The 57,671-nt window shown below is 45.0% G+C and carries 59 protein-coding genes, 1 tRNA gene and 1 other annotated feature (1 of these 61 cut by a window edge); of the genes, 17 read left to right on the top strand and 43 right to left on the bottom strand.

Going from position 1 to position 57,671, the window contains the following annotated elements:
- Both HFD99_RS12515 and HFD99_RS12510 read right to left on the bottom strand, forming a co-directional pair.
- Positions 1-105 carry the 5' portion of a beta-mannosidase gene (locus HFD99_RS12515; RefSeq protein ID WP_016819187.1) on the bottom strand. 2,448 nt of this gene lie to the left of the window's left edge, so only the first 105 of its 2,553 coding nucleotides appear in the window; the start codon lies at positions 103-105; the stop codon falls past the left edge of the window.
- A 208-nt stretch (positions 106-313) separates the two neighbouring features.
- Positions 314-1,381, bottom strand: a complete 1,068-nt coding sequence (locus HFD99_RS12510; protein ID WP_016819186.1) for a LacI family DNA-binding transcriptional regulator — start codon at positions 1,379-1,381, stop codon at positions 314-316.
- Positions 1,382-1,659: 278 nt separating this feature from the next.
- On the opposite strand from HFD99_RS12510, the gene HFD99_RS12505 reads away from it, so the two are divergent.
- A complete protein-coding gene (locus HFD99_RS12505) occupies positions 1,660-3,351 on the top strand; it encodes an ABC transporter substrate-binding protein (RefSeq protein ID WP_016819185.1) in 1,692 nt (563 codons plus the stop codon).
- A 62-nt stretch (positions 3,352-3,413) separates the two neighbouring features.
- On the opposite strand, the gene HFD99_RS12500 is transcribed toward HFD99_RS12505, so the two are convergent.
- The 3 genes from HFD99_RS12500 to HFD99_RS12490 are packed head-to-tail and all read right to left on the bottom strand — an operon-like array spanning position 3,414 to position 5,623.
- Positions 3,414-4,637 carry an MFS transporter gene (locus tag HFD99_RS12500; protein ID WP_016819184.1) on the bottom strand — a complete coding sequence of 408 codons (1,224 nt, stop codon included), beginning with the start codon at positions 4,635-4,637 and terminating at the stop codon, positions 3,414-3,416.
- A gap of 2 nt (positions 4,638-4,639) precedes the next feature.
- On the bottom strand, positions 4,640-5,200 hold the full coding sequence (locus tag HFD99_RS12495) for a GNAT family N-acetyltransferase (RefSeq protein ID WP_016819183.1): 561 nt from the start codon (positions 5,198-5,200) through the stop codon (positions 4,640-4,642).
- 60 nt (positions 5,201-5,260) lie between these two features.
- On the bottom strand, positions 5,261-5,623 hold the full coding sequence (locus HFD99_RS12490) for a DUF2500 domain-containing protein (protein WP_025364603.1): 363 nt from the start codon (positions 5,621-5,623) through the stop codon (positions 5,261-5,263).
- A 408-nt stretch (positions 5,624-6,031) separates the two neighbouring features.
- On the opposite strand from HFD99_RS12490, the gene nrdI reads away from it, so the two are divergent.
- From nrdI to nrdF, 3 genes are all read left to right on the top strand, one after another.
- A complete protein-coding gene (gene nrdI, locus HFD99_RS12485) occupies positions 6,032-6,391 on the top strand; it encodes a class Ib ribonucleoside-diphosphate reductase assembly flavoprotein NrdI (protein WP_016819181.1) in 360 nt (119 codons plus the stop codon).
- Positions 6,378-8,462: a class 1b ribonucleoside-diphosphate reductase subunit alpha gene (gene nrdE, locus HFD99_RS12480; RefSeq protein ID WP_016819180.1), complete on the top strand. Its 2,085-nt coding sequence runs from the start codon at positions 6,378-6,380 to the stop codon at positions 8,460-8,462. Before nrdI ends, nrdE begins: the two co-directional genes overlap by 14 nt.
- A gap of 217 nt (positions 8,463-8,679) precedes the next feature.
- The gene (nrdF, locus tag HFD99_RS12475; RefSeq protein ID WP_013370558.1) at positions 8,680-9,645 is read left to right on the top strand and encodes a class 1b ribonucleoside-diphosphate reductase subunit beta; all 966 of its coding nucleotides are present in this window, start codon (positions 8,680-8,682) and stop codon (positions 9,643-9,645) included.
- Between the two features lie 141 nt (positions 9,646-9,786).
- Here nrdF and HFD99_RS12470 read toward each other — a convergent pair whose 3' ends face one another.
- The 11 genes from HFD99_RS12470 to HFD99_RS12420 form a co-directional block, all read right to left on the bottom strand.
- Complete coding sequence (locus HFD99_RS12470; protein ID WP_016819179.1) at positions 9,787-11,022, bottom strand: MFS transporter; 1,236 nt, start codon at positions 11,020-11,022, stop codon at positions 9,787-9,789.
- A 154-nt stretch (positions 11,023-11,176) separates the two neighbouring features.
- Positions 11,177-11,650: a MarR family transcriptional regulator gene (locus HFD99_RS12465; RefSeq protein ID WP_016819178.1), complete on the bottom strand. Its 474-nt coding sequence runs from the start codon at positions 11,648-11,650 to the stop codon at positions 11,177-11,179.
- A 225-nt stretch (positions 11,651-11,875) separates the two neighbouring features.
- On the bottom strand, positions 11,876-12,301 hold the full coding sequence (locus HFD99_RS12460) for a VOC family protein (RefSeq protein WP_016819177.1): 426 nt from the start codon (positions 12,299-12,301) through the stop codon (positions 11,876-11,878).
- Between the two features lie 92 nt (positions 12,302-12,393).
- Complete coding sequence (locus HFD99_RS12455; RefSeq protein WP_225164870.1) at positions 12,394-13,047, bottom strand: hypothetical protein; 654 nt, start codon at positions 13,045-13,047, stop codon at positions 12,394-12,396.
- 30 nt (positions 13,048-13,077) lie between these two features.
- Positions 13,078-13,608 (bottom strand): GrpB family protein, encoded by a 531-nt coding sequence (locus HFD99_RS12450; RefSeq protein WP_016819175.1) that lies wholly within the window; start codon positions 13,606-13,608, stop codon positions 13,078-13,080.
- An 87-nt stretch (positions 13,609-13,695) separates the two neighbouring features.
- Positions 13,696-15,804 carry a class I SAM-dependent methyltransferase gene (locus tag HFD99_RS12445; protein WP_019686938.1) on the bottom strand — a complete coding sequence of 703 codons (2,109 nt, stop codon included), beginning with the start codon at positions 15,802-15,804 and terminating at the stop codon, positions 13,696-13,698.
- A 341-nt stretch (positions 15,805-16,145) separates the two neighbouring features.
- Complete coding sequence (locus HFD99_RS12440) at positions 16,146-17,114, bottom strand: glycoside hydrolase family 43 protein (protein WP_016819171.1); 969 nt, start codon at positions 17,112-17,114, stop codon at positions 16,146-16,148.
- Positions 17,115-17,154: 40 nt separating this feature from the next.
- Positions 17,155-18,540: an arabinan endo-1,5-alpha-L-arabinosidase gene (locus HFD99_RS12435; RefSeq protein ID WP_123797084.1), complete on the bottom strand. Its 1,386-nt coding sequence runs from the start codon at positions 18,538-18,540 to the stop codon at positions 17,155-17,157.
- Positions 18,541-18,626: 86 nt separating this feature from the next.
- Positions 18,627-19,469: a carbohydrate ABC transporter permease gene (locus tag HFD99_RS12430; protein WP_019686936.1), complete on the bottom strand. Its 843-nt coding sequence runs from the start codon at positions 19,467-19,469 to the stop codon at positions 18,627-18,629.
- A 27-nt stretch (positions 19,470-19,496) separates the two neighbouring features.
- Positions 19,497-20,387, bottom strand: a complete 891-nt coding sequence (locus HFD99_RS12425) for a carbohydrate ABC transporter permease (RefSeq protein WP_016819168.1) — start codon at positions 20,385-20,387, stop codon at positions 19,497-19,499.
- A gap of 92 nt (positions 20,388-20,479) precedes the next feature.
- Positions 20,480-21,823 carry an ABC transporter substrate-binding protein gene (locus HFD99_RS12420; protein WP_016819167.1) on the bottom strand — a complete coding sequence of 448 codons (1,344 nt, stop codon included), beginning with the start codon at positions 21,821-21,823 and terminating at the stop codon, positions 20,480-20,482.
- Positions 21,824-22,333: 510 nt separating this feature from the next.
- Between HFD99_RS12420 and HFD99_RS12415 the strand changes: the two genes are divergently transcribed.
- Positions 22,334-23,263 (top strand): ArsR/SmtB family transcription factor, encoded by a 930-nt coding sequence (locus HFD99_RS12415; RefSeq protein ID WP_017425808.1) that lies wholly within the window; start codon positions 22,334-22,336, stop codon positions 23,261-23,263.
- A gap of 60 nt (positions 23,264-23,323) precedes the next feature.
- Here HFD99_RS12415 and HFD99_RS12410 read toward each other — a convergent pair whose 3' ends face one another.
- Together HFD99_RS12410 and HFD99_RS12405 are read right to left on the bottom strand one after the other, a co-directional pair.
- Positions 23,324-24,025, bottom strand: coding sequence for a DUF1361 domain-containing protein (locus HFD99_RS12410; RefSeq protein WP_039277076.1), 702 nt, complete (start codon positions 24,023-24,025; stop codon positions 23,324-23,326).
- A gap of 91 nt (positions 24,026-24,116) precedes the next feature.
- Positions 24,117-24,725, bottom strand: a complete 609-nt coding sequence (locus HFD99_RS12405) for a DUF1349 domain-containing protein (protein ID WP_039277074.1) — start codon at positions 24,723-24,725, stop codon at positions 24,117-24,119.
- A 190-nt stretch (positions 24,726-24,915) separates the two neighbouring features.
- Positions 24,916-25,154 (top strand) — a binding site (T-box leader).
- A 42-nt stretch (positions 25,155-25,196) separates the two neighbouring features.
- Between HFD99_RS12405 and HFD99_RS12400 the strand changes: the two genes are divergently transcribed.
- Positions 25,197-26,381, top strand: coding sequence for an aminotransferase class I/II-fold pyridoxal phosphate-dependent enzyme (locus tag HFD99_RS12400; RefSeq protein WP_039277073.1), 1,185 nt, complete (start codon positions 25,197-25,199; stop codon positions 26,379-26,381).
- Positions 26,382-26,428: 47 nt separating this feature from the next.
- Here the strand turns inward: HFD99_RS12400 and HFD99_RS12395 are convergent, their stop codons facing one another.
- The 4 genes from HFD99_RS12395 to HFD99_RS12380 form a co-directional block, all read right to left on the bottom strand.
- The gene (locus tag HFD99_RS12395; protein WP_031463269.1) at positions 26,429-26,902 is read right to left on the bottom strand and encodes an NUDIX hydrolase; all 474 of its coding nucleotides are present in this window, start codon (positions 26,900-26,902) and stop codon (positions 26,429-26,431) included.
- A gap of 99 nt (positions 26,903-27,001) precedes the next feature.
- Positions 27,002-27,538: an O-acetyl-ADP-ribose deacetylase gene (locus HFD99_RS12390; RefSeq protein WP_031463268.1), complete on the bottom strand. Its 537-nt coding sequence runs from the start codon at positions 27,536-27,538 to the stop codon at positions 27,002-27,004.
- A gap of 32 nt (positions 27,539-27,570) precedes the next feature.
- Positions 27,571-27,963, bottom strand: a complete 393-nt coding sequence (locus tag HFD99_RS12385) for a hypothetical protein (protein WP_031463267.1) — start codon at positions 27,961-27,963, stop codon at positions 27,571-27,573.
- Between the two features lie 22 nt (positions 27,964-27,985).
- Entirely contained in the window at positions 27,986-28,573 is a 588-nt protein-coding gene (locus tag HFD99_RS12380) for a TetR/AcrR family transcriptional regulator (protein WP_039277070.1), read from the bottom strand.
- A gap of 195 nt (positions 28,574-28,768) precedes the next feature.
- Here HFD99_RS12380 and HFD99_RS12375 point away from each other — a divergent pair, with 195 nt between their 5' ends.
- The gene (locus HFD99_RS12375; protein WP_031463265.1) at positions 28,769-30,004 is read left to right on the top strand and encodes an MFS transporter; all 1,236 of its coding nucleotides are present in this window, start codon (positions 28,769-28,771) and stop codon (positions 30,002-30,004) included.
- A gap of 86 nt (positions 30,005-30,090) precedes the next feature.
- On the opposite strand, the gene HFD99_RS12370 is transcribed toward HFD99_RS12375, so the two are convergent.
- The 4 genes from HFD99_RS12370 to fabF all read right to left on the bottom strand — a co-directional run bounded on the left by HFD99_RS12370 (position 30,091) and on the right by fabF (position 33,798).
- Positions 30,091-30,831, bottom strand: a complete 741-nt coding sequence (locus HFD99_RS12370; RefSeq protein ID WP_025364588.1) for a zinc ribbon domain-containing protein — start codon at positions 30,829-30,831, stop codon at positions 30,091-30,093.
- Between the two features lie 107 nt (positions 30,832-30,938).
- Positions 30,939-31,892 (bottom strand): helix-turn-helix transcriptional regulator, encoded by a 954-nt coding sequence (locus HFD99_RS12365; RefSeq protein WP_185094016.1) that lies wholly within the window; start codon positions 31,890-31,892, stop codon positions 30,939-30,941.
- Between the two features lie 21 nt (positions 31,893-31,913).
- Entirely contained in the window at positions 31,914-32,420 is a 507-nt protein-coding gene (locus HFD99_RS12360) for a GNAT family N-acetyltransferase (RefSeq protein ID WP_031463263.1), read from the bottom strand.
- Between the two features lie 139 nt (positions 32,421-32,559).
- Complete coding sequence (gene fabF, locus HFD99_RS12355; protein WP_031463262.1) at positions 32,560-33,798, bottom strand: beta-ketoacyl-ACP synthase II; 1,239 nt, start codon at positions 33,796-33,798, stop codon at positions 32,560-32,562.
- Positions 33,799-33,963: 165 nt separating this feature from the next.
- On the opposite strand from fabF, the gene HFD99_RS12350 reads away from it, so the two are divergent.
- From HFD99_RS12350 to HFD99_RS12335, 4 genes are all read left to right on the top strand, one after another.
- Entirely contained in the window at positions 33,964-34,803 is an 840-nt protein-coding gene (locus HFD99_RS12350; protein ID WP_031463261.1) for a helix-turn-helix transcriptional regulator, read from the top strand.
- Positions 34,804-34,938: 135 nt separating this feature from the next.
- On the top strand, positions 34,939-36,831 hold the full coding sequence (locus tag HFD99_RS12345) for a DEAD/DEAH box helicase (protein ID WP_123797080.1): 1,893 nt from the start codon (positions 34,939-34,941) through the stop codon (positions 36,829-36,831).
- Positions 36,832-36,833: 2 nt separating this feature from the next.
- The gene (locus HFD99_RS12340) at positions 36,834-37,796 is read left to right on the top strand and encodes a YqhG family protein (RefSeq protein ID WP_031463259.1); all 963 of its coding nucleotides are present in this window, start codon (positions 36,834-36,836) and stop codon (positions 37,794-37,796) included.
- A gap of 258 nt (positions 37,797-38,054) precedes the next feature.
- The gene (locus HFD99_RS12335) at positions 38,055-39,116 is read left to right on the top strand and encodes a hypothetical protein (protein WP_123797078.1); all 1,062 of its coding nucleotides are present in this window, start codon (positions 38,055-38,057) and stop codon (positions 39,114-39,116) included.
- A 101-nt stretch (positions 39,117-39,217) separates the two neighbouring features.
- On the opposite strand, the gene HFD99_RS12330 is transcribed toward HFD99_RS12335, so the two are convergent.
- Entirely contained in the window at positions 39,218-39,409 is a 192-nt protein-coding gene (locus tag HFD99_RS12330; RefSeq protein WP_025364580.1) for a YqzE family protein, read from the bottom strand.
- 286 nt (positions 39,410-39,695) lie between these two features.
- On the opposite strand from HFD99_RS12330, the gene HFD99_RS12325 reads away from it, so the two are divergent.
- Positions 39,696-40,451: an N-acetylmuramoyl-L-alanine amidase gene (locus HFD99_RS12325; protein ID WP_031463257.1), complete on the top strand. Its 756-nt coding sequence runs from the start codon at positions 39,696-39,698 to the stop codon at positions 40,449-40,451.
- Here HFD99_RS12325 and HFD99_RS12320 read toward each other — a convergent pair.
- From HFD99_RS12320 to HFD99_RS12310, 3 genes are all read right to left on the bottom strand, one after another.
- Positions 40,426-41,361 carry a divergent polysaccharide deacetylase family protein gene (locus HFD99_RS12320; protein ID WP_039277050.1) on the bottom strand — a complete coding sequence of 312 codons (936 nt, stop codon included), beginning with the start codon at positions 41,359-41,361 and terminating at the stop codon, positions 40,426-40,428. The two genes, HFD99_RS12325 and HFD99_RS12320, sit on opposite strands and share 26 nt — an antisense overlap.
- A gap of 128 nt (positions 41,362-41,489) precedes the next feature.
- Positions 41,490-42,002, bottom strand: a complete 513-nt coding sequence (msrA, locus tag HFD99_RS12315) for a peptide-methionine (S)-S-oxide reductase MsrA (protein ID WP_039277047.1) — start codon at positions 42,000-42,002, stop codon at positions 41,490-41,492.
- Between the two features lie 211 nt (positions 42,003-42,213).
- Positions 42,214-42,298 (bottom strand) — tRNA-Leu (locus HFD99_RS12310).
- A gap of 222 nt (positions 42,299-42,520) precedes the next feature.
- Between HFD99_RS12310 and HFD99_RS12305 the strand changes: the two genes are divergently transcribed.
- On the top strand, positions 42,521-43,057 hold the full coding sequence (locus HFD99_RS12305; protein WP_039277044.1) for a hypothetical protein: 537 nt from the start codon (positions 42,521-42,523) through the stop codon (positions 43,055-43,057).
- Positions 43,058-43,192: 135 nt separating this feature from the next.
- Here HFD99_RS12305 and HFD99_RS12300 read toward each other — a convergent pair whose 3' ends face one another.
- The 5 genes from HFD99_RS12300 to HFD99_RS12280 form a co-directional block, all read right to left on the bottom strand.
- Positions 43,193-43,522 (bottom strand): carboxymuconolactone decarboxylase family protein, encoded by a 330-nt coding sequence (locus HFD99_RS12300; RefSeq protein ID WP_016819756.1) that lies wholly within the window; start codon positions 43,520-43,522, stop codon positions 43,193-43,195.
- Between the two features lie 116 nt (positions 43,523-43,638).
- Positions 43,639-43,860, bottom strand: coding sequence for a hypothetical protein (locus HFD99_RS12295; protein WP_016819755.1), 222 nt, complete (start codon positions 43,858-43,860; stop codon positions 43,639-43,641).
- Between the two features lie 140 nt (positions 43,861-44,000).
- A complete protein-coding gene (locus tag HFD99_RS12290) occupies positions 44,001-44,345 on the bottom strand; it encodes a hypothetical protein (protein ID WP_013370520.1) in 345 nt (114 codons plus the stop codon).
- A gap of 101 nt (positions 44,346-44,446) precedes the next feature.
- Positions 44,447-45,019 carry a xanthine phosphoribosyltransferase gene (locus tag HFD99_RS12285; protein ID WP_039277041.1) on the bottom strand — a complete coding sequence of 191 codons (573 nt, stop codon included), beginning with the start codon at positions 45,017-45,019 and terminating at the stop codon, positions 44,447-44,449.
- An 85-nt stretch (positions 45,020-45,104) separates the two neighbouring features.
- Positions 45,105-45,710 (bottom strand): DedA family protein, encoded by a 606-nt coding sequence (locus HFD99_RS12280; RefSeq protein WP_016819753.1) that lies wholly within the window; start codon positions 45,708-45,710, stop codon positions 45,105-45,107.
- Positions 45,711-45,851: 141 nt separating this feature from the next.
- On the opposite strand from HFD99_RS12280, the gene HFD99_RS12275 reads away from it, so the two are divergent.
- A complete protein-coding gene (locus tag HFD99_RS12275) occupies positions 45,852-46,958 on the top strand; it encodes a YkvI family membrane protein (RefSeq protein ID WP_016819752.1) in 1,107 nt (368 codons plus the stop codon).
- Here HFD99_RS12275 and HFD99_RS12270 read toward each other — a convergent pair.
- Positions 46,955-48,079 carry a glycosyltransferase family 4 protein gene (locus HFD99_RS12270; RefSeq protein WP_031463252.1) on the bottom strand — a complete coding sequence of 375 codons (1,125 nt, stop codon included), beginning with the start codon at positions 48,077-48,079 and terminating at the stop codon, positions 46,955-46,957. The two genes, HFD99_RS12275 and HFD99_RS12270, sit on opposite strands and share 4 nt — an antisense overlap.
- A 205-nt stretch (positions 48,080-48,284) precedes the next feature.
- On the opposite strand from HFD99_RS12270, the gene HFD99_RS12265 reads away from it, so the two are divergent.
- On the top strand, positions 48,285-49,466 hold the full coding sequence (locus HFD99_RS12265) for a GGDEF domain-containing protein (RefSeq protein WP_039277035.1): 1,182 nt from the start codon (positions 48,285-48,287) through the stop codon (positions 49,464-49,466).
- A 125-nt stretch (positions 49,467-49,591) separates the two neighbouring features.
- Here HFD99_RS12265 and HFD99_RS12260 read toward each other — a convergent pair whose 3' ends face one another.
- Together HFD99_RS12260 and HFD99_RS12255 are read right to left on the bottom strand one after the other, a co-directional pair.
- Positions 49,592-50,374 (bottom strand): pseudouridine synthase, encoded by a 783-nt coding sequence (locus tag HFD99_RS12260; RefSeq protein ID WP_019686917.1) that lies wholly within the window; start codon positions 50,372-50,374, stop codon positions 49,592-49,594.
- Positions 50,371-52,038 (bottom strand): RsmB/NOP family class I SAM-dependent RNA methyltransferase, encoded by a 1,668-nt coding sequence (locus HFD99_RS12255; protein WP_039277031.1) that lies wholly within the window; start codon positions 52,036-52,038, stop codon positions 50,371-50,373. Before HFD99_RS12255 ends, HFD99_RS12260 begins: the two co-directional genes overlap by 4 nt.
- A gap of 163 nt (positions 52,039-52,201) precedes the next feature.
- Here HFD99_RS12255 and HFD99_RS12250 point away from each other — a divergent pair, with 163 nt between their 5' ends.
- Complete coding sequence (locus HFD99_RS12250; RefSeq protein WP_039277029.1) at positions 52,202-52,729, top strand: thioredoxin family protein; 528 nt, start codon at positions 52,202-52,204, stop codon at positions 52,727-52,729.
- Between the two features lie 85 nt (positions 52,730-52,814).
- Here the strand turns inward: HFD99_RS12250 and HFD99_RS12245 are convergent, their stop codons facing one another.
- The 3 genes from HFD99_RS12245 to HFD99_RS12235 are packed head-to-tail and all read right to left on the bottom strand — an operon-like array spanning position 52,815 to position 55,326.
- Complete coding sequence (locus HFD99_RS12245) at positions 52,815-53,384, bottom strand: DUF309 domain-containing protein (RefSeq protein WP_031463249.1); 570 nt, start codon at positions 53,382-53,384, stop codon at positions 52,815-52,817.
- Positions 53,385-54,197, bottom strand: a complete 813-nt coding sequence (locus tag HFD99_RS12240) for a GTP pyrophosphokinase (protein ID WP_016819745.1) — start codon at positions 54,195-54,197, stop codon at positions 53,385-53,387.
- A gap of 34 nt (positions 54,198-54,231) precedes the next feature.
- Positions 54,232-55,326, bottom strand: a complete 1,095-nt coding sequence (locus HFD99_RS12235) for a quinone-dependent dihydroorotate dehydrogenase (RefSeq protein WP_039277026.1) — start codon at positions 55,324-55,326, stop codon at positions 54,232-54,234.
- A 218-nt stretch (positions 55,327-55,544) separates the two neighbouring features.
- Between HFD99_RS12235 and HFD99_RS12230 the strand changes: the two genes are divergently transcribed.
- Positions 55,545-55,691, top strand: coding sequence for a hypothetical protein (locus HFD99_RS12230; RefSeq protein WP_016819743.1), 147 nt, complete (start codon positions 55,545-55,547; stop codon positions 55,689-55,691).
- A gap of 27 nt (positions 55,692-55,718) precedes the next feature.
- On the opposite strand, the gene HFD99_RS12225 is transcribed toward HFD99_RS12230, so the two are convergent.
- Positions 55,719-57,143, bottom strand: coding sequence for a L,D-transpeptidase (locus HFD99_RS12225; RefSeq protein WP_039277024.1), 1,425 nt, complete (start codon positions 57,141-57,143; stop codon positions 55,719-55,721).
- Between the two features lie 156 nt (positions 57,144-57,299).
- Positions 57,300-57,542: a ferredoxin gene (locus tag HFD99_RS12220; RefSeq protein WP_013309730.1), complete on the bottom strand. Its 243-nt coding sequence runs from the start codon at positions 57,540-57,542 to the stop codon at positions 57,300-57,302.
- Positions 57,543-57,671: the final 129 nt, after the last annotated feature.

The raw sequence follows: 57,671 nt of genomic DNA, 5'->3' as shown, positions 1-57,671 counted from the left end.
TTGCAAAAGATCGGTATGCACACAACCCGGCACTTTCGCACTGAGCCACTCATCAGTTTGGGCTTCCCTAAACCTCCAGCCATCCAATCCTATTACATTAATCATCGTCGCAAGCCTCCCTATAAGGATGATTGGGAACATCTGGATCACTCATTAACATAACAAAAATAACATTAAGCTAACAAGTTAGTCAATTGTTTTTTTGGAACAACCGGTAAAACACAAAATAAAAGTCGCCCTCTACCCCTAAACAGGCTAAAAGCGACTTCCCTCGTCTTCACTGTGGATCGAATTCATCCCACATATCCGGACATCAACTATATTTAATTGTGCTAAAGGAACGATCACGATCATCATTTTCCCGGCTGATTCGTGGCGCGTGAACTTCCCGTATGAGTAGATCAGCGTGCAGCAGTTTTTTTTCCACAGGCGAGCTTGGATTCATGATGCGCCATAATAACTGGTCCACCGCTCGCATCCCCAACAGTTCCTTATCCACTCTCACCGTGGCATAGATCGGCATTTGATCATTCGTATCGTCAAACCCGGTCACCCCGCACCGCCTCGGAACGTCAATCCCCTTTCCTTTCAGCACTTCCACGACTTGCGAAGCAGTCACGTCATTAGCGCAAACAAAAACCTCTGGCAGCTCATCCTCGGGCAACTTGTCCATTTCCTCGGCAAGTGCCTGCGCTCCCCCATAAATAAGGGCTTTGTTCTGCCGTAATTCTACTCCGCTCATTTCCAGTGCGGACCGAAAAGCTTCCCAACGTTCATAGAAACTGTGAGCGTCGTCAATATGACCCACAAACTGAAAGTGGGCATAACCCCTACACAGCAAATCCTTCATTAATTCATTCATGCATGTGCGATTATCCGTAAACACCGCATCACTTAAAAATGCAGAGTCCCAATGATCCACCATGACGACTGGAATACCCATTCGATAAATGTTCAGCAACAACGTAGTTGAAATTGTTCCTACTGTGATAATCCCTTTAATGGCCTCCGGGTTCAGCAAAGAAAACATATCATCAGTTGAAGGCTCCGTTAACGTGATCATATCCAATCCCTTGCGGTTCAGACGCTCGGAAATCCCTTCAAATACAGGTCCCCAGTACCTGGACTCCCGATTCTGGTGTCGAATATTCGGAAATAACACCAGCACGGTACCCGACCATTCTCTGGCATCTGTGTCCCGAGGCTCTACCCCGGTCATTTTGGGATGACTGCGAAAATAACCCATCTGGGCAGCAAGCTTAACCAGCAGCGCCCTCGTCTCTTCACTTACACCGGGTTTGCCTGACAGTGCACGTGAAACAGCGAACTTTGAAACACCCGCCGCATCCGCAATTTCCTGCAATGTTACTTTTCCACGCATCTCCTCACCCAACCCTATTCGAAATCTTTTTCTACCTTAGTCTTCTAAATATACAGGTATGCCTATAAACTGGTACCATCGTAGCATACTTTGTTTTAGATCATCAAACGATGGATTTGCACAAATCCACACCTTTCATTAAATATGTTTGCTTAATAAAAAACAAAACACATAACAAATAAACATAAATAACTTGACGTAAGGTTCTTTATTTCCTACAATTTACTAATGAAAGCACTTACATTGTGTAAATCATACTTATTAAGGGGGATTTGCAGATGTTCACGAACAGGTCGGTACAACAATGCTCCATCCTGCTTCTGGCTTTGCTGCTGCTCGTTACAACGGGCTGCGCGAATAGCAAAGGCAGTACGGCAGAAAAGGAAGACCCCGATGACACCAGTCCCATTACATTAACGTTCTTTGGCGGTGACTCAAGCTCCAACTGGAATAACATGAAGGACGCTGTCGGGCAGGAAATTATCAAGAAAACGGGTGTTACACTAAATGCCGAACATGCTGTTAACGGTCGAGGTGAGGAAAAGTTTGCCTTAATGGCTGCTAGCGGAGAGTACCCTGATCTCGTGTACCCCAAAGGAGACATTGGAAAGCTGGTCGATGCCGGAGCACTCATTGACTTAACCGACCTGATTGATAAATACGGTCCTAACATTAAGAAAGTGTATGGAGATTATTTTAATCGTATTAAATACAGTAGTGAAGATCCCGCCATTTACACCATCCCAACCAATTTGGGCGTAGATCACATCGCGTTTGATGCACAAGCAGGCTTCGAAATCCAGCATCAAGCCCTTAAGAAACTCGGATACCCCAAAATTCGCACCGTTCAAGATTTTGAAAAAGCACTTAAAGATTATGTTGCCAAATACCCTACTACCAATGGCCAGCCTACCATCCCCTTATCACTCGATGCCGAGGACTGGAAAATGCAGATTACTGTGACAAACCCGGCAGTTACAGCTACAGGTGGACCAGACGATGGAGAATATTATATTGATCCTAAAACACACAAAGCCATTCTTCACTACAAACGCCCGGAGGAGCGAGAGTATTTTCGTTGGTTAAACCATATGTACAATGAAGGTCTGTTGGATAGGGATACTTTTGTACAAAAAAGTGATCAATACAAATCCAAAATCGCCGCAGGTCGTGTCATCGGACTGATTGATCAGGAATGGAACTACCAGGATGCCGAAAATGCGCTCAAGGCAGCAGGTAAGGATGAATACACCTATTCCCACTTTCCGGTCACTTTAAATGAGCAATACGAGGATCATTCCCTCCAGCCCATTGGTTTCGATACTGCGTCTGGGATTGGCATTACAACTTCATGCAAAAATCCGGTGCGAGCGATCAAGTTTCTGGACTTCCTGGCCTCCGATGAAGGGCAAATTTTACGTAATTGGGGAATCGAAGGCCAGCATTACAATGTAGAGAACGGCAAACGAGTCATTCCTGCAGCTGTGCAAGAACGCAAAAACAAAGATAACGCTTCTTTTAGCAGAGAATCAGGTATCGGTTTGTATTGGATATGGGGACCACATTACGGCGATAGCGTGAAGGACCCTACTGGCAACTATTACACAACCAATTATCCGGAGATGATTACCGAAAATTATAGCCAAGCGGAAAAAGAATCCCTTCAGGCATATAAAGCTCGGACATGGAAAGACCTGTTCCCGAACGAAAAGGATTTTCCGGTAAAAGAGTGGGGTGCTGCCTACAACATGCCTGTTCCGACCAATACAAATTACAATGTTATTTATCAGAAGTCGCAGGACATTGTACGCAAACGGATTCCTGAGGCTGTACTCGCCAAGCCAGATCAATTCGATGCCGTGTATGACCGCATGCTCCAAGAGCTGGATCAGGCGGGTGTACCAAAGGCTGAAGAAATCTTCACTGGCCTGATTCAAAATCGTCTGAAGCTATGGTATGGGGAGAAGTAGAGATTGATTGCTACTAAAGTATATAAGGGCTGACAGTCAAGACCTGTCAGCCCCTTTTTACACTAAACATTCTGTTTTGTTACTTTTTCTTTCCAGCTATTATTTTTCCTGGACACCCGGTGGACATAAAGCAACAAAAAGATTGGAATCAATGCAATCCCGCCACACAGCACCCAAGATATCTGAATAGGTGTTTGATCTGAAGCAAGATTGGTAAAATTACGGCTTACGACTCCTGTCACGATTAAACCTATGCACATACCTAGTTGGGAAATGGCAGAATCCAGAGATAGCAGTGTTGAACGATACGCATTAGAGATTCTTTTGTTTAGAAAAATTTGTTTGGCAACCGGGTACATCCCTCGCCCAATTTCATAGATTAAAAAGGTAAGCAGTACAGGATAAAACGTGTTGAAAGCACCGGCTAAAATGAGCCATATCCCAATCATCCCGCAAGCATACATGAGTATATGTACATCACTATAACGTGCGCCTAGCTTTCGAACCAAATAGCTTCCCAAAGTCATACATAGTGAATAACCCGCCTTGATCAATCCCATAATCCAAATTCCTTGTTCAGAAAGACCGACCAGACGTGGCTGTTGAAATGTATTCCCCGCCGAATTCGAAAAGCTAATAAATAAACCAATAACAAACACAATCCAGATCGACTTATTTTCAAAACCGATACGGACACTTTCCCCGATAATCGTTGTAATGCGAGTAGCAGATGTTTCTCGATGGGTAATATTCTTCTCTTTCATATAAAAGCAGCATAGAATAATACATAAGATAATAGAGACAATGCTGGCTGCCCAGGGAAGTGAATAGTTAAATGTTGCAAGGAAGGCCCCCAACAGACCACAAATAAATCCCGAAATGTACTGTATACTGTTTGAGGTTGTAAAAAGAACTTCCATGGGCTTATCACTGTTTTCCACAACCCAGGATTCCAACGAGCCTGATTGCAAGCATATTGACAGCCCCCCAAAAACTTGTGCGAACACAAGCAGCCACATGCGATCTGTCCAAACGAACAATACACTGTAGACTAGAAAACAACAAAGCCCCAAAACAACAGAAATTTTTCTTCCATATTTGTCTGCAATAGCTCCAGTTGGTATTTCAAACAGAAAAATACTTACAAAGAATACAACCAGCAAGAAGTTCGCACTTTGCAGAGAAAGTCCTTTAGCTAACAGAAATAAGATGAGCGTAGTTCCCGTGATTTCACTCATAAAAAATTGAAGAAAGCTGACGGAGTAAAATAGCTTATGTGGCCTCACTTTCAGGGCTCCTTCGCTTGCTCTACAGCCTCATATTCATTTCGCAACATCCCCATCTGAATGATGTCATAGTACTGTCCTTCCCTGAATAGCTTTTCTCGTAGTCGGCCTTCCTCCTTAAAGCCACATGCCAGATAGCAACGATATGCACGTTCATTGAACGCATAGACCTCCAGCTCCAGCCGATGCAGATTCAGTGAATGAAATGCAAATTTTTGTATCAATCGTATCGCTTCCCGCCCATATCCTTTGCCCAGATCACCGTCGCGCCCGATTACAATACCAAGGGTGGCGTGCCGATTTACCCAGTTGATTTTGAATAAATCGAGTTGTCCAATATAGTCCAGTGTATCTTTATGTGCAATGACAAAGCCCTTGATCTCAGAGTTGCCGTCAATCATCATCTGTACAAAAGATTCACTATTAGCCTGTGAATGCGGATAGATAAATACGTCGCTTAATCCATGTGTGATTGCCGAGTCATTAACCCATCTTCGGATATCAGGTATATCCTCCTGACGGTACTCTCTTAATACAATTCGTGCTCCAATGATATGTGGCATCGTCAGCTTCCTCCCTATTATGTATTGGTTCTGGTAATACTCTATCACCCTGTCCCCCTTTTACGCTCCCATTAATCTCACAAACTCCAGGAAACGTGTACCTTTATAATGAACCTCCCCGCGATCCCCGATTACAATCATTCCGAAGTCCGTATCCTTCACCTCCAGCTCCTTACGCTCCCCCCTGTCAAATTCAAAGGTGATATAGTAATCGGTCGAAGCTGAAAAATTGCCTGATCCCCCACGCACTCTCGTTCGCTTATCCACAACCTTGCAAGAACGTTGGACCTGTTCGGCTGCTTGATTGGAAAGACCTGCACTTATCGATTTGACAATTCCCATAATGATTACAAAAGCAATGAGTCCAAACACGACAAAAAAGATAATACTAAACGGTTGAAATGCCATAAAACCACTTCCCATTTGCCTCATCCTTTCTACAGTAAAATGTAAATTTTCCATTCTATTGCCCATTGACAAATCGTACATCCTCAGCTTAAAAAACTCCAATACTTTTTTAACATACTTACGAAAAAAAAGTTCTTTCGCTCTTTTCCGCACCCTGCTTGGACTTACACCCGATCTGGGTCCTCTGAGCCTCTCTAGACCGATTGACAAAACTATATATAGATATAAAATAGAAAATGTACTCTAAATATAGTGTAAAAAACGTATTTATGCCCGATATCTTGAAGATAAAGGTATGAAAATACATGTAAATATAGAGTCAAAAATCTTAAATGGCGCAGCCAGCAAGGGATTACAGCTATGATGGGTCTCTTGGCAATGCCGTTTTCTTTTTTTCGTTAATTGTTAAGGAGGTTGCACACCATGCTGATTGCTTATGATTCCAAGACCGGCAATGTAAAAAGATTTATAAACAAGCTCAAGCTTCCGGCGGTTCAGATTGAGGAGCAAATGACTATAGAAGAACCTTACGTACTCATTACATATACAACCGGGTTTGGGCAGATACCTGAGAGGGTATCTTCATTTTTGAAAAAAAATGCACAAAACCTTGTTGGTGTAGCTGCAAGCGGCAACCGTAACTGGGGTGAGAAATTTGCCAAAAGTGCGGATTTGATTGCCGACCATTATAATGTCCCCGTGATTAGCAAATTTGAATTATCTGGAACGTTCGGAGATGTGGAGCGTTTTAAACAGGAGGTGAGCCGAGTTGCGGCATATTGAATTGAACAACATGTTGATGAAACGCGATACAGACGGCTTTTTCCAATTGGAAAAGGACCAAGAGGCTGTAGCAGAATTTATGAAGGAAGTTCAAGAACGAAGTTTGAAGTTTGCTGACACAGCTGCTCAAGTGCTGTATATGATTGAGAATGATTATTACGAAAATTTCTATAACAGCTATACAGCTGATGAAATTAATGATATTTTCCATATCACTCATAGCTATAATTTTAAATTCCCTTCCTATATGGCAGCATCCAAGTTTTATACTGATTATGCAATGAAGAGTAACGACCGTAAAGTCTATCTGGAACACTACCCTGACCGGGTGGCTGCTGTCGCCCTGCATTTGGGACGCGGCAACGCCGATACGGCGCGCCTGTTGTCCCGCTCGATGATGGAGCAACGTCTTCAGCCAGCTACACCAACCTTCCTGAACGCTGGCAAAAGCCGCCGTGGGGAATTGGTGTCCTGCTTCTTGCTCGAAATGGATGACTCTCTGAACTCAATCAACTATGTATTGAACACTTGCATGCAATTGTCCAAAATTGGCGGCGGTGTTGCGGTTAACCTGTCGAAGCTGCGGTCACGCGGCGAGGCAATTAAAGGTGTAGAAGGCGCAGCAAAAGGCATTATGCCTGTGCTGAAGCTGATGGAAGATGGTTTCTCCTACGCGGATCAAATGGGTCAACGTAAAGGCTCTGGTGCAGCCTATTACAACATTTTCGGATGGGACGTGCTGGAGTTCTTGGATAGTAAAAAAATCAATGCTGATGAAAGAGTACGTCTCAAGACACTTTCAATCGGATTGCTGGTGCCGAACCGCTTTTACAAGCTGGCACAGGATAATGAACCGCTGCATGTATTTGCACCTTATAGTGTGTTCAAGGCTTACGGAACGCATTTGGACGACATGGATCTGGATGAAATGTACGATACGCTGCTCGCTGACGATCGAGTGAAGAAAAAAATAGCGATGAGCGCACGTGATATGCTGACGAAAATTGCCATGATTCAGTTGGAGTCTGGCTATCCATATATTATGAACAAAAGTAACGCAAATCAGGCGCATGCTCTTAAAAACGTGGGCCAAGTCAAGATGTCGAACCTATGTACGGAAATCTTCCAGTTGCAGGAGACTTCCGAGATTACAGATTATGGACAACAGGATATGATTCGCCGGGATGTAAGCTGTAACCTGGCTTCCCTGAACATTGTAAATGTGATGGAACACGGCAAAATCCGTGAGTCCGTTCATGAGGGTATGATTGCTCTTACCTCGGTCAGCGATATGACCCAAGTAGCTAATGCCCCAGGTGTTGCAAAAGCGAACCGTGAAATGCATTCCGTTGGTCTAGGTGTCATGAATCTGCACGGCTACCTTGCCAAGAACAAAATTGCGTATGAAAGCAATGAAGCGAAGGATTTTGTCCGTACCTTCTTCATGACGATGAACTATCATTCTATTGAAAAGAGTATGGAAATCGCAAAAGCAGCCGGACAAAGCTTCTATGGATTTGAGGAATCAGATTATGCGACAGGTCTATATTTTGACCGATATCTGAACACGGATTATCGTCCAACAACGGCACGTGTGCAAGAACTGTTCAAGGACATTTATATTCCAACTCAAGCGGATTGGGACAAACTAAAAGCAGACGTCAAGAAGAACGGTCTGTACCACGCTTATCGTATGGCGATTGCTCCTACTGCCAGCATTTCGTACATTCAAAATGCAACGTCCAGCGTTATGCCAATTGTTGAGCAAATCGAGACTCGTACCTATGCGAATTCGACGACTTACTATCCGATGCCGTATTTGCAAAAGGATAATGTATTCTTTTACAAATCCGCTTATCAAATGGACCAATTCAAAGTGCTTGATCTGATTGCCGAAATCCAGCCTCACGTGGACCAAGGAATTTCGACTGTACTTCATGTGAACAGTGACGTGACTACGCGTCAGTTAGCACGTTGCTATCTGTATGCCGCACATAAAGGACTTAAATCGTTATACTACACACGTACCAAAAAACTGTCTGTGGAAGAGTGCCTCACTTGCTCCATCTAATGCATATATGGTAACAAGCTATAAAATAAAATTAGATTTTGAATAGATATGAATGCTTGGCATTAGAAGCTGTATCCAGCGCGTGGTTCAGACCTTTACAGGATTGGACAAAGCCCTCACGGATACAGCTTCCGTATGTCAAGCATACGATGACTCTCCGGTAACATCTTACGTGTGTTTCTAGGGAATCTCGCAAGCTGAAGGGAGAATGCTAACAATGACAGGTATACAAGCCGTAAACTGGAACCGCTCGGACGATGATTTCACACTGATGTTCTGGAATCAGAATATTATGCAATTTTGGACGGATGATGAAATTCCGCTGTCTGACGATAAAATGTCCTGGGTAACCCTCAGTGATATCGAAAAAGAAGCCTACATGAAGGTGCTGGGCGGCTTGACTCTGCTAGACACCATTCAAGGCGGTGTGGGGATGCCGCAAATTATGGAGCATGTAGACGGACTGCAACGCAAAGCGGTATTAAGCTTTATGGCGATGATGGAGCAAATTCATGCCAAGTCGTACAGTAGCATCTTTACCACCCTGGCTTCCACGGAAGAAATTGACGGTGTATTCCGCTGGGTGGAAGAAAATCCCCATCTCCAAACCAAAGCAGAAACCATTCGTCAGTATTATATGAACATCCATACACCGAAAGACCTGTATCTCGCAATGGCTGCGTCGGTGCTGTTAGAAAGCTATTTGTTTTATAGCGGATTCTTCTACCCTCTCTATCTGGCAGGTCAAGGCAAGCTGACATGCAGCGGGGAAATTATCGACCTGATCCTGCGTGACGAAAGTATTCACGGTGTCTATGTAGGTGTACTGGCACAGGAGATTTATGCAGAACTGGACGAGGAAGAACAACGTGACCTCTACCAGACGCTGGTAGGCTTGCTGCGCTACTTGCACAATAACGAAGAACAATATACCGAGCAAATTTATGCCCCTATTGGACTTGTAGACGATGTTAAAGTCTTCTTGCGCTACAACGCCAACAAGGCCATGATGAACCTGGGCTTTGACCCACTTTTTGAAGAAGAAGAAGTCAATCCCATTGTATTCAACGGCATCAGCACCCACACCAAGCAGCACGATTTCTTTTCTAAAAAAGGAAACGGCTATGTACGGGCAATGAATGTAGAGCCGCTGACAGATGATGATTTTAACTTTGGCGTTTAAGTACACATACGTAAAATTAATTTAGCAAGGCGTTACTGTAAAATAATAGGGTTTCAGAACTTGTTCCTAAGTTCTGAAACCCTATTATTTTCTTAAAACTACCTGCTATGCAGGTGATTACGGAAAGCTTCGAGCGGTAGTTTACATATTCACATCCGTTCTCTTATATAAAACGGGTATAGCCACAGCTATAAGAATCATCCCCATAAAAGCGGGTGTGGCATGACCAAGTGATACATAGATTTGACCTCCAATGATAGGCCCAATCATTCTTGCCAAAGCCTGAATAGATTGACTACCGCCTTGAATCCTTCCTTGTTCACTAGAATCGACAGACTTGGAGAGCATCCCATTAAATGAGGGCCCAAAGATCGAATCACCAAAACCAAATATAAACATTCCGGCGATAATAAGAGGATAGAATGAGAACAAAGCAGATAGCGCAATAAGACTGTAGCCTATAATCTCGGAGAACATTCCAAGAATGGCTATCTGTTTATCACTAAGTTTTTTTAAAAGCTTTGGCATGATGAAACCTTGTGAAATGATGTCTTGGAAACCCATAATTGAAAACATAAGTCCGATTAGTGCAGGCTTCCAACTGAAGGTATCCATTGTAAATTGAGAGAAAATTGCCTGTAAAGATCCGTTGGGTATCCAAAGTAAGAACGCTGAGACAAGTAGCCTTTTCACGTTTTTCATGGAAAGTACGTTTGCAAGCTGTGTAAATGGACTCAGTCTTACAAAGGTAATCTCTTTCAGTCTATGTTTCTTGTCAAGGCTCTCAGGCATAAAAAAGAATCCATAAACAACATTCAATAAAGTGATTATTGCTCCAAAATACATAGGTACAGAATAACCAAACTTGAAAAGTAATCCACCTAGAGTTGGACCAATGACAGTGCCGACACCTACAACTGCACTCAACCATCCAAAGTATTTAGTTCTCTGTTCTGGAGGAATGATGTCTGCAAAATATGCGAAGATCGTGCTTATGCTCCCACCTGTTATACCTTCTATGATACGCCCAGCAAATAGTACCCATACAGCTCCTCCTATACCAAAAACTAAGTACCCGATTGCGGAACCCAAAAGGCAGACTAAGAGTAAGGGTCGACGGCCATATTTGTCGCTCAAAGCTCCAAGTACGGGAGCCGCAAAAAACACGCAGAATGCATAAACAGAGGTCAGCAGCGCAACAACTATAGCTTGTTCTCCCGGATTGCTTGTATAAGGCTGCACTAAGAATGGGACGACAGGTATTATAATACTGAAGCTTATTCCGCAAAGAAACACAGAGATAAGGCCGAATATTAAAGCGTGTTTATCTACGGTTTGTTCTGTGGTCTGTTTATGGTGTGATCTAAATTTGAACACTTAAATTCTCCCCTCAAAAGTTGCGATTTTACTTCCTAGGAAACAAAATCATCGTATCACATTTTTTCTTCCCTGGAAACAAAATAATAAAAAAAAAGGCAGCCCGTTCTCAATAGAGCCCGGCTGCCTGTGGTTTGATTTTCATTATTCAAATTTATTTCGACTTGATATCTATATCCTTTTTCTTTATTTCTGCATCCAAATGCCTGCTATACTTTTCCAAGAAGCTAAGCATACTGTCAAATTGCTCCTCGGTTACCTGCTCAAATACGGCTTTATCCCGCTCTTGAAACTCCTTGTGCAGTTCCTCATGGATTTTATAGACTACTTTCCCTTGCTCAGTAAGCCTAAAATAAATTTCTTTCTTGTTATCCGGCTTCTGGTAGCTCTCGATAAGACCTTTTTTTATGAGCTTCTTAGTTATTTTACTTATGGCACCGCTAGTCATATAAAGGGACTCCGCAAGTGTTGTCACGTTGGAATCTACATTTTTTTCAATGTATTCCATGCAATGTACTTCAGAAGGCTTATAACCCTTAAGACTGTCTTCCATCTTGTCCTTATTAAGCCAAACCATCTTGTTATATAAGTCCCTGAAACCCATTATGACCTGTTCTTCTTTGTTCATGGACTGTCCTCCCACCCGTTGGTGCATTAACAATTTAATATAATATATTTTGGTTTCCATTTCAACAATATTAAAACAATTATTTTAGGAATTGAGCGATACATGAAAAAAGAGATCCGAACACTCCCCATGTTTTATGTATGTATATTTATTTTTCAGACGAGGACATGCACGCAAAAAAACGGCCAGATCGCTAAAGTAGCGAACCGAGCCGTTTTCCATTTCTTAAGACCGAGCCTCTGTGAACATTTGAAAGGTGACACCAAACTTGTCTGTTACATTCCCATAAGCTGGACTAAAATGGGTTTCCTGCAAAGGCATTCCCACCTGCCCTCCTTGCTGTAAAGCATCAAACATTTTTTGAGCTTGCTCCACACTATCGGTTGTAATACAGATACTCACCTGATTCCCGCTGCTAAACGGCGATCCGGGAAAGGTATCCGAAAACATGAGCTCTGTCTCGCCCACTTTAAGGGTGGCATGTCCCACACGTTCCTTGACCTCTGCGGGAATGGGAAAATCGGGGTTTTCCGGCATTTCCCCAAAGGTTTGGATAAAAAGCAGTTGAGCATCCAATGCCTTTTCATAAAATTCGATTGCTTCTTTTGCATTTCCATCCATCGTGATGTAAGGAATCAAACGTTTGGACATCTTCAACACAGCTCCTTTAATTCGAGGTAATTAGCCCAGCCATTTCTCCTGTATTATATACAAAACTTGTCAAGAAAAACAAATCTGTATTCTTAGCTTTCATGCACCTGAATGCCAAGCTGTTTTAGCTCCTTTATCGCTTCCCTAACGTTACGCTGTGGATGAAGCGCAGAGATCATCTGTGCAGTGATCGGAACGCCGTTGAAAATCTGGCTTACCACCCCTAGAGAAATCGGCAGCTCATAGTAACTTTCAGCCCAATCCTGATATTCCTCCGGTGTAACTATAATTTTCCCCAGCAAAAAGGATGAGCCATCGTCATATTCCTCAGGAATGTTCACGTTGCCCGTACGCCACTCCTTATCTCCCGCTTCCCTCCACATACAAAAGGTAACGTCCTCCTTCTCCAGCGCTTCATCTTCTAAAAGCCCCATCATATCATCAGGTACACCGTCGTACATGCCCGGCCAGATCTCATATTCGTCTCTTGCATGAGGACTTACAGGGGATTCGTGGTCAAAACCTTTTAATAGCACACCTCCACGCGTCCATAGCATATGAATCGTATCTCCAGCGCCGTTGTTCACCTCAACTAGGCACACATCACCAGACCATTCAGACTGCATACGATACGTGCGCAACCAATCTTCTGGAGACAATATAATATCCAGTGCTGACAGCAGCAGCATTCTGTCTTTTAAACCATTCGGTGTTACCTGTGCATCAAGCATCCTATTCTTCATCATTCCTCCACCTTGTCCACGCGTACTAAAATTTCATTTGTCTCTACTTTGTCTTTCAAGCTTCGCTTGCTCAACCACCTGCCGAATGAAAGGTCCCTTGGCTTCGGTATACGCTGCACGGTCATGATTGAATTGGTGAGCCAAATCTTTTTTTAAAGTCTCATACGCTCCCAGGCTCTCAGGATGCGCTTTCAAGTAATCTCTGAATAATAGATGGTTTTCCCAATGCTCTCCTTTATACTTGTAAATATGCAAATGATGGGTCCCAGCTCCCCATTCTCCACGGCGAAAGAAAGCTCGCTCTGGAAAATCAGGCTTATGTACATATTCATATTGAATACCTAGCAAACGCTCTCGCTGTTCGGATTGAATCATCGCCAAATCTTCTACTCCAACCATAATGTCGATAATAGCCTTGGCTCCCAAACCAGGAACGGATGTACTACCGATATGCTCTACGCCGACACACACGTCTCCGAGAGCCTCTATCAATTTGGCTCGTTCCTGTATGTACTCTGCTACCCACTGCGGATTATATTCGGATATCACTACCTGCGCGGACATGAAGGCACCTCCATTCGTTTTCCAAAAAAATGCCTTCCCAGTGCGCTTGGCACAACTCAGAAGGCATTCTCTTGTTTAAATTAAAAATCATTTAGTTGCTTCATCCCTGTTATTTGGCTTCTCAATTACGATCAGACAGGTACTGTCTGGCAAAGGAACCGGCTGACCTTGCTCATCCATGAACTCAACACGACTGGACAGCGCTTCGGCATAGCCCTCCTGCAAATAGTGGCGGCTCAACCGGATAATCGCCTGTGGTCCAAGTGTGTTACGAATACACTCTTCATACTGTGACGGAGTAAAATAACCAAACTGCTCCTGTACCTCATGCACATAGGCTTCCGCCCCCCATGTATAGGTATACAAGAATTCCATTGCATCATTTACCGGCAAAACAGCCTCATGCTCACCTATGCGCTCTATTTCAATGGGGCGACCCGCAAAATCCTGCGCATACCGCAGCAGCCATTCCATTCCGTCCGGCTCCAAAAATCGAATGCGTCTGCGCTGCTCTACTGGTTCGGTCATAATACCGTCACGAATGATAATGCGCCCGCCGGGTGCAAGTACACGGTAGGCGCTCTGCAAAGCAGCCTCCACTGTTTGTGAATTGAACCTTTTTCCATCTCGTTCAATGTAGGAATACAGCTCGTGAAGAATCGAAGAAAAAATAACCGTATCCATGCTCTCCGTTTCCACATACTCTTCTAATTGAAGCGCATCACCTTTGATGACATCCCAACGACGGTGCTCCAATTGCTTTTTGCGTTTAAGAGCCTCAATAACATTCACAGAAATATCAAGACCCAACGGCTTCGAGTCCGGTCTTTCTTGCTCGATCAGGTCCAGCAGTACGCCCCCGCCAGGTCCGATATCCAGTATACGGGTTCCAGTTACATAATCCAGAATGACCCTTTTGAAATCTGCGGTCTGGTTCATATCTGTAAGGTACGTCTCCTCATTGTGAAAGCGATCATAAGCATCGCGCCGTAATCCGAACAGATCAAACAGCAGCAGGACTGCTTTGTCATACAGAGGCGTCTTTTCTGCCTCAATACAAAAGTCGATCAATTTTTCTGCAGCTGATGAAAATACAAAATTAAAAAATACGGTACTTGGCAACTCCTCCTTATGCTCTACGACTACACTCAAATGAGGATTATGCTCCCGTTTCCCTTTTGTGATATCCTGCCAGGACAATGCGCTTAAATATTTTTCTATCATTCTTTTTTTGTATACGTTAATTTTCTTAACACCACGATAGTCATAATACATCGTATTCATAAGTGATTCAAAACTGATATGCCGTACCGTTGGAGGCTGTTCCTGCCCTGTGCCATCCCTCAACGTGAGCAAAAATACCTTAACTAGTTCTTGAAGTGAAAAATCCTGCAAAGCTGATTCTACATACCAAAGTGTCCGATTCTCCAGCGGAGCCAGCGCCTTCTCTACATTCAGCTCCCGCTCCAGCTCGGCGTAAGCCTGCTCAAACGGCTCACCTTCATGAATCGAAACCGACCGCAATCTCTCCAGTCGCTCCTTTACACTCCAGACTACAGGGGCGTTATCCCAGGCAATCCAGCCGATTAACTGCTCCACTTCACCGCGTACTTGCTCCCATAATGCAGGATCTACACCGGCGATAATGCATTCGTTCAGTGCTCGTAACACAAGCTCCAATTCCTCCGAGCTCAGCCAGCCCTTACGAGTAATTTCAAGCAGCAGTCGATTTTCCGCAAAAGGTATTTCTCCCCGTATATACTGTCCGATCAATCCATGCGTCTCAATCAGAATCCGGGTCATGCTGTTACGCGGGTATGCAGGGGACTCTGCTTGGGCCTGTCTGACATACAGCTGGGAGGAGCCAATATTATGTACAAATAAATTAATGCCCTCATGCTGCCAGCGTAGCCGTTCGCGGACTGTGCCTCCTTTGGCGGTCTCAGACCATACCAATACATCCTCCAGTAGCTCTTTAACCCAGAATGACAATGGAAGTCCGTCCAAAATAAGCAGTGTGCGCTCCACATAATCCAGTACAGGATTAGCATCCTTTAACTCACCTATGGATCGAATGCGCTCCAAATTTACAATACGCTCCTCAGCCGAAACAAGTAGCTTTAGCCAGGTCGGTGTATCCCAGGCCAGATCACTTTCTTTCCTGTAATTAGCAATGGCTTTTAACGATTGTAACATTTTTCTCACCTCGTGTGATTCGATTCGGTATGCACAGGAGACTTTTGAAAATATCTTGTATACCCTACACTTTACCATACATTTGTAGCTTCCATCTCGTGGAAAATATTAAACATTTGTATCAATTATTCGCTTGACATGTTCTGTGTATCGCATCCCATGATTTAAAGTACCCGTAACTTCGCTCCGTCTCCCAAAAGCAAAAAGATACCTTCCAACCCTAAGGTCGAAGGTATCTTATCACCATTGTTATACGCAGCAAAATTATTTTCCTACGTTGTTTATAAAATTATAGTGTCGCTGTGTGAAACGTCAATCATCTAGCATATATTTCGACTGGATTAACCAACAGAAACGCCATCTGGTACCGGGATACCAAAGTCAGGTGTTCCATCCTCATTCCAGTTCAAACGCTGAACACGTGTATGACGATTCGGATCATACAGCGGGTCACCTGTAATTTCCTTGTAATTACGAGCGTGATATACGATAACGTCACTACCATCCTCAGCAACAGTAAAGCTGTTGTGACCAGGCCCGAATTGACCTGTCTCCTCATTCGTGCAGAATACTGGCGCAGGAGACTTTGCCCACGATTTCGGGTCAAGTAAGTTGGCATTCTCGTCTGCCGTTAGCAGGCCCATGCAATAATTGTGATCTGTAGCACTAGCTGAATAGCTGATAAAAATCCTTCCGTTCCGTTTCAGAACGGCTGCTCCTTCATTTACCTTAAAACCGATAACTTCCCAGTCATATTCTGGTGTTGAGATCATGACCTGCTCACCACGCAGCGTCCACGGATTGCTCATTTCTGATATATACAAATTGGAATTACCTACGATGTCCGGATCTTTCTGAGCCCATACATAATATAGAACGCCATTATGCTGGAAGGTTGTCGCATCGAGAGCAAACGTCTCCCAGCGAGTTTTGATCTGTCCCTTTTCCACCCATTCACCTTCCAGCGGATTAGCTGAAGCATTTTCCAGCACAAACATCCGATGGTCGAACAGACCTTCCTTCGTTTCTGTAGTACGAGCTGCTGCAAAATAAATGTACCATTTGTCGTTAATATAATGAATTTCCGGTGCCCAAATGTTCGCGCTTAACGGACCCGTTTCATATTTATGCCACACTGCCACTGGTTCTGCTGTATTCAAGCCTTGAATAGTACGTGCCCGCCGAACCTCAATGCGGTCATACTCTGGCACAGATCCAGTAAAATAATAATACCCATCACTATGCTTGTAAATCCAAGGGTCTGCACGTTGCTCAATGACCGGATTATTAAAAGATACAGGTTGATTCATGGTTTTTCTCTCCTCTATGTGTAATATGTAGTTCATATGATTAATCGGTGATACGTTTTCCCCAGATGGAAATTCCTTTTTCATTCATACCCGTGAAAATTAGAGTATGACGACCGAGCTCCCAGTCCCATGAAGGAAGCAATAGCAATTCCTCCTTTGACCCTTCGGACGCATTGTTCCAATTCATTGTTAGCGTACGTCTACCATCAAAACTCCAATGACCTTCCAGAGAACCACTGGTTGCCCGCCCTCCAGCTTCTAGACGAAGCGGTTCAGCTTCCACCTGACCGTCTACTTCTTGCCTTATCACGATGCGCTCCCAGTTGCCGGATAATAACCTTTTGGGTATATCCTGCTCCTTTTCGCCCGCATACCGCTCCGGCGATACGACAGGCCAACCATCAGCCGTCCATAATATTTTGCGCACATGCAAGTAAGGCCAGCTCTTATCCGTTTCTCCCCGCGCATGATGAACAATGTAGTAATCGTCTCCGTCCTTCAGCACGGAATTATGACCTGGCGCAACCCAGCCTTCTCCTTCGCTGAAACGATAACCACCCAGCACCTTGTTCCCAATCTCATATTGAGGCAAATAACTGGTATCCGCCATATCATGTCCATTTATATCCACGTACGGACCTGTGATAGAATCCGAGCGGGCTACGCGAACATTGTAGTCCTCGAATAAAGAATCATACGAGACGAACAAGTAGTATTTACGGAACACAGGATTGTACACAATGTACGGTCCTTCCACAGCTCCGTCCTCGGTTGCCCGATCTCTGGCAGCGATATTTTTACCATAGCCTGGCTCTTTGAGCTTTCCAGTCTGCGGATCGAGCGGTGTAATATGAATCCCGCCAAAAAATGATCCGTATACCATCCATAGATTTCCTTCGGCATCCAATACCGGATTAGCATCAATTGCGTTCAGCTTGTCATGCTCATCCGTTTTAATAACCAGCCCCTCATCCTTCCAAGGACCTTCCGGGGAGTTGGATGTCTGCAACCCAATAGCTGATCGTGTGCTGCCAAATGTGGAAGCAGAATAATACATTCGATAGGTATCGCCCATCTTTATAATGTCCGGGGCCCACAGATTCGTTGCTGATGACCATGCCCCCGCTTCCTTTGGAATACCGGGTAAAGCATATTGAACCCAGCTCCAGTGAATCAGGTCGGTCGATTTGCGCACCATAACACCCGGCCTCAATTCTCCACCTGTCTTTACATCCGTCGAATAGACATAATATCCCTGATCAGTTTTGATAATCGCTGGGTCATGAGCATTGTTAATAGTCCAGCGCTGTTCATCGTCTATCGTACTTTGATCATACAAGTGATCAGGAGGCGGAGCCTGCGGATATACAGGGTCCGGAGTGTTATCCCCACAGCCGGATAGTCCCAGCATTAGCAGCATAACCATAACTGTTATTCTCCTCCTTCCTTTACTCAGTACATAGGGTGACTGCGTTACATCATTCATCCGAATCGTCCAAGTGCAAGTGTCAATTAACCCTTGACACCAGAAATGGCAACCGACTCAATAATTTGTTTCTGGAAGATTAGGAATATAATCAACACAGGTAACAAGGCTATAATGGAAGCCGCCATAATAAGTGGATAGTCCGTCTGAATGGCGTAAGTCGCATTAAAATTCGCGATAACCAGCTGCAATGTCTGCGTTTCTGGTGAGTTCAAGTAAATAATCGGTGCCAAGTAATCGTTCCAAATTCCCATAAACCATAAAATTAGCTGTGCCGCAACTGCCGGCTTAATGAGCGGAAACGTAATCGATGAATAAAGTCGGAAATAAGAGCTTCCGTCAATTTTAGCAGCTTCGATAATAGCATCCGGTACACTGAGCAAATACTGCCGCAAGAAAAAGATCATGACTACATTACCGAACAAGCCGGGAACGATCAGAGGCAACAGCGTATCTACCCAGCCAAGTTTGGAGAACATCATAAATTGTGGAATCATAACTGTTGGGTAAGGAATCATCATGGATGCGATGAGTGCCAAAAACAGCTTGTTTTTATGAGGGAATCTCAGCTTTGCGAATGCAAAAGCGGCCACACTAGAGGTGAAAGTACCCACAACCGTGACACTTACAGCCACAATCACGCTGTTCTTGATCCCGCTTAACAGGGGACCTGCCTCCCAAATTTCCTTGTACTTACCAAACTGAAACACCTCTGGTATCCATACTGGTGGAAGTGCAAAGACATCCTGCTTTTCTTTTACCGAAGTGGACAACATCCAAAGCAACGGCGCGATCATCGCAATCGCTCCAATCGCCAGTACAATAAAGATAATGATATTGGTAACTTTCGTTTTTTGACTATGGGACATAACCAGCTTCACTCCTTTCCGCGAAAATCAATCCCCATCAAAGGATGATTTTTCATTCATTTTAAATTGAATCAAAGTTACGATAAAAATGAAGATGCCGAGAATCATAGCCATCGCGGAGGCATATCCCATTTGCAGGTTTTTGAATGCCTTATCCCAAATATAGAAGACAATTGAGGCCGATGAATATTCTGGACCCCCTGTAGGTGTCATAATGTTCATTTCAGTAAAGATTTGCGAACCACCAATAATGTTGGTAACGACCAGGAAGAAGGTTACTGGTTTTACCATTGGCCATGTAATATTGCGGAACATTTGGAATCCGCTAGCTCCGTCCAGCTCTGCTGCTTCATAATAAGAGCGAGATACACTTTGCAGTGCGGCCAGATACAGCAACATTGTATATCCGAGACCTTTCCATACGGTCATGAGAATCAGGGCCGGTTTGACTGTATCCTTATCCATCAGCCAGTTAGGTCCTTTAATACCGAACAATTCAAGGAATTGGTTCACCAAACCATAATCTCCGTTGTAGGCCCAGTTCCACATAATAGAAACGGCAGCCAACGAAGAAATGACCGGAATATAATAGATCACACGAAATGTTGTCGTACCTGGAATCTTGCGATTCAGTCCCAGTGCCAGCAGTAAAGCTAGTACAAGACCGATTGGAATACCCAACATTAAGAAAAGAGTATTGTACATCGATTTGTAAAAGAGTTCGTCGCTAAATAAATCCTTAAAATTATCCAACCCAATAAAGTTCATTTGTCCTAATCCGTCCCAGTCTGTAAAAGAGCCGTATAACGAATAGACAAACGGGAACAACGTAAAGATTAGCAGACCGAGAATAGGTGGAAGAATAAATAAGTATCCATATATCTTCTCTTTGCGGTAGAGATTAGATTTGGTTATCACAGGGCTCACCTCTGTTTCTGATTTGGAATGAAGATGATGTTAGCAGCATGATATTCAGCCACTAACATCATCCTTTTTCCTCTATTTACGCATTATTTCTGTGATTTTTTCTCTTGCTCCACCGCTTTATCCAGCAGTTTCTGCATCTTCGGTTGTTCTTGCTTCACATAATCTGCTGCCGTAATTTTGCCATCCAGCACAGGTTGGATATCTGTGAAGAAAATATCGTACCATTCTGCGTTATACGTATAGTTACCTGGTAATGAACGTCCATAGTCATTTACGATATCAATAAATTCCTGTTTGTTGTTAGGCTTGGTTTTTGTATCTTTGGCCCATTCATCAGCCATATCCAGCAGATTCGGAATCTGTACCTTAGCATCTACGAGCTGCTTCATGCCTTCTTTGGAAGTGGTCAGATAGTTAACCAATTCTACAGCTTCATCCGGATATTTTGTTTTAGAGGAAACACCGATACCCAGAGAACCAATCCATGTTGCCGGTTTGCCAGTCGATCCAGTTGGGAAAGGCAACAAATCATATTCGAATGGCAGTTTTTCAAATGTACTCATATCCCAAGGCCCTACTGGGAAGAACGCCATTTCGCCTTTCATCCAGCGTTGATATGTGTCCAATGTTTGTGATTGTTCAATGCCAGGTGTAATTTTATATTTGTTTTGCATATCAGCAAAGAACTGAAGCGCTTCCGCAAATTTTGGATCATCAATCGTTACTTTAGTTTTGCTCTCATCCAGCCAATCAGCGCCATTACTCCATACAAAGGCTTGCAATGCCCACTGAACGTTAAAGCCTGTTCCGTATTGATCTGGTTTGCCGTCACCGTTAGTATCTTTGGTCAGCTCTTGGTTAACCTTAATGAACTCATCCCATGTGTACGGTTTGTCTTTGTCAGGCAATGGAACACCTGCTTTTTCAAACATGGTTTTGTTATAACCCAAAGCGAATGGACCCAAGTCCTTCGGCATACCGTAAATATTTCCTTGACCGGCCATTTTACCGTCATAGCGATACAAATCCACACCGTATTTCCAGATGTTATCCAGATTTATATCCTTGCTCTTCTCAATATAAGGTGTCAGATCCTTCAACACACCACTGTTAACATAAGCTTTCAAATCCCCAGGGGCAAAATAAAAGATATCTGGAAGATTGTTACCTGTAATTGCAGCTCTAAGCTTTGTAGCATATTGGTCTGCTGCCGTCACGACCATTTTAACCTTTACACCAGGATGTTCTTCTTCAAATTTCTTGATAACATCCTTATAAGCCTTCTGCTCATCCGTTCCTCCACGGAACATGAAAGTCAATTCCTTGCTTCCATCGCTACTGGAACTTCCTCCACTACAGCCTGCCAGTGCAGCAACCATCAACAACAGAACAACCATTGTTAGTCCAAAACCTTTTTTCTTTGTCAACGCGACCCCTCCTAAAATTAAAATGAAACCGCATACATTAAGTGTTAAAATAACTTCATACCACTCGGCCTAATCTTTAACTGTGCGGTACACAACCCGTTGTTGATTGCCGCTGTGATTATCATCCCTCTCATGTACCATATAATTAACATTTACCTTTATCAATAATGAATTCGTTTACAAATAAAATATAGCACGCCATTCTACGGTTCGTCAATGCATTTTTCAATCTTTTTAAATAATTATAAAACATAGATTGGAGTAACTTAAAAAGCAAAATTAAATCGCATTTAAGTATATTTTCGCAATGAATACTAAATAAAATACTTAAATACGATTTATATTATAAAAAACACCTTATTTTAGAACGTCATTTCCTCTCTTCTTCTTTTAGTAAAAAATATTTACAGAAAAGCAGTTTACTTCTTTATGATTTTATTTTAACATAAATCAAAGTAAAAATATAAGCGCTTACATTACATTTTTTATAGATAAGGATGGGCTATAGCTATGATTTATATTAAGGACTTAATGTCGGGGTTAGATATTTTCAAAGCACTGGGCTCGGAAATTCGCATTCAAATTCTTGAGTTACTTGCTGTTCAAGGACAAAGTATGAATGATATTGCGAGCAAGCTAAATTTGAGCAACGGCACCATTACGATGCATATTCGCAAACTGGAAGAATGCGGGCTTGTGGAAATCAATACGGTAAGCGGTAAACACGGGACCCGAAAAATGTGCTATTTAAATAAGGAAAAGCTAATGGTAGATCTGCGCAGCAGAGAACAAAAAAATGTGTATGAGGTAGAAATTCGTATCGGTCATTATAGTAACTACCAGGCGGTTCCTACTTGTGGATTAGTGACCAAAGACAGCATTATCGGCGATTTTGATGATCCACGCTATTTTGCAGATCCCGCGCGACTGGACTCTGAAATGATCTGGATGGCAGAAGGCTTTCTGGAATACCGCATTCCTAACTACTTGAAAGCGAATCAATCCTTTACCGAAATTCAATTTTCCGCAGAGCTGGGATCAGAAGCACCGTGTTATTGTGAGGACTATCCGTCTGATATTTGTTTTCATATAAATGGTATTGCCATCGGTCACTGGACGAGCCCAGGCGATTTTGGAGCTGTTCCCGGGGTTCTCAATCCTGATTGGTGGCCCCCACACTTGAATCAATACGGCATGCTGAAGTTAATTCGCATCAACCAGCATGGAAGCTTCATTGACGGGTGCCGTATATCAGAAGTCACCATAGACGATATTGGACTTGATTACAAAAGCGATATTACACTGCGTTTATCCGTATCTGATCAATCGCAAAACAAAGGAGGACTCACTATTTTTGGTAAAAGATTCGGAAATTTCGGCCAAGATTTGCTTGTGCGCGTGCTTTACGATGTACACGAAGAAGATAACTCCAACTCCTAATTCGCCACAGATAAAAGGCCGAAGTCTGTATTCATTGAATACATGTCCTCGGCCTAAATCCTAATCTTCACTTAAAGAGATATAAATAAATAGATAAAAGATGATTGCCATCCCAAACACCAGCCAGCTAAAGGACAGCAAATGAAGCTTCTCCCCTGCATGTACTGCCCATCTCCAAAGATCCGCAAAAAGCACCAGCGGTTGCAGCAACACATCCCAGCTATTCCAGCGGGCAAATCTGCCTATATACACACCTATGCTGGCCAGCCATAACATCACAAAAACTACAGCCCATGCAAGCCAACCTGAACAAATCTTCCTCAACATACGATGGATCATCAATACACAAAGGGATGTAAGAAAAAGACCAATTCCAGCGGCCGAAAAGGACGTAAATAAGATTAGCCAAAATTGAGTATTCAACCAAAAACGCGTACCAGGATTCACATCGTACAAACGGAATGCATGTAGTAGTTCGGTCACTAAATAAAGAGCATTCGGCAGAAAAAACAACCATACCCATGCGGCGAAAAATAAAAGAATATTTCTTACTTTTGCATTTCGCAATCTGTATAACGCCACCATGAACAATGAAATAAACACCGGAACCCATGCCAGGAATATATCCCAGTACAGAAATTGATATATTCTCGTCCCGCTTGTGGACTGTAGATACATAATGAGTCCGAAACAGCTCAACGTAGCTACAAGCATCACCCCCAACAAACCGGGCAGCTTGTAACCCTTCCTTCTTAACAGCAAACTTCCATCTACCTCCTGCCTAATAACGGCGTATTTACGTCTCTTCAGTTCTCTCTTATAGCGCTTTCACATTTAGAAAGAGGGCTTTTATTTATTCCACGTTTCGTATATCCTCGAACACATGATCTGTTATCGTCAAAGTATCAAAGGTAACATTACACCCCTCCCCTACCGGAGATTGTGCGACAACCCCAACTTTTAGCTGGCTGGTAACATTCATGCCAAAATATCTGGCCAGTTTCCAATGTTGACCATCCGAGGAATAATGAAAGGCAAAGCAATTTCTAGCTCGTGTTACTCGCAAATATGGATTAGAAGCATCCATCGCCCCCGATATACAATCATCGGATGTATCCCGTGTGACCACACTAAGGATCGAGGGGGTATTCTCAAAGTATTCAAAGCATACCTTAGCCCAATGAGTATCATCCGCCATCACCATCAAACATCCTGAATCATAGGGCTGCTTCATATCGACACGAACCCTCGTCCAGATTGTAAAATCTCCATGTAGGGTGGTATGCAAAAAAGGAGCGGACGATTTGATAACTGCGCCGGACGGATCTCTAAAAAAATCTGCCTGTGAAGGTGCAGAGACTTGTAAAGCCTTGGATTCATCGAAGCTCCATACAGTTGGTTCGTTGATCCACCTCCATCCTTGAGGCAAAACCTTTTCGTTAAAGCCTTCAAATACATTCATATGGACACCATCCCTCTCTAGCCAATATAGTCTTAACACAGTGAAATTTTGGGGCAGAATTCCCCATGATACCACTATATACGTAATCTTCCAGTCGTCAATGATGATGCTTCTGTCTTCCAGAATTATAAAAAAAGACTTGCTATTCTGAAATGTTGTGCTTATAATTACACCTAAATTGATACGGTAACAAATTTCAATGACGAGAACGAGTAAGCTATACAGCGGATTTGCAGAGAGTTGGGGCAGGTGAAAGCCAACATTCCGAGGGTAGCTGAACGCCATCTCTGAGAAGCGGGCTGAACCTGAAGTAAGCTCTGCCGCCTTTCCAGCGTTAACCGGAACACGTATTGATGGATACGTGAACAGAGTGTCATTTCCTATGGAATGAAACTAGGGTGGTAACACGGGTATAAACTCGTCCCTTTTACAGGGGCGGGTTTTTTTGTTTTTCAATAAGGAGGAATCAACATGACAAATGTATCGACAGCAGTATCTATAACTGATTTTTTGACTCCGGCTGTACGGGAAATGCCGCCTTCAGGTATCCGTCGGTTTTTTGAATATAGTGCAGGCAGAAAAGATATCGTATCACTTGGTGTCGGTGAACCGGATTTTATAACCCCTCAACATGTGAGAAAGGCCTGTATCACAGCACTGGAAAATGGTAAAACCTCATACACACCCAATGCAGGTCTCCCTGAGCTTCGCGAGGAAATTGCCGGATATCTGGAGAGCAGCTTCAGTACATCCTATAACCCGGCAGATGAAATCATGGTCACTGTTGGCAGCAGTGAAGCATTGGATTTGGCGCTACGCGCCCTCATCACAACACACGATGAAATACTCATACCAGCACCCTGTTATATTTCGTATTCGCCCATCACATTTTTGAACGGAGGACATACCGTAACGGTTGAAACGTCTGCCGACCAGCAGTTTAAGCTGACAGCTGAGGCGCTCAAATCCAAGCTGACTCCACGATCCAAAGTGCTTATTCTCTGTTATCCGAACAACCCGACAGGCGGGGTGATGACCTATGAGGATTGGCTACCCATTGCCCGTCTGGTTGAGGAGCATAATCTTATTGTCATATCGGACGAAATTTATGCTGAATTGACCTATGGACAGCAGCATGTAAGTTTCGCTTCTCTGCCAGGAATGAAAGAACGCACCCTGCTCATCAGCGGCTTTTCCAAAGCATTTGCCATGACAGGCTGGAGGGTCGGCTATGTATGCGGTCCGAAAGAATTGATTTCAGCCATGCTGAAAATCCATCAGTATACAGCCATGTGCGCTCCTATTATCGGGCAAATTGCCGCGATTGAATCCCTGCGCAACGGGCTAGAGGAGAAAGATCGTATGATGGAGTCCTACAATCAACGTCGAAAATGGTTCGTTGCCGGCCTATGTCAGACAGGACTTCCATGTCATGAACCAAACGGTACCTTCTATGCTTTTCCTTCCATTGCGCATACAGGGTTAAGCTCCGAACAGTTTGCCAAGCGACTGCTGGAAGAACAAGGAGTTATAACGGTCCCGGGTTCCGCATTTGGCCCAGGCGGCGAAGGCTTTATCCGCTGCTCGTATGCGTCATCGCGTGAACAGTTGGAAATGGCTCTGGAACGCATCAGCGTATTCCTGAAACGCCTGTAAACCCGATTTTCCATAACATGGACTGAACATGAGCATGGGGTGAACATTTACTTCAGCAACTTCTGAATAAGCTTTTTCTGGTGTGTTGGCAAACCTTCCGGCCATTCCCCTACGCGGCAATAACAAATGTCGGAGATTTCAGCGCTTGGTCGAAAGGTACCCGGGATCACCCGGCCTGTAAAAATAAGATCCACACGGTTCGGCAACTGGCCAAACTGGGCTTGCGCCAATGAGGTGATCTCTACCTCCAGCCCGGTTTCTTCCCGGACTTCGCGCCGCAGGGCAATTTCCGGCTGCTCTAGCTCCATCCAGCCGCCGGGAATCCCCCACGGCTGCTTCCGGTATGCGTGCTTTAATAGCAGCACTTCCCCGGCCTCATTCGTGAAAATGCCCAGCACAGCAATTAAAAATTTATGTTGTGCCCGGTACACCAAAGCATTTTTCAATCGAGTAAACGGCGTATGCTTATACATGAATACAAGCCAATCCCGCGGGATCTTATTTACCAGCTTAGCCAGCATAACACACCTCCAGTTGAGCACTCTTACATCAACTCATTCGTTGGATTAAGGTAAATGAGGAGCTTAAGTATGTATACTAAAAAATTAATCTTTAGGTGACTATAGCTTACGGCTATATAACTGAGCATTTTCCGCATCAAAACAAACAAAAATAATCTCATTCAACCCAGCATGTTCCTGTACAAAACATGTCACTTCCTGTATAGCAATCTCGGCCGCCTTTTCTTTTGGGAATCGGTAGATGCCTGTGCTAATATTGGGAAAAGCAATGCTGCGTGCATTCAGTTCTAGAGCCAATTGCAGTGTATGACGGTAGCATGTCGCCAATAGTTCTTCTTCCTGATGGTCGCCACCATTCCAGACTGGGCCGACCGTATGAACAACATATTGGGCATCCAGCTTGCCAGCCGTCGTATAAACCGCACCTCCTACTGGACATCCCCCTTGTTTGTTTCTGATACGGACACAATCCTCCAATATAGCCGGACCACCAGCTCTATGAATCGCACCATCTACACCACCGCCACCCAGCAAGCTTGTATTTGCTGCATTGACGATAATATCCGCCTTACAACGGGTAATATCCCCTTGCACCACACGTATGATGACGTTAAATCGTTCAATTTGGGTATCCATTGATCCTCCTTCTCTTCTAAAAACCAGCTTTGTTATATAGTCATCTTATAGTCTCTACAAGCGATTTCTAATATATCGTCATAGGTTTTTAACAGAAAGTGTCTTAGATTTTTCCCCCGTGCACTAGCTATTGTCGCTAATATTGGCGTATCTGTAAGCTCGTCAAAACTGCTACCTTGCGCATACTTCTGCTCAGACATGTCTAGAGCCACATCCAGTTCAATCATATTAAAGTAATAGACTCCTGTAAATATGAGCTCATAGGATACAAAATCGTCTACTGCTTCTGGCGCTAAACCCCCATTAATCTCTCCCTTCAAAACCAGCTCTTTTTTCGCATAATTCATATGAACCTGATCCAAATAGACCGCATCCCGTCCATGCAATTCACCAAGCGGTGTTTGAATAGCTTTTATGTGTGGCATCCAAGTGTTCTCCTGTCCTAAATTATTTTCCATCCAGCAACATAAGTGCGGTCGCAACCGCATGATCCACAAAAGAACGCGCTGGGCCTGACTTCATCATCACAGTTATCCCGATTAACAAAGAGACTAATGTGTGCGCCAAAGCTCGTGCATCCATAGTCACCTCAAGCTCCCCAGATTGAATACCACGTTCGAGGGTCGCCTGAAAGACAGCAGAAAGATACATCTGATGTTCTCTAGTTAAAATCTCAAACCTCTCATCATGAGGGGCTAACTCTACCATTGTATTGATGCAAAAACATCCCTTGTTAGACTCCTTCTCGTACTCTTCCGCCACCACTCCCCCAAAAAAATTGTAAAATGCTTCTTTTACAGATGAACTATTTTGCAGTTTAGCCCTTACACAAGCTGCATGAGATTGCGTATATTTACGCAGCGCAGCTTCGAATAATTGCTTTTTATCCCCAAAGGCAGCATATAGGCTGGGGCGTTGTATTCCCATACGGGAGGTCAAATCACTTAAAGACGTGGCCTCGAATCCCTTTTCCCAAAAAACTTGTATCGCTGCATCCAACGCTTGATCTTCATCAAATTCTCGTGGTCGAACCATATTTAACCCCTTCTTTTTGTATCGTTCAGTATATTAAGATTGTATGATCTTCAGAAGCGGCTGTCAAATATGTACGGGTTAAACCCTTGACAATTCTTATTGACGAGAGTTATATTGACCTAAAATTATTACATACCGATCGGTATATTATACCGATTGGTATGTAAATCACAGAAAGCGATGTGGTATGTGAAAATGAAAACGTCAGAAGAAAAAGCGATACTACTCCCCCATCAAACGGTAGCCAACACTGCCGAAATAGCTCCCGTTCCGGTCCTGTCCCGGTCTGTGGCGCTCTTGTTTGCCATAGCCTGCGGGCTGGCTGTCGCTAACATTTACTATGCACAGCCATTACTGGATGCGCTGGCGCACGAGTTTGGCATTACACACTCATCGGTCGGTATCGTTATTACCGTCACGCAAATTTGTTATGCGTTAGGACTGCTGCTACTCGTCCCGCTTGGCGATCTCTTGAACAGGCGGCGCTTGATTACAGGACAGATGCTGCTATCTGTGCTGGCATTAATCCTGGTTAGCTTTGCCCCTACCCGTACAATACTGCTTATGGGCATGGCAATGGTTGGGCTGCTGGCTGTAGTGACTCAAACACTCGTGGCATTCGCCTCGACCTTGGCTCATCCGACTGAACGCGGGCAGGTCGTAGGGCTGGTAACCAGCGGAGTCGTTATCGGCATTTTACTCGCACGAACCATTGCTGGTGTATTAACTGATCTGGCAGGCTGGCGTTCAGTTTACCTTATTTCTGCTATACTTACGCTGTTTATGGCTGTGGCTCTATTGCGAGTACTCCCAAAGAACGAACCCACAAGCGCTACACTTTCCTATGGGCAGTTGCTTCGCTCGGTTATCGCACTGTTCGTCCAAGAACGAATTCTGCGTATTCGTGCTGTCCTTGCGCTGCTTATTTTCACAGCGTTCAGCATATTGTGGACTTCGCTTGTATTACCTCTTAGTGCTCCCCCATTGTCTCTTTCACACACTGCAATTGGGGCCTTCGGCCTGGCTGGAGTCGCCGGAGCATTAGCAGCAGCCCAAGCAGGGCGACTTGCTGATCAAGGCTTGGGACAACGAACGACAGGTACCGCACTAGTTGTATTACTGCTGTCCTGGCTACCTATACGCTACACCGAGCATTCTCTATTCGCTTTAACTCTTGGTGTCATTCTTTTGGATTTGGCCGTACAGGCTGTACATGTCACTAACCAGAGCTTGATTTTCAACGTTCGCCCTGAAGCACGGAGCCGACTTACCGCAGGCTACATGATCTTTTATTCCATCGGTAGCGCCACTGGAGCCATTACCTCCACTCACATGTATACCTATGCTAGGTGGAACGGAGTTTGCCTATTGGGGGCGGGTGTCAGTGCTCTGGCTCTCATTTTTTGGGCGATGACTCGACGTTCAACTTGATGGTACATCCATATGGATGGGATCAACGAAAAACCGCCTGGGCCTCAACAACGGCCTAGGCGGTTCTCTTCTATCACTGTAAACCATCACTTGATTGCAATATAAATCAAAACAGGTTCATCTGGATTGCCATACACTTCAAAATCACCTGTGTAGGTCCGCTCCCCTTGTCCCGTCGCGGCCCATGCCCAAATTGTCTGCCATACACGGAAGACAGAAGAAGGTTCATGGGTTGCCTGAAAAATAGCGTAGCGTGCAGCCGGAATTACAAGTTCTTCAAGATCGTCAGGAGCTTGGAAATCCTCAGCCGCTTCCTTTCCGATAAAAAACGTATACTCGCCCAAAGCTCCATTTTCATAGTCAGTATAGCAACCATAGACGGAAGCAAGTCCATGAGGACCTCTGATCCGGCCTGCCACATCCTCACCTACAAAACGTTCCCACATGTTTGGAATGATCCCGTGGGACGTTTGTTCCTTCTGATTATTTGTACGTGCTTTTAGTCCAATTAAATGGATTTCACCTCGGTACTCCTCCCGAATGGGGCCATCAAATTGAAGCTCTGCATCCTCTGAAGATCGCCACCTCTTCAAGTTTGGTAGATAATTACGCAGCATCGAAATCGCCTCTTCTGCCTGCATCCCCTCTTCTACCATGATCGGCACACACTGCTGGATCATTCCCTCCATCGTCAAGTCAGGCTGTACAAATGCACCTTCCTTGTAACAATACTTGCAATACTCATCTGTATTATGATGTTGTGCATCCGTCCCATATTGACCCTCATGCTCCAGTGGCATCCCGCAACTTTGACAAGCTTTATCCATTCTCGTAAATCCCCTTTCGCCAATTCGTATCTGGTATGCCACCAGTATAACGAAACAAACCTGACAACTATGGGTCAGGTTCGTTTTACTTTAGTCTAATAATTATTCTATAATTCCTGTTCTTCTTCATAATTAGACGCAATACGCAACGCCATCTTATAAATCTTGTCTCGCAAATGGGCTGGTTCTTTGACAATCACATCCGGTCCGAGGCTTAAAATAAACCCGTACACCCACGCATCCTCAGGAAACGGGACTGAAACCGTGTAAATCCCTTCCTCCTGCTCGTTCAATGCTTCCACACCAAACCAATCCTCCGCCAGATGTCTTGAGGTGCGGTTAAATTGTAGCGTAAATGGTTGTACAGCGCTGGATGCCGTCATCCGCCCCTCATTCCACGGCAGCACTTCATTAGAAAGATCCCTGCGAATGAAAGCCGTCTCTGTAACCACAGGCTCATTCATACGGGAAAGCTTGAACAACCGAAATTGCCCCCTGTCGGGACAATACGCATACACAAACCATTGTTGCCCTTTCAGCACAAGCGTATGCGGTTCCACATCCCGTTCTGTTCGGGCCCCTTCCGCATTTCGATAGGTAAAAGCAACCGTACGGGCTTGACTCATTGCCTCTTTTATCTTGATTAATTTAGCTTCCTGGACAGACTGATTTCCCCATCCCGAATGATCGACGATAAACTGTGTGGTACGGACACTAAATTGCTCTTTTTCAGACTCTGGTATAATGCTTTCAAATTTATGAAGTAACCGGGATACGTTGGGACTGCCCAACGACGAGGACAAACTCTGTAAGCCCATCACAATGTCCTTGATATCATGATCCGTCAGCATACTTCGATCCAGGCGATATCCTTCCATCAGGCCGATTCCTCCACCTGCTCCCTGAAAAGTTACTACTGGGATACCAGCCAGACTAATCGCTTCAATATCTCTATAAATCGTCCGAATCGAAACCTCATACAAATCAGCGAGTTCCTTTGCTTGTATTCTATTTCTTTTCAGCAGCAAAATGACGATAGAAAGCAATCGATCAATTTTCATGTTTTTCAAAACCTTTCACCCTTAATAAAAATAAGCCATGAGTTCCTCATCATATCCCTGACCTTGATATTCCAAAGCGTTCTTTTCAATACCATAGGTTTTAAACCCCAATTTCCTATAAAGCTCGACAGCTGCTTGATTGGCAGCCACCACACTCAGATTGATTTGTTTCAATCCTTCCACTTTCTTACCTCGACTGATAACTTCCAATACAAGTTTCTTAGCGATCCCCTGACCTCGGTAAATCGGTAGTACATAAACTCCCCAAATCGTTCCTTTATGCTGTGTCTTTGTTTTGTGTTCTCTTTTAAATCCGGTCATGCCAGCCAGCTGATGATCCTTTGTAAATGCACCAAGTATGTAATGGTCTCTCTTATTTTGTATTTGCTTCACTACATCAGATAGCGAAACTTGTACAGCTTCCTCGTAGGAGGTTCCAAAAGCTTCGGGGTTCATTTTTAAGGCTTCCAGTCTTAAATTCCAATATACTTCAGCGTCTGCTGGCTCTATGTTCCTGATTATGATCATGGTTTCCCGTCCCTCCAAATGTTTTCCTCCATCTTACTCTATCTCTTATTTAAATTGAATCTATAATGCCTAAATTAAAATAACCTCAAATGCTAGATCCAGTCGGATAGAGCACCTGAGGTTCAAAACTCATTACGTATTATGACTCATAGCGTTTCAGCACAATGACCGCATTATGACCCCCAAAGCCGAAAGAATTAGATAACCCAATATTTAGTGGAGCATTGCGTGCTTCGTTAGGTACATAATCCAGATCGCAAGCAGGGTCGGGATTGTCTAGATGCATTGTTGGCGGAATGATACCTTCCCGAAGACTTTGAACAAGCGCAATTGCTTCGACACCGCCCGCCGCTCCTAGCATATGACCTAGCATGGACTTATTCGCGGTAACCGGAATCTGATAGGCATATTCACCAAATAGCTTGTGGATCGCCAAAGTCTCAGCAATATCCCCTACAGCCGTACTCGTTGCATGGGCACTGATCACATCCACTTCTTCAGGGGAGATGCGAGCCGAATGAAGGGCCGCTTTCATTGCTAGGTAAGCTCCGGTTCCTTCGGGATGCGGTGCAACCATATGATAGGCATCCGAACTCGCTCCATAACCGATGACCTCACCATAGATTTCCGCCCCACGCCGGGTAGCGTGCTCCAGCGACTCCAGTACCAGGATACCCGCTCCTTCGCTCATGACAAAGCCGTCACGATCCTGATCGAACGGTCGGCTTGCTGTAGAAGGCTCCTCGTTACGTGTTGACAAGGCAGTTGCATTAGCGAAGCTTGCCAAGGCCAATCGGGACACTGCGGCTTCAGCTCCGCCGGCAAAAATGACATCCGCATCTCCTGTACGAATGGTCCGAAACGCCTCTCCAATTGCAGTGTTCCCAATAGAACAAGCCGTTACAGGTGAAAGCGTAGGACCCATCGCTCCGAACGCGATACTTATTTGTGCAGCAGCCATATTCGAGATCATCATAGGTACCAGCGTTGGGCTAACTCTACCCGGACCACGATGTAACAGCACGTCCACATTATCTACCAACGAATCCAAACCGCCGACTCCTGACCCCACATAGACACCTACACGCTCCAGATCAGTGTGATCCAGCTCCAGACCAGAATCCTTGAGCGCTTGCTCTGCCGCATATAATGCAAACTGGGTAAATCGATCCATTCGTCTGGCATCCTTACGGCCCCACTGCTTTTCTGCATCAAAATCCTGTACCAATCCAGCAATTTGCGCTTTTAAATCGGACACATCAAATGAATCTATTTTACGTATACCTGAATTGCCTTCCAGCAAATTGTTCCACAGCGTGCCTACTTCATTGCCCAATGGCGAAACGACACCCATACCTGTTATCACTACTCTTTGCATAAGCTATTCATTCCTCCTGCTTGATGGCTTACTTATAATCCTCATTTTACCCTCGTCTTATCCTATTACAAGTGTTTGTTTATCCTGGTATAATGAACACTACTATAGTAAGCCGCCTGATTTAATTACTTCAGATACACTCATCGAATGGAGAGAAAATATCTAATGAAAACGGAAGCACGTCTGGAAGCACTATCTATTTTTCTTAAAACAAAAAGGGCCCGCCTACATCCGCATATGGTTGGTCTTCCTCCAGGGTCACGTCGCAGAACACCAGGTTTACGCAGAGAAGAAGTCGCTCAGCTGGCAGGTGTCAGTACAACCTGGTATACCTGGCTGGAGCAGGGACGGGATATTAAGGTATCCGCCTCCGTATTGGATGCTATTGCTGCTGCCTTGCAGCTGAACACGGATGAGCGTAAATATTTGTACGATTTAGCGCTGGAAGCCGGGTCTCATAACCTTCCTACTCCTGCAGAGCAGGCGATCATTTCTCCGTCTTTGCAAAAGATCGTACAAGAGTTGCACTACTGTCCTGCTATAATTTCAGATCGGCGCTGCCATATTGTCGGCTGGAACGAAGCTGCTGCTCATGTTTTTATGGATTTTGCCGAGCTACCACACGAGCAGCGCAATATGATCGAACTGCTATTTACCAAAAAGGAGTTTAAAAGTCTGGCTGTGAATTGGGAACACTTTGTAAAGGGGTTTCTCGCTATATTCCGCGCTTATTACGGGCAATACGTGACAGACCCCTGGTATGCTCAATTTATACAAAACATGAGTCAGGCCTACCCAGAGTTTAACGAGCTTTGGAATCAGAGTGAGGTAAGCTCCGCTCCAGAAGTGCTCATTGAATTTCGTCATGCCAAGGCTGGCAAAATGTTATTTGACCTGACTTCCCTTCAAGTACAAGGCAGTGTCGATCTCCGTTGCAGTATTTATACCCCCAATGCGCAAACTTCTACGGAAAGTAAACTCCAAAAGTTAATGGAAGGCAGCTAAAGGATTTTATCCCTCCTGTTATGAAGATATCTTTTTCCGTCCATACTACATCTACGATCTGTGCAAAATAGATGTCATATATGTGACAGAGCCAAGAGCTTCAACGGTGCTACTACTAGGAGGGAGGGAATCATCATGAAAGCCAAACCGACAAGTTCCCAGCACGCACAAAGCCAAGCACCATTGCCTGTTCCGGTACAATTTGACCGCAGCTGGCAGGACGAGCTGGACCAACGCCTGCACAAGGGAGGTCCTTGGGGAGATTGGGATCTGTATCAGCTGGCAATCGAGGCGGAAAAGGCCAAGCTGGTGCCGAGCTTTGATGAGCTTCAATGTCTTCAGCATTTGCAAGACCTCACTCCACTGCCCCATCAACTCGATACCGCTCGAAAGGTACTGTTTGAGATGTCTGGACGTGCCATTCTTGCCGATGAGGTCGGTTTAGGCAAAACGATTGAAGCCGGAATGATCCTTAAGGAATATCTGGTTCGCGGGCTGGCTTCTAAAGTGCTTATTCTTGTACCCGCTTCTCTGGTTCTGCAATGGGTGCGTGAGCTGAATAGCAAATTCGGCATTCCCGCAGTCGCCCAGAAAAAAGCGTATTCCTGGTCTTCCGAGGTTGTCGTAGCCTCTATGGATACGGCCAAACGGGAGCCACATAGTAACATCCTGCTAGATACCGATTATGACCTGCTCATTATTGACGAGGCTCATAAGCTGAAGAATAAAAAAACATCCAACTACCAGTTCATTATGAAGTTGCGTAAAAAATATTGTTTGCTCCTGACAGCAACACCTGTACAAAACGATCTATCTGAGCTGTTTAATCTGATCACGTTACTCAAGCCCGGTCAATTGGGAAGACAAGGCGATTTTTCAGCCAACTTTGTTGTAGATAAACGTCTGCCCAAAAATGAAGACCAGCTCAAGGATGAGCTGTCTAAAGTCATGATCCGCAATCGTCGCGGGGAAGGTCCGGTTCAATTCACTAAACGAAATGTTTCCAACATTCACTTGGAACTCTCGCCAGAAGAGCAAGCGCTGTACGATGGGGTGACCTCTTTTGTCAAAGAACAATATCAGGCGAATGGCGGAAATTTAAGTAGCATGCTGTCTCTCGTTACCCTTCAACGGGAGGTGTGCAGTAGCCGGGACGCTGTGTTCGTCACGCTGGTCAATTTGTCCAAAAAGATGGCTCCTGACTCTCCCCTACGCGATCGTGTTTGGGACTTGGTCGCACACATTAAAGCGATCAAGGCCAATTCCAAAGCAGAAAAAGCACTGGAGCTCATCCGGAAGATGAACGAAAAAGTGATTATTTTTACAGAATATCGGGCCACACAAGAGTATTTGCTAAACTATTTCCGTGATCGCGGGCTGTCTGCTGTTCCTTACCGAGGCGGTATGAACCGGGGCCGCAAAGATTGGATGATGGATCTGTTCCGTGGTCGCATTCAGGTCATGATTGCTACTGAGGCAGGCGGTGAAGGCATTAATCTGCAATTTTGTCACCACATGATTAACTTCGATTTGCCGTGGAATCCCATGCGCGTGGAACAGCGGATTGGACGGGTGCATCGACTTGGACAGAAGCATGACGTAAATATCTTCAACCTATCCACTACCGGAACGATTGAAGAGCATATCCTGCACCTACTGCATGAAAAGATTAATATGTTTGAGATGGTCATTGGCGGATTGGACGTTATTCTGGAAAAGTTTGAGAAAAAAGAATCCATTGAAAAAAGTTTATATAAAATCATGCTTGAGTCCAGTAGTGATGATGAAATTCGTAGAAAAATGCAAAAGTTGGGCCACTCGCTGGATTCCATCAAACAAGAAATAGCACAAATACGCACAGACCCGTCAGTCTCTCCAAATGTAGCACCGGATAAGTCACCTGGAACAAAACAGCTTAAAGGACGGCTAACAGGAGTAAGCTCAAGTGTTACCGAGGATTTGTTAGGCTTAGCAGGTGATGCAGTTCCTCCAACCAAAGCTCGACGCAGTGTGAAAGGGGGGCGCTAGCCTTGACTATGAATGCACAGCAAGTCCAGCGTTTTGTCCACACTTATCTGGAATCTACTGGGTGCAGCATCATTGAGAGGTCTCCCCACCATGTAACTGTCAAGCTGTCTCCAGAGGCAGATAAAGCCTTGACAAATCGCCCCTACTATTGGGGATACGTAGAGCGTACTGGCGTTCCAGCGCAAACCATGTCCTTCACATTCATCTTTGATGGGGAAGCCTATCGGACAGAACAGGAACGTTTAGCGGATCAGACGCCACCAGCTCCTGTAGCTGGCAACGCAGCACAAGATCAGGTCATGGGGCGTTACTTCGGTCATGTACCGACGTTACCGCAATTAGGGCCTGGTCGCATTATGCAGGAGGAACTCCGATACGGAAGCCGTCGGCTGCATCAAATTTTTGAAGCTGCTCGGGATGGAGGAAAATATGTTTATTTGTTCGAGCAGCCGGATGCCCGTCAGTTGTCTGCCCGTTCTCCTGTAGTCTACGAAGCTTGGCTCAGCGTCTGCTACAAGATTGAGTTTGCCTGCGATTTGAAGCGCGAGGAACTTCAGTGGCTAGGTATTTCACTCAAAAGTGGCACTATTGTAGCCAATTTTGGCGCTATGCTCGAAACCCGGCAGCTCAGCCCGCTGCTGGCAGGCAATATGCATGTACAGCCAGCGCAGCTATCTGTCCATGAAGCTTCCACCTCGCTTGAAAGCTATCTCACCGAACAGCTCCGACAACAAGATTATGGTTGGGCTGAGCAGGCGAAGGAACGACTGCGCGAGGAGCTAGAGGTTATTGACCACTACTACGAAGATCTAATCAAGGAACAGAAAGAGGAAGAGGAAGAGGAAGAGGATAAAAAAGAATCCGTATTAGAGCAGCATCAAGCCCGTCGTAAAGAAATGGTATGGCAATATGAGCCAAAGGTACTCGTATCCGCCATTAACTGCGGCATATTTCATCTGCGGTAACTGATATCTCACGCTCCTTCGCAGGTTAGTTGCAGACATGTCGTCAAGTTGTAACATCTTGCTTCAGCCTACATCAGTTTCTGCTGCTGCAAACACAAGCATAGTCTAACCTGTCTCCTATGTATCGACAGCAAAAAGCGAACCTGGATACGACATTTGCGCCGACAGAGTGCAGCAGTCTTTTCATCGGACAAGCTGTATGCTAGTTAAAAAAGAATGCCTCCGTCGGCAAGCCATCCGACAGAAAGGTGGATTCCATTGAAAAAAAATCATTCCGGGCATTATAGCGTAGGTATGATCGCAGCTGTGCTGATCGGCCTGTCCGCAGTCTGTCCGTTCGCTTCCATTCATGCGGCTCCCTCTGCCGTTCAAGAAAGCAATGTAAGCTCAGCATCCAACTACAACGAAAGCTCCCAGGTTCCTACAATGGAATCCAGGAGCCCTACTACTTCTTCCACATCCCCGGGTGACGTTTCATCAAAGCCTCCTACTCAGCGGCAAGGGGTGCCTGAGGACGTGAAACGGACAGCGAGCGATACCGTCCAATCTCTATCGTCGCAACCCCCTTTTGCTTCGTGGAAAGACGCCGAACTCAGCTACCATTCGCTCGGACCTGGAACCCATAGCTGGCTTGTTCAAGTGAACCATGCAGGAGAATACATTGGCTACCTGATTATCGGATCAGACTCAAACGGCGCTTATCAACTCAACGAATACGGGAATGGGCCAGGCGGACCTTATAGTATGGATATACTTCGCCAATCCCTGAAGTCGCTCACAGAAACCGAATTTTCTTCTATCGACAAGCTACAAATTACACCTATGTATGAGGAACCTCTATTAGCCTACTGGCAGGTACGTTCCTCTACGGGTAGCCAAATAGGTATTGATGCTGTTACTGGCGATCCGCTACCTGCAGAAGTAACAGATGGGAGCTGGAAATATAAGTTTCAGAACAACGCGATTTATTCATCTATACCCTTTTTGAAAACTCAGGCCCAAGCAGTTACTGTCTCGTCTGATCCTTTCGATCCCTATGAGGATCTGGGCTGGCTTCAACCTAAGCAAAAACTTTCCATTCATGACACAGACCAATTTATGGACGCGCTAAGTAATTCACCACGTATGATTTTTTCAGCCACAAGCATCAATTTTGCCTTTGGGGGACCCTTATCCATTAGCGGGTTTCAAGCTTGGGTATCTACAGATCATCCGTCCGAACCCATTTTATATGCATTAACCTACCACGATGGTCTTTCCCGATTTGTGCCCCTAAAACAACTGTTGCCTCATGGTCAATTTTACCGTTTGGAATCTTAGTAGTTTTAGGACCATTAAAAATAATTCGAAATTATCCCTAAACAACATAAAAAGAGACCTCAAATGGCATACCCATGCCTCTTGTGGTCTCTTTGGCGTGTTTAACGTTGCTCTCTTCGCCCTCTGCGTGTGGATTTTATCCACATTTTTAGAGCGAGAGGCAACATTCCAAACCATTTGCTTACCCACGGCTCCTTGGCTTGTTTTTGGCTGCGTCGAACATCGCGCGGCGTTTCCATATAACGCACAATCCGCTCTGTAATATACGTCACCAGTTCGTCACTCTTCGCCATCCTCCATGACCTCCTTCATCTGACCTAACATTTCCGATCACCGTATCTTGGAAATACCAAATTACACGTTAGGTTCAGATACCACTAGCTTGCACAGTTTTCAGCAGCTCTAACCCTTGCGGGATAACTATGCATGGTTTCCCTTAAATGGAACATACTATCTTCAATATAACAGTTTCCTCAAGGCTTATTGTTATATTTGAAGACAGCTACGCTACTTTAGGTTTGACGTCTGTTATGCATGGTTTTCAGTAAACAATCAATTCGTCCATTGGAGGAATAGAACGTGTTGAATAAAAAGTTAAAGAAGATGTGCCTGGCCGGGCTGGGGTTAAGTTTTTGCCTCCTTTGTAGTGCTGTATTTACCCCGTTTGCTTATGCAACTACTCAGCCTGAAGAGAAAAGCACCGAAATAAACAAGCATACAGAACCCCCGTTTAACCGGTCCTATCACGCTTTTGCCAAACCCGTGGTCCTGATAGATGTAGGTCATGGTGGTGTGGATGGTGGAGCAAGTCACAAAGGACTTCTGGAAAAAGATATCAATCTTGCTATTGCTCAAAAACTATACTTGATCTTACGTTCCCAGGGTTACCCTGCTGTCCTGAATCGGGACAAGGACTACGCACTGAGTGATGATAACCGTTGGTTGCAGTCCAAATCGCGGCATCTTAAAGATCTCGCCCAACGTAAAAGCCTGACAGAGCAACTGCCTACTTCTTTGGTTGTCAGTCTGCATGTCAATTGGACCAAACGTGCCGAAAAACGCGGACCCATTGTGCTGTATCAGGATGAAGGCAGCAGCTATCTGTTAGCTGAACGGATTCAGCATTCATTAAACCGCTTATTTTGCATGAATAGACAAACCATATATGGAAAACCCTTTTATCTTCTGAATAAAATCCAACATCCCGCTGTAATAGTGGAAACCGGATTTATCAGCAACGAGCAGGACAGAGCCATGCTTTCCGGGGATCACGGTCAAAAAAGGATTGCTGAAGCTATTGCCGAAGGCATTATTGCGCATCTGACGGCATGGTAGTATTCGTGGCTGGGTCTCCTGTCCATCCCCATACATCACGCACCAGATCGCTAATACCGACAAATTGTGCATGCTCCTTTAATTTAGGGACCGATGAATGAAGCCCTGAGGAGGTATACATGCCGGACACGCCGACATGTCCAATCGTTACACAGGTGTCGTGCTCTGCCAACCATTCGACCACTTTACTAAGTTGCCGATTCACATGAGCGAGTGTATGAACATCATCCAAAAAAACATCATTTCGCACCGGTGGCATTCCCTTTTTAGCGGCAAGTTCAGGCACCACTGACCAATAATTAGTACGGCTATCAACAAAAAATAGTCCATATTCCTTACACACATCAAGCACAATGGACATAATGCGCTTGTCTGAGGTGATCTTGGAGCCCATATGGTTATTCATTCCTATGGCATACGGAACATCCTTAATAGCTGCTGTCACCTTGGCGCGTACTTCTTCATCCGTCATATTAGCCTTGATTGCTCCAGGTCCAAGCCATTCAGGCTTGCCTTGCTTGGGCTCCATTGGAAGATGTACGATAACATCATGACCACGCTTATGCGCTTCCATAGCGTCCCGTTTGGTTGTTGGCAGGAAGGGCATGACAGCAACGGTGATTTTGACGGGTAAATTTAAAATCTCCTCGGTACCTTTCATATTGTTTCCTAGATCGTCAATAATGACGGCAACCCTCTTTTGCCACTGGTTCTGTTGGTCTATCGCTTCAGCAAAAGTAGTTCTACAGTCCATAAATAACAAACAGACTGAAATACAAAGCACTACAATTATTTGCATTCTAGATCTTGCATGGTGTATAAGCGCATAAGACGAATCCTTCCGGCTGCGTGATGCCTTTAAAGCTTTTTTTATTATATTTCTCAGGTGCAACTTCCGTCGTGTACTCATTTGCGGGTCAGCCTCCTTCTCTGTCCCTTCATTGTGTGAGTAAAACCGTTTAAATATGTATAAGGCAGATCTGAGATATAATCTCTGATCTGCCTTATAGTGTGCGTAATAACGTATATTAAAGCTATTCACCAGTTTTTGTCGATAAACTCATCACGACCAGATTGGGCTCGATCTTCCTTATAATGCCTCACATTCTTTTTGTGGTAATCCTGATGATACTCCTCTGCCGGATAAAAAATCGAAGCGGGAAGAATCTCCGTTACAATTGGCTTATCAAAACGTCCGCTTTGTGCCAACTGTTCCTTGGATTGTTGTGCAAGCTCTCGTTGCTGCTCCGAATGATAAAAAATGGCAGGTTTATATTGTGTGCCTCGGTCCTGAAATTGACCTTCTCCGTCGGTAGGATCTGTTTGCGGCCAATACAATTCAAGTAGCTTTTCATAAGGAAACAGCTCAGGATCAAATGTAATCTGCACCACCTCATAGTGCCCTGTTGTTCCTGTTTTAACCTGTTCGTAGGTCGGATTGGCAATCATCCCTCCAGTATAGCCTGAGACAATACTATGAATCCCCGGCTGCTCCTCAAACGGAGTCACCATACACCAGAAGCACCCACCTGCAAAAGTTGCTTTCTCCATCTTCCATCCAACCTTTCAATAGCTTCATTATAAAACGTGTTACTTTCTATCATATCTTAAAAATTGAACTTATAAAAGAATTGCTCAAGGACTTGAATAAAATTCAAGTCCTTACATTGTCCTTCCTGGGAAATCTGCAATAACTCCGAAACATAAGAAAAGGTTTATAAAACTGCTCCGAGAGCAATTCTATAAACCTTTTTTGAATGGATGCGGTCGAGAGGACTCGAACCTCCACGGGGGGTTAGCCCACACGGACCTGAACCGTGCGCGTCTGCCAATTCCGCCACGACCGCATATATATTTGTCGTCTATTTCAAAAGAATCAATCTTTCTTAGCGACAAGATAGATCATACCATGCTCAAATAAAGTTGTCAAACCTTTTATTTATCTTTATTTATTCTTGATAAAAAAGGAATAATACGATAATATAAGAACATGAGTTCCTATTAACTTATGTTCTTTCACTTCGATGACTATGAATTATCATCACATTTCCCTAAGGCGGTGAATGGTAATGATCTCTTCAGATACTACTCAGCATCCATGCTCTCTTGTGAAAAGTTATCTGCTCCTTACCTTTATTCAAAAAGTATTTGAGCGTGACAGTCTAATTCTTGAGGAAAGCGGCGTGCTGAAAACCCCTGATCTTTATGTCGAAATGGTTAACGCAGGAATAGATCGTACCGGAATCCTGCTATCTGAAATCAAACATGAATTTAAGAAGTATCAAATTCGTGTTCTAGACATCCAACAAAACCACTCCGGCGTTCACGCCACCTATATATATAAAGGCGTCAAAGAACAGTTCCGTATGCCTATGTCCGCATTCCGCAAAGAAATGTATGAACGAATGCGAGCTTATTTGGGGCTCCCTACCTCTTTGCCTCATACGGCAGCTCTACCTTTACCAGAGAAATATCGCCCCGAATTACCCAATAACTCAACCCCCAAACCCCTACGCGTTGTTGGGCGAAGTTGGGTTGCATCCTCTTCTGCCTACAAGCATAAATCCCCTCGCCCTGCTGCTTTTGCTGCAAGTAAAAGAGCATAATCCCCGCACTACACGCAAAAAGAAGCTTCCGCAGGCACTAACTGTGCTCGGAAGCTTCTTTTCATAACCATCATTTGTTGAGATCAATCTATGTCCGCTATTACGATTATAAGTTATCTGTATGAATGATTCGCTTTAATGTAACGCCTTCTGTACACGGGTAACCCCTTGACTTAGAGCATGTCCTCCACCAACTGCAGCAGCTACAGCAACGGTCTCCATAATCTCCTGATCACTGGCTCCTTTGGAGCGCGCCTCATTCACATGATAAAACGTACACACCTCATTGTTGGCAAATAAGCCAATACCTAGCGCAATCAGTTGCTTGGTTTTTTCATCTAAACTGCCGGCTTGAAAGCATTCTCCGGTAAAGCGATGATAGGCATGAACTACCTCGGGCAACTTATCTTCCAAATGGCTGATTTGATCCTTGTATGCATGTACTTTTTCGTCCATAACCGTCATTGACACAGCACGCCCTCTCTGTTGAGTTTTCCTTCATTACTGTGTCCGATTTAGAGTTTCTGTATGCCTAATGAAACACCCGTTTTTTAGCCAATCCCCCATTGGGAACTCGTTTCTTAATCCAGATCTATCGGATTGTGTCGCGGCTCGCTGAACGGCTGATATGTATAGCTGCGATCCAACTTGACCACACGTCGATTCTGGCGGCGAATAAGCACCTGTTCATCATCCCATGCCAGTACAATGCCAACCACATCGTTGGACTCCAATCCATCGCGTACGACGCGTACCTTTTCACCAGAAAGTCGATAAGCATCCAATTCTTCGTCCATTATCATTCATGTCCCCTCCTTGTCCATTTTTTTCAACACAACGGCCATAATTTTATATGCATGAAAAAGTTTAAAAAGAGACCTAAACGAATCATTTAGGTCTCTTTCCGCTTACTACTTATATGGATTGCCAACAGAGCAACAAATTATCCCGACTGATTTACACTGTGATCATGTTCTTTTGTATCGTTCTTCTCGTACCAGAAGTCCAGCACTTGTGCAGACAACACTCGCTGTTCTACATACTCCACTTGGTGAGCAGTAAATTCTTCTTTCCAAGAGAAAGACAATTCTTCGCATAGGTTAACCAATGTCAGCAACTCAGACCAGGCCACATAGCGTTTATACCAAAAAAACTGAGGATGTTCAATCATATAGGGATACAAATCGTCGAATTCCGTATGCTTACAATCCAAGGCGCGTTCAAAATGCACTTTAGCCGCTGCCAGTTTTTCCAGAAAAAACTGTTCGGTCAATTGTTCATTCCCCATGTTGCTGCCTCCTCTCCCAAACCTTATATATATTATAAGCGAAATTGATGCTCATGCAAAGGTTATTATTAGAAATAAGGATCCGAAGCTTCGAATTGTTACTATTCAGCAAACTCTATCTTACCGTCAGCCAATGACGAAATTTTAACCAATGATTCTACACGAATGCCCTGCTCACGAATGGTTCTGGCTCCGGCCTGAAACATTTTTTCAACCGCAACTCCGAATCCAACCAACTCCGCTCCGGAGCGTTGAATAATTTTAACCATGCCTCGTGCCGCATCGCCATTAGCGATAATATCATCAATGAACAAGACACGATCATGCTCATGAATAAATTGACGAGACAACATAATATCTGTGACAATCCCTTTTGTAAACGAAGGTACACGCTCACACAGCGCATCTGGATCAGCTAATAAAGTCTTTTTACGACGAGCAAATACCAACGGTACACCCAACTCCAACGCTGTCGCAAACCCGATGGCAATGCCTGAGGATTCCACGGTCACTACTCTGGTGATCTTCTCTTCCCGGAAACGGTCTGCGAACTCTCGTCCCATTTCCATTGTCAGCTCTGGATCAACCTGGTGATTAAGCAATCCATCCAGCTTTAGTACCTGATCTGACGCAATCACACCTTCATTTAAAATTCGTTTCTTTAGTACTTCCATTCCATGACCTCCCACGGCATTCCTATGCGGTAAAAGTACCATACTTCACCCGTCGCTTTCAAGCTATAGCCTGTTTTCCATGCATTCATGTGATATTTTTTTTACGTTTGTTCCAGAACCATGCGGTGATTCCTCCCAAAACGATTAAAAGAATAACGATCAGGCCCACCCGATGAGTCACCTTCTCCATCAGCTTAGCCACCTGTTCCCAGTGCATGCCCACCGCATGCCCGATCCCCAAAAATGTACCACACCACAGCAACGCTCCTGCTGACGCATAGCCGATATAGCGAAAAACACCTAGACGGGTTGTACCTGCCAGATAGGATGACACATGTCTCAAGCCGGGGACAAAATATCCGAACAAAATTCCCCAGGTACCATAGCGCCCGAACCAATTTTCGGAAGAAGCAATCCTGGAGGGCGTAAGCCTCACCCATTTACCGTATCGGTGCAATAGTGGTTTGCCCAGCAGACGACCTAATGTGTAGCTAAGCATCATGCCTGTCATACTACCGAAAAATGTGACTGCCAGCGCAGCAATAAAGTTGTAGTGTCCTTGAGACACGAGCCCGCCAAAGGCGATCATTAGCACTTCGTCGGGTATCGGCATACCAGCTACTCCAAGGGCAAGCAAGCCGAACATTGCCAAATATCCGTATTCCAGTATCCATGCAAGGATTTGACCCATAAATTACGCTCCCGTCAAGCTATTCATTAAATGCAGTATAATTATTTTCAGTCTCATCCAGTCATGTCCTATTTCAGTTGAACATAGTTTGTATTATATGCTCACTGCAGCGTTATTCAAGCAGGCAAGGGGGGACTGGGAATGAAACGTAATATTCATGTTTTTCAGATTGCTTTTACATACATTGGTACAATCGTCGGTGCCGGCTTCGCTACCGGACAAGAAATATTGCAATTCTTTACGCAATATGGACGTTGGGCTACAATCACGATTATGCTGTCCACACTCATATTTGTATGGTTGGGTACGAAAATGATGCTGATCGCTCATGATATTTCAGCCCGCTCCTACGAGGATCTGAACAAGCACCTTTTTGGTGCCAATGCCGGAAAATGGATCAGCATATTCACACTTATTGTGCTGATTGGCGTGAACAGCGTCATGCTGGCAGGAGCCGGCTCTGTTTTTGTGGAGCACCTTCACCTGCACTACCAGACTGGACTGCTCATTACACTAATCGGAACTTACTTGCTGCTGAATAAAGGTATTAAAGCGATTTTGCATATGAACACCATTGTTGTCCCGCTGATGATCACTATATCTCTTTTGCTCGTTCACAGTACCCTTTCCATGCCCAATCCGCAAAGCTTTATTACGAATACGACAGACCACAGTGTGCTACGCACATGGATATCTCCGCTCCTGTACACGTCCTTCAATCTGGCTATGGCTCAGGCCGTGCTTGTCCCTCTAGGCAGCCAAACTTTCTCCCGTAAAACGATCCGCTGGGGCGGTGTTTTGGGCGGAATTGGTGTTGGCTTTATGCTGATGGCTGCACATTTTGTCATGTCAGCGCAAATGCCAGGCATTCAGCAATTTGAAATCCCTATGGGAAGCATTGCTTACCGTCTAGGCGCCCTTGTTGAAATCATATACATTCTACTCATTTTCATGGAGATCTTCAGTACCTTTGTGGCCGACATTTATGGAGTCAGTCTACAAATTCGTCAGCATGTCCAAATTTCGCCCAAGCTCATTACATTATTCATTATGCTCACCTGTTTTTTAATCAGTCAGTTCGGCTTCAGCTCACTGTTATCTGTGCTTTATCCTATTTTTGGAATGCTCAGTCTGATGTGGGTCAGTAAACTGATCTTAGCAGGACGCGGAAGACCTTTCCGCTCCTCACGTCCTCGCTCCAGCTTTCGGCATTCTGATTCCAAACCAGGTGATACCCGTCATGGTTAGTGCGGAAATTTCAAATACATTTTCTTCAGTTCGTTAACAGCACGACTTAATGAATAGCTTGATTTAGCCTTGTCGCAGGCAGATCTAGCCAGTTCATAACGATAGGCAGGGTCAGCGATGACCTTTTCTAATGCGTCTGCCAGTGCCTTCGGATTATCGGGTGGCACGAGCAGACCATTTACCCCATTTTCAATCTGCTCCGGTATTCCCCCTACTTCTGTACCTACCAATGCCAGACAGCTCAATGCCGCTTCTGCAAATACGGAGCCAAAGGCCTCCGCCCGCGAAGGCAATACAAATACATCAAAGAAAGGCATAAACTCTTCCGGGTGAAGAGTATATCCATAAAAAATCGTCTCATGGTATATATCTAGCTGTCGCGCCATCTCTTCCATCTCAGGCCGAATCGGACCATCACCAATGATATGAAGTACAAATTCCTGATTTCTTTTTTTCAGCTCAGCGCAAGCCTGTAATAGAATATCAAGTCCTTTGGCGGGAACAAGTCGGCAAACGGTTATAAGCTGTGTCACTTCATTTTCGTGAGGAATGGGCTTAAATCGCTTCTCATCATATCCATTTGGAATAACCACAACATCTTGCGGATGCTGTACATAAGGTGTTAAGTAATGCTGAAAGGATTGCGATACTGCTATCAGGCGATCCGCCTTCTGCTCCATTTCTCGGTACAGTGACACTAAGAATTGGTGTTCAGGCCCGTTCTCCTCTATTTTCCCGTTCAGAATTAACTCCTTCTCATAGGAAGAGTGAATCGTCTGTACGAGCGGGGTATCAGGAAATACGTTTTTCATAGCTAGCCCGGCAATCGGATGATGAGCATGAATAAGGTCAAAGGGCTTCTGAATACGAAGCCGAGTCCACCACAAATAATCACGGTACGTCTGAATATATTTTTGAACGATAGGATATTGCTCATATCTCGTCCAGTCGAAGGTATCAAAGATTACTTCGTCCCTACCCTTGTTACGAATCCGTTTAGGGATTGAAAATAACTCCATTTCCCAACGGGGGGACGTAAATCGCTCTTGCAAATATGGAATCATGGATGAAACGCCTCCCGGTTGCTCGGGTGGGAAAAAGAGAGCCTGTAGCAATTTCATGAGTGCTTCCCCTTTCAAGCATTAAACTGCCCGGAACACAGGATATATGTATAGGTTTCCGGATTTTCTGAAAGATGATATATTGAGAATAAATGTTAGGCACAAAAGAAAATTATAACATTTTAACTGGAATAAATCCTGTCTATTGTATCGGAACGATATCGTCCGTTCAATAGATAGATTAATTTTACAAATGGAGTCGGTGATGTTGACGTTGTTGTCCTTATTGGGAACCTTGGGCTCCCCATCTCTGGCCGGGGCCATAAGTGCAGCCTGCGGTTTGTATATTATACTCATGATGGCGCTAATGTGCGTGATCATATATAGCAGACAACGAAAAAAAGCCTATATCCTTTTTTCGGTTGCCGCTATTTTTATTATGACATATGAAGCGATGAATCTCTATTCGGCAGGCGGCGGCCAAATGCAACTGCAGGGAATCGTGTGGAAAAATGCTTTGGAGGCGTTTGCCTTCGTGCTCATCAATGCCGCTGTATTTCAGCTTTACCGAAAGCTAAAGCTTATGGAAAAATGGGTCTTGCTGTTGCTGGCTGCGTTATTAATACTGCCGGTAATGGCTTGGACTTTAGGTTTGCTGCCTACTTGGATTAGCCCAGTGAAGTTGGTTGGATTCACTTTGTTTTATCGAGTGTTAGTGCTTATATTAAGCCTTCTGTTCATCACCCCGCGAATCGGACAGCCAAAGAAATTTATGGCAGGCCTATTCACTTATCTGCTCTGGCTTGGTTTTCTCTGGCTGCGAATTGACATCCCTGAAGAAGCAGACGGATCAAACACAATCCTGTGGATGTCATTTTTACCATTGCTGTACTACACTACGTTATTTGTCATCCTGTTTGAACGGATTGTGGAGCTACTCCAAAGGATTTATCGTTCTTCCATTACCGATGGCCTGACAGGACTGTATAACCGTAAATATTTTTCGGGGCGACTACGACGATATATGGACCAGGGAATCCGCGTGTCGGTCATTTTTTGCGATATTGACAATTTCAAAAAGCTGAATGATACGCAGGGCCATGCTCGTGCGGATGAAGTTCTCAAGCAGGTGGCACAGATTATGGAGGACGAACTGGATGAAATCGGGCTGACCGGACGATACGGTGGCGAGGAACTGGTCGCAATGGTTGTGGATCGTCGGGCCAAGGTGGCGCTGGTCGCAGAACGAATCCGCGAACGTGTTGCTGAGGAAAGCATCGTCACTATCAGTGTCGGACACAGTACTGTGAAGAAGGAAATGAACCCGGATGAACTCGTCAAACAGGCCGATCAAGCCATGTACATATCCAAAACGACAGGTAAAAACAAGGTTACAGCTTATAAGGCAGCGGAAGTGAAACAAAATCGGGCAGCACGCGCACAATAATTCGCAAATTACGATTTGTTATCGAAGACTGCCTATGAATACTGCTCTGTCTAATTGTCTATATCCTAAAATGACGCACAGGAATCTCGTACGAGTCTGTGCGTCATTTATATTTAATCTTACCATCAAGCTTCTGATGTTGCGGAAACTATATCACGGCCGATCAATGCCAGTTCTTCGCTAGTCAGCTCTCGATAGCTGCCCAGTGGAAGCTGATCATCCAGCTTCAATGGCCCCATGGCTGTTCTTTTCAAGTAGGTCACTTTTTTACCAACCGCCTCGAACATGCGCTTCACTTGGTGAAACTTACCTTCATGGATTACAAGCGAAATATAGGAAATGACTTCCCCATCTGCCTGATGCGGCTGTTCATGCCGAAGAATCGTCAACTGCGCGGGAAGGGTGACATACCCATCGTCCAGTTCCACTCCTGCTGTAAATTGAAGGATATCCTCCTCCGTGACAAGTCCCAACACCGTAGCTTCATACGTTTTGGGGACATGACGCCTCGGAGATAGTAGTTCGTGCGCCAGCTTGCCATCGTTGGTCAATAACAATAGGCCTTCTGTATCTTTATCTAGCCGCCCTACTGGAAAAGGCTCGAAATGTCGTTCCTCCGCACTCAGCAAATCCAGCACCGTTCGTTCCCTCGTATCTTCGGTTGCAGATATAACACCTGGGGGCTTGTGCAGCATAATGTAAATATACTCTCTAAAAACAACAAGTTCGCCGTTCACTTCAATTTGATCTTGATATGGATGAACCTGTAAGCCGCTATCCTTGATGATCCGTCCGTTTACTGTGATCATACCTTGCTTTACCTGTCTCTTGATATCACTACGGGAACCATAGCCCATATGGGTTAAAATTTTGTCCAAACGCTGAGTTTGTCTTCCTTTTCCACTCATACCGATGTCCACCTCCAGCCTGTAGGATATTCATTTTTAAGCATGCCATCCTGCCATTTGCCCCACCCGGCCGAATAACCATCAATACACACGAGAGTATAGCCCTTGGGTTGGACTTCATTCCGAAGCTCCATTCTCTCAACAGGGATGGACAAGGTTTCACCTTTTAAATACCGGATGGCTTCAGCGTCCGAGCTGGAAAGGTTGATGCTTCTAACCGCCTCAAAAGGGCGCAAAGCCACCGCCAGTGGATGTGAAGGTACAAAACGACCATTCTTATCGGTTCCCATAAACCAGCCCGGACGTACCACCTTAAGCCCGTCCAAACGATGTGATGCCAGCGGCGACTGATAAATTCGATCTCCGTAGACCACCGTGTAGCCTGCAAATGAAACCTCCAACTGCTCCTGAACAAATTGATGATAAGATTCCAACACATCATGCGGGGAGCGTACAGCAGATTTTGCATTTTCTTTGCCCATACGTGACTTGTTACCATCAAAGCCGCGCGTGGTCTTTCCTTTGCCTGACTTTCCGCCCATTCCTTTTCCGGTTCGTTTAGGCTCATCAGTCGTGCGCCTTCCTTGGACACTTGGGAGCAGCGCTTCCTTGACGGGCAAATGTTGCTTCTTGTGCGAATATGCTGCTTCTATTTTTAATATTCTTTCATTCTTGTTCGTATATGGAGCCAGTTCCCCTGACTCAGTGTGATCTGCTGTCGAAGTGACACGACCACCACCCTGATGCTGCAATATGGCGATAAAATGCCCTTCACCCTCTACAAGATGCGGCCATAGGCGTGCTGTACCTCGCAGTTCCGGATGTGCCGATGCAATCTCTTCATTCATCCATTCCGGGTGGCCTGGTGCAAAACCTGCTTCCGAAGGAACAGGGACTACGTTAAAATCGGGATGAGCCTCCAGAAATTCCGCAATCATTCCTTCATTTTCTTCCGGGGCAAAGGTGCAGGTCGAATAGACAATTCTTCCCCCATCGCTCAGCATCGAGGCCGCTACACGCAAAATGTCCCGTTGCATGACCACACATTTTTCTACCGAGTGTGTCTCCCATTGTTTGGCCATATCTTCATCCTTACGGAACATACCTTCACCCGAACAAGGTGCGTCAATTAAAATTTTGTTGAAGAAATGAGGAAAAGCATCTGCGATACGATCCGGGCTTTCATTCAATACCACGGCATTGCGCACACCGTACAGTTCCACATTTTTAGCTAGCGCCTTGGTTCGATCGGCGCTAATATCATTGGTCACCAGTACGCCACTTCCTTGCAGTTTGGCTGCGATTTGGGTTGATTTCCCCCCCGGTGCAGCGCACAAGTCCAAAACAGCTTCACCCTGAGCTATATTGAGCAGTTCAACCGGAGACATCGCACTTGGTTCCTGTACATAGTACAACCCAGCATGATAGTAAGGGTGAAGTCCAGGCTTAGTGCCGTGCGGAATGTAAAAACCTGTGGGGCACCACGGAATCGGCCGCAGTTCGAACGGAGAACGTTCCTTAAAGCCCTCTACTGGAATTTTTAATGTATTGACGCGAATCCCGGCATGGGGCGTGTGGTCATAGGCAGCCATAAAAGCCTCAAATTCATCACCGAGCAGTTGTTCCATGCGCTTTACAAATGCTGTGGGGAGCTGTACACCCATAATCGTAATCATCCTGTCCTGTTAAAATAAATTTTATTGTACCATAATCAACCTGTTATCCGGCAATATCTGTGTGATTTACAAACTTTCACTACAAGCTGTAATGTTGTATAATAATGAGGTTCATAGTTACATATTTTAGATTTTGATAGGAGAGATTCCATTGAACGCACAAAAATCCAACAAAAAAAAGCTTATCCCTGTCATTGGCTTTTTTGTTGTGCTTGTCATTTTGCTTGGAGTGCTGCTCGCTTTAAACTCGGGCACTAAAAACAAGCTGTACGGCGTTTCCACAGCCTCGTTAAATCCTGCTACCCAGGAACTGCTAAATGATCCGAACTATCAGCAAATTATTAAGCCAGAAGATTTACAAAGTAAAATTGACAAAAAGGAAAGCTTTTTCGTCTATCATTTCGCTTCCGACTGTGTTCACTGCCGTGCCACTACTCCCAAGCTCATGCCTTTGAGCAAGCAGGAGAATATCACGATGCACGAATTTAACCTACGTGAGTATGAGGCTGGCTGGGACAAGTACAAGATTGAGTATACTCCCACGCTTGTTTATTACGAAAAAGGCGTGGAAAAGGAACGTATGGTTGGTGGATTGAAGGAAAGTCCTTCAGACAACGGATACACACTCGACGATTTCAAAACCTTCTTTGAGAAATATAAAAAGAACGTGACCTCTTAGACAAATCTCCTCACGTCTGACAATGATAAAGCAGCCCGATCCCTATAAAACGGATCGGGCTGCTCGTTTATTATGCGCTACAACATCAAGGCGCATCCTTCGTTTCCACCGTAGCTGAGCGTAAGCTGCCAGCAGCCTGTCTTCGCCTAATCGAAGCTTCCAGCGCCTGCTGACGCTGCTCATGCTTTTCGCCACGCCGAGGACCTCTCTGCTGAGGGACGTTGACCGGAACGGACAACGCTGCCTTCTCCACGGCCCGACGCAGCCCAGGTTCGATGATTTCAATCGTCAAGTCCCGATAAATCGGCGGTTGACGATGAAGCTCTTCCGAACCTTCCATAACAGCTTCAGCAAGCTGCCGGGCGCAAGCGCGCGCCTCGTCTACCAGCTTCGCCATATTAATACCCAGCGCCTGCGAAGAAGCATGTTCCAACCTGTGTACCGCACTGTCCAGCATCATGTATCCACCACGATAGTTACCATTGCGAAAATGATACAGTCCTACAGCAACTTGCAGCAAACCTTTATATACAGGGTCTCGGTCCAGCTTAAGCCACAGCTCTTCCAGTACCTCATGACATTCAAAGTAATCCCGATCCCGATTGAAGTATACCAAATAAGTCACGTACAACGGTTCATAGGAAGGGTTCACCATTTAAAACTCATCCCTGTCTTCTTCCTTAGTTGAAGCTTCCAGCATCTCCTTGACCTCATCATGCAGCTGCTTGATTCCTTCCATGTCGTGCCGCTCCCACAGTTCATTAAATCTGCGCTGCGCCTCAATCGTTTCACTAATTTTATGGTAGAAATACAGACGATGCATGCCTGTTAGGACTTTGGATACGATATTGGCTTCATCCTCAAACTTCTTCTGCGCTTCCAATATTTCAAGACGGATGGAAGACATTTCATTATCCAACACAAAGGCTGCCTCCGCCGCCTTTTTCAACCGGGCCCGCATATCATCCGGCAAGCTCTCACGATACTTATAGCTAAGAGAATGCTCTATGGTTGCCCAAAAATTCATAGCCAACGTACGGATCTGAATTTCTGCCAGCACAATCTTTAACCCCACTGCTGTCTGAACCGGGTACTCCACAATCATATGAAAGCTGCGATAGCCGCTATCTTTATAATTGGTGATGTAGTCCTTTTCATACAATACCGTCAAATCCTTACGTCTTCGAATATATTCGGCTACCCGCCGGATATCCTCTACGAATTGACACATAATGCGAATGCCGGCGATATCCTCGATCCCCGTCTCCAGCTGATCAGGTGGAACCTGTAATCTCTTCGCCTTATCGAGGATGCTGGATATTTTTTTAACCCGTCCAGTTACGAATTCGATAGGAGCGTATTCCTCGCGCTTTTTCAGCTCCGCACGCATTGTTTTGAACTTGACCTTAAGCTCTTCCACCGCCTGATCGTATGGCAGCAAAAATGTTCCCCAGTCTCTTCCGTCCATCCCCGTACCTCCTGTCTCTTCCGACAACACTTTTTTATCTGTGAGCTGCACCAACAGCCTCGGTAATATGTCTAAAGCCGTCCTTTCGAAGCAGCTCACGCAGACCGGCATGTATAGCCCGGTTTACTTCCGGCCCCTCATAGATCAATGCTGTATAAATTTCAATCAGGCTAGCGCCTGCTTTAATTTTGTCATAGGCATCACGACTGGTAAAAATACCGCCTGATCCAATAATAGGCAGCTTCCCTTCCGTCTGGCGGTACACCCGTCCAATGACCTCTGTGGAACGGTCACGTAGCGGCTTACCACTCAATCCTCCGGTTTCACTTGCATTCCGATGCGTCAGACCAGTTCTGGATATCGTCGTGTTCGTTGCAATAATGCCGTCCACTCCGCTAGCTGCAATCGCATCTGTCATATATTCCAATTCCTCGTCCGATACATCCGGCGCAATTTTGACCAGTACAGACTTGGCTTTACCATACTTTGTCGCCTGAACTCCCATCTCTGCCCGAACCGCTTCCAGTAATGACTTCAGTTCACTGCCATGCTGGAGTTTTCGTAAATCCGGAGTATTGGGCGAACTAATGTTCACTACAAAGAAGTCCGCATACGGATACAGTGCGGAAATACACTTCTCATAGTCCTTATGGGCATCCTCATTTGGCGTAACTTTATTTTTGCCGATATTAACAGCAACCGGTACAGGTCGATGTTTAAGGGTAGCCAAACGTTGGGCCATGCTCTCAGCACCCAGATTGTTAAAGCCCATCCGATTGACTAATGCCTCATCGGGAGGCAGTCGAAACAAACGGGGCTGATCATTGCCGGGCTGTCCGACAGGTGTCACCGTGCCTACTTCCATAAAACCAAAACCGATGGAAGAAAAACCGGCAACCGCTTCAGCATTTTTATCCAGTCCCGCAGCCAGTCCAATCGGGTTGGGAAAATGAATGCCAAACAGGTCAACGGCAAGATCTTCCGTTTCCTTGACTCCATACATCCCTCGCAACGTCGCCGCTCCACCAGGAAGTGAGCCAACATGTTTTAAGCCGTCAATGACTACATGATGGGCCCTCTCTGGACTCATTTTGAAAAAAACAGGTTTCGCGATCCTTCGATACAACACGATTCATCCACTCCGTTCTATGCCCTTGCACAATCCTAAAAAAACATCTCTACAAAATAGTTTAGCTTTTTCCATACCAAAAAGAAAGTAATTTGCGAGGTCCAACATCAGAACAATTCAGTTGTCATGGAGATGTCATTGAAAATGTATAATCAAACCATTTACAATGGACATAGTAAGACAGGATCTTAGCCCGCAAGAAAAGAGGGATTGCTGATATGAAGACCAAGCGTAAACCGCCCAGTCTGCAAAAGAAAAAGGATGAGGTGAACAAGAAAGCGATCGTATGGACCGCCATCAGCTTTGTTCTACTCATCATTGTGATTGTTCTGGTCATTGTTTTAGCACAAGCAGGAAATCGTTAATCAACAAGTAGCAGCGGCACCACAACGTTAATTTAGCCAGTGATAGGTTTTGCGGGGATTCGTCTGGTCGTGCTGCGGCTCACTCGTAAATCGGGAACCAGGTACAAGCACTTGATCAGGCAGTCCCCCGTTACCAATGACCACCTCCGTACCTGAAGGTACGAATGCAAACAATTCCTCCACGTCTTCCTTCCCCATGCGGACACAACCCAGTGACTCATTTTTGCCGATACTGTCTGGCTCGTTCGTACCATGGATAGCATAATTCGTTGCAGACAGTTGCATACCACGGCTACCAAACTCACCGTTGGATTTGCCGTTCGGATTTACGACTTTATCGGTAATCACAAATTTCCCTTCCGGTGTTCTTTCTCCGCCCAAACCGATGGGATAATTGCGAATAAGTATATTGCCGCTCACCAATGCTAGCCTGTGCTTGGATTTGTCTATCACAATTCGTAGCGGTTGCCCCAGAAAAGGACGCCCGTGCAATGACGATGCCAGCAATAGACTTTTCTCAGCCGCTGCGCCAGTGTTCTGATCTTTCCCTGTTCCCTGTCCTGGAGAAGCAAGTAAATTGCGCATAGGTGTAAAAGCCTTCTTCATCCCGTCAGTCGTACCGTACATCGTGTTATCGGGAAAATCTCGGGTCAGTTCCTCAAGACTCTGGGGAAGACGTTGATGCTGCGAGCGAAATGCACGCATGGCACTATTCAGCACAGCCAGTTCTTCCTGTCCGGCAGCCCATTTTAGACCTGATTTGCGGAGAGTTTCACTATCTGACGGCTTGCAAGCACATGCAGCGGCGTCGTAAGACTGAACAGCTAATCCGCCGTTTCCCTTGTTCTGTACACTAAGTAACGGCTTCATGCCTTCTCTCCAGATCAGCCACGCCCCGCTCTGCTCCATGCCCAGCACCGTGGTCTTGGACGGCATTTGACTCGTCTTTGCCAACATATCCGTAAGCGCTGTTCCAGCCCCACTTCCTTGCCTGGCTTGAGCCGTAAACACACCACCAACATAAGTCTCACCGTTCTGCGTCCTCTCCTTTGGATCTGCAGTAGCCACTTTTGCAACTTCGGCATGATCAATCGCTGCGTCCTCAGTTCCGGATGGAACGGATGCGCTCTCAGGTAAAGTGCTCGGTGAATTGGCTGAAGGGACCCAGATGAGCAGAAGTACCATTAACGCAGTTAGAAGGTGGCGTGTTCGAGCGGTTCTCCGCTCCTTCTCCTTGGACATCTGAACCAGTTTATCCTGATATTCCATCCATACGTCTGCCGGAATCTGTTTATGCTCAAAGGCTTCGAACACTTCCCCTGCACGATTGAAGCAATAATTTGCTTTGCCCTCCTGGCCGCTGCTTTCATACTCTTTACCGAGTAAATACCAGGCCATTTTATTATCAGGGTGCTTTTTTACATACGATTTAAGATGAGGCGAATGGTCCATCGGATCCTCCTGATCGTGTAATCTTGCTTACTATTATGTATATCGGTCACAATAGGTCTGATGGACAGCACATAAAAAAACAGCACCGCCAGCATACTTTCACCGTTATACGGCGAAGGGTACTGGCGGTGCTATGCCTGTCCAAAAAACTTACACTTAACCTTCTTTATTAAAAGGTTCGTCTGCAACTTTGATGGAATCTGTAGGGCAACCGTCACAAGCATCCTGCATATCATCAAACAGGTCTTCCGAGATCGCCTTGATGCCTTGGTTTGCATCCCCTTCAAAGATCACTTCAGCCAAACCTTCATCATCATAATCATAGATGTCTGGTGCTGTAGCGCCGCAGGCTCCGCAAGCAATGCATGTATCTTTTTCTACCCAAGTGTATTTAGCCATAACTTTTCTCTTCCTCCTATACAATCGAACAAACCAGCTTTTGCATTCTATTCACATATTAATACAAACCCAATATTATTACAAATTATTTTCCTTTATCCTTCATGCAAAAAACGCTTATAGCGTGTG

This window comes from Paenibacillus sp. EKM301P, from assembly GCF_011800295.1.
Taxonomy (GTDB): domain Bacteria; phylum Bacillota; class Bacilli; order Paenibacillales; family Paenibacillaceae; genus Paenibacillus; species Paenibacillus polymyxa.
The sequence above is the reverse complement of the archived record's forward strand: the minus strand, read 5'-3'. Positions and strand labels throughout refer to the sequence as shown.

Excerpts from the sequence above, each read along its gene's own strand:
- HFD99_RS12285 (WP_039277041.1), bottom strand. The coding sequence starts at position 45,019 with ATGGAAGTACTAAAGAAACGAATTTTAAATGAAGGTGTGATTGCGTCA.
- HFD99_RS12240 (WP_016819745.1), bottom strand. The coding sequence starts at position 54,197 with ATGGACGGAAGAGACTGGGGAACATTTTTGCTGCCATACGATCAGGCG.
- HFD99_RS12405 (WP_039277074.1), bottom strand. The coding sequence starts at position 24,725 with ATGAATGTATTTGAAGGCTTTAACGAAAAGGTTTTGCCTCAAGGATGG.
- HFD99_RS12220 (WP_013309730.1), bottom strand. The coding sequence starts at position 57,542 with ATGGCTAAATACACTTGGGTAGAAAAAGATACATGCATTGCTTGCGGA.
- HFD99_RS12255 (WP_039277031.1), bottom strand. The coding sequence starts at position 52,038 with ATGGGTGTACAGCTCCCCACAGCATTTGTAAAGCGCATGGAACAACTG.
- msrA (WP_039277047.1), bottom strand. The coding sequence starts at position 42,002 with ATGGAGAAAGCAACTTTTGCAGGTGGGTGCTTCTGGTGTATGGTGACT.
- nrdF (WP_013370558.1), top strand. The coding sequence starts at position 8,680 with ATGACAGGTATACAAGCCGTAAACTGGAACCGCTCGGACGATGATTTC.
- HFD99_RS12400 (WP_039277073.1), top strand. The coding sequence starts at position 25,197 with ATGACAAATGTATCGACAGCAGTATCTATAACTGATTTTTTGACTCCG.
- HFD99_RS12275 (WP_016819752.1), top strand. The coding sequence starts at position 45,852 with ATGAAACGTAATATTCATGTTTTTCAGATTGCTTTTACATACATTGGT.
- HFD99_RS12505 (WP_016819185.1), top strand. The coding sequence starts at position 1,660 with ATGTTCACGAACAGGTCGGTACAACAATGCTCCATCCTGCTTCTGGCT.
- HFD99_RS12435 (WP_123797084.1), bottom strand. The coding sequence starts at position 18,540 with ATGGTTATGCTGCTAATGCTGGGACTATCCGGCTGTGGGGATAACACT.
- HFD99_RS12245 (WP_031463249.1), bottom strand. The coding sequence starts at position 53,384 with ATGGTGAACCCTTCCTATGAACCGTTGTACGTGACTTATTTGGTATAC.
- HFD99_RS12360 (WP_031463263.1), bottom strand. The coding sequence starts at position 32,420 with ATGATCATAATCAGGAACATAGAGCCAGCAGACGCTGAAGTATATTGG.
- HFD99_RS12465 (WP_016819178.1), bottom strand. The coding sequence starts at position 11,650 with ATGAACAAAGAAGAACAGGTCATAATGGGTTTCAGGGACTTATATAAC.
- HFD99_RS12395 (WP_031463269.1), bottom strand. The coding sequence starts at position 26,902 with ATGCTGGCTAAGCTGGTAAATAAGATCCCGCGGGATTGGCTTGTATTC.
- HFD99_RS12225 (WP_039277024.1), bottom strand. The coding sequence starts at position 57,143 with ATGGACCATTCGCCTCATCTTAAATCGTATGTAAAAAAGCACCCTGAT.
- HFD99_RS12350 (WP_031463261.1), top strand. The coding sequence starts at position 33,964 with ATGAAAACGGAAGCACGTCTGGAAGCACTATCTATTTTTCTTAAAACA.
- HFD99_RS12415 (WP_017425808.1), top strand. The coding sequence starts at position 22,334 with ATGATTTATATTAAGGACTTAATGTCGGGGTTAGATATTTTCAAAGCA.
- HFD99_RS12450 (WP_016819175.1), bottom strand. The coding sequence starts at position 13,608 with ATGTCCGCGCAGGTAGTGATATCCGAATATAATCCGCAGTGGGTAGCA.
- HFD99_RS12390 (WP_031463268.1), bottom strand. The coding sequence starts at position 27,538 with ATGGATACCCAAATTGAACGATTTAACGTCATCATACGTGTGGTGCAA.
- HFD99_RS12375 (WP_031463265.1), top strand. The coding sequence starts at position 28,769 with ATGAAAACGTCAGAAGAAAAAGCGATACTACTCCCCCATCAAACGGTA.
- fabF (WP_031463262.1), bottom strand. The coding sequence starts at position 33,798 with ATGCAAAGAGTAGTGATAACAGGTATGGGTGTCGTTTCGCCATTGGGC.
- HFD99_RS12260 (WP_019686917.1), bottom strand. The coding sequence starts at position 50,374 with ATGAGTGGAAAAGGAAGACAAACTCAGCGTTTGGACAAAATTTTAACC.
- HFD99_RS12265 (WP_039277035.1), top strand. The coding sequence starts at position 48,285 with ATGTTGACGTTGTTGTCCTTATTGGGAACCTTGGGCTCCCCATCTCTG.
- HFD99_RS12495 (WP_016819183.1), bottom strand. The coding sequence starts at position 5,200 with ATGCCACATATCATTGGAGCACGAATTGTATTAAGAGAGTACCGTCAG.
- HFD99_RS12270 (WP_031463252.1), bottom strand. The coding sequence starts at position 48,079 with ATGAAATTGCTACAGGCTCTCTTTTTCCCACCCGAGCAACCGGGAGGC.
- HFD99_RS12305 (WP_039277044.1), top strand. The coding sequence starts at position 42,521 with ATGATCTCTTCAGATACTACTCAGCATCCATGCTCTCTTGTGAAAAGT.
- HFD99_RS12330 (WP_025364580.1), bottom strand. The coding sequence starts at position 39,409 with ATGGCGAAGAGTGACGAACTGGTGACGTATATTACAGAGCGGATTGTG.
- HFD99_RS12510 (WP_016819186.1), bottom strand. The coding sequence starts at position 1,381 with ATGCGTGGAAAAGTAACATTGCAGGAAATTGCGGATGCGGCGGGTGTT.
- HFD99_RS12230 (WP_016819743.1), top strand. The coding sequence starts at position 55,545 with ATGAAGACCAAGCGTAAACCGCCCAGTCTGCAAAAGAAAAAGGATGAG.
- HFD99_RS12460 (WP_016819177.1), bottom strand. The coding sequence starts at position 12,301 with ATGTCCAAACGTTTGATTCCTTACATCACGATGGATGGAAATGCAAAA.
- HFD99_RS12295 (WP_016819755.1), bottom strand. The coding sequence starts at position 43,860 with ATGATAATGGACGAAGAATTGGATGCTTATCGACTTTCTGGTGAAAAG.
- HFD99_RS12380 (WP_039277070.1), bottom strand. The coding sequence starts at position 28,573 with ATGGTTCGACCACGAGAATTTGATGAAGATCAAGCGTTGGATGCAGCG.
- nrdI (WP_016819181.1), top strand. The coding sequence starts at position 6,032 with ATGCTGATTGCTTATGATTCCAAGACCGGCAATGTAAAAAGATTTATA.
- HFD99_RS12455 (WP_225164870.1), bottom strand. The coding sequence starts at position 13,047 with ATGATGAAGAATAGGATGCTTGATGCACAGGTAACACCGAATGGTTTA.
- HFD99_RS12430 (WP_019686936.1), bottom strand. The coding sequence starts at position 19,469 with ATGTCCCATAGTCAAAAAACGAAAGTTACCAATATCATTATCTTTATT.
- HFD99_RS12490 (WP_025364603.1), bottom strand. The coding sequence starts at position 5,623 with ATGGGAAGTGGTTTTATGGCATTTCAACCGTTTAGTATTATCTTTTTT.
- HFD99_RS12290 (WP_013370520.1), bottom strand. The coding sequence starts at position 44,345 with ATGGGGAATGAACAATTGACCGAACAGTTTTTTCTGGAAAAACTGGCA.
- HFD99_RS12370 (WP_025364588.1), bottom strand. The coding sequence starts at position 30,831 with ATGGATAAAGCTTGTCAAAGTTGCGGGATGCCACTGGAGCATGAGGGT.
- HFD99_RS12320 (WP_039277050.1), bottom strand. The coding sequence starts at position 41,361 with ATGAGTACACGACGGAAGTTGCACCTGAGAAATATAATAAAAAAAGCT.
- HFD99_RS12440 (WP_016819171.1), bottom strand. The coding sequence starts at position 17,114 with ATGAATCAACCTGTATCTTTTAATAATCCGGTCATTGAGCAACGTGCA.
- HFD99_RS12280 (WP_016819753.1), bottom strand. The coding sequence starts at position 45,710 with ATGGGTCAAATCCTTGCATGGATACTGGAATACGGATATTTGGCAATG.
- HFD99_RS12385 (WP_031463267.1), bottom strand. The coding sequence starts at position 27,963 with ATGCCACACATAAAAGCTATTCAAACACCGCTTGGTGAATTGCATGGA.
- HFD99_RS12345 (WP_123797080.1), top strand. The coding sequence starts at position 34,939 with ATGAAAGCCAAACCGACAAGTTCCCAGCACGCACAAAGCCAAGCACCA.
- HFD99_RS12445 (WP_019686938.1), bottom strand. The coding sequence starts at position 15,804 with ATGTTACAATCGTTAAAAGCCATTGCTAATTACAGGAAAGAAAGTGAT.
- HFD99_RS12300 (WP_016819756.1), bottom strand. The coding sequence starts at position 43,522 with ATGACGGTTATGGACGAAAAAGTACATGCATACAAGGATCAAATCAGC.
- HFD99_RS12365 (WP_185094016.1), bottom strand. The coding sequence starts at position 31,892 with ATGAAAATTGATCGATTGCTTTCTATCGTCATTTTGCTGCTGAAAAGA.